Source organism: Sphingomonas sp. (genome assembly GCF_017304615.1).
In the GTDB taxonomy this organism is placed as follows: Bacteria; Pseudomonadota; Alphaproteobacteria; order Sphingomonadales; family Sphingomonadaceae; genus Sphingomonas.
This window is the reverse complement of sequence record NZ_JAFKLZ010000006.1, coordinates 1-50,667: the sequence shown is the minus strand read 5'-3', so window position 1 is coordinate 50,667 and position 50,667 is coordinate 1. Positions and strand designations below refer to the sequence as shown.

50 protein-coding genes, 2 tRNA genes, 2 rRNA genes and 1 pseudogene are annotated in these 50,667 nt (G+C 65.5%); 30 read left to right on the top strand and 25 right to left on the bottom strand.

Going from position 1 to position 50,667, the window contains the following annotated elements:
- Positions 1–138: 138 nt before the first annotated feature.
- Positions 139–303: pseudogene (locus J0J06_RS16835) on the top strand (JAB domain-containing protein); the annotation flags it as partial.
- Positions 304–393: 90 nt separating this feature from the next.
- Here J0J06_RS16835 and J0J06_RS16830 read toward each other — a convergent pair.
- Positions 394–969, bottom strand: a complete 576-nt coding sequence (locus tag J0J06_RS16830) for an EF-hand domain-containing protein (RefSeq protein WP_294043866.1) — start codon at positions 967–969, stop codon at positions 394–396.
- A gap of 328 nt (positions 970–1,297) precedes the next feature.
- Here J0J06_RS16830 and purB point away from each other — a divergent pair, with 328 nt between their 5' ends.
- From purB to J0J06_RS16810, 4 genes are all read left to right on the top strand, one after another.
- Positions 1,298–2,611: an adenylosuccinate lyase gene (gene purB, locus J0J06_RS16825; RefSeq protein ID WP_294043865.1), complete on the top strand. Its 1,314-nt coding sequence runs from the start codon at positions 1,298–1,300 to the stop codon at positions 2,609–2,611.
- Between the two features lie 156 nt (positions 2,612–2,767).
- Positions 2,768–4,477 (top strand): DUF1800 domain-containing protein, encoded by a 1,710-nt coding sequence (locus tag J0J06_RS16820; RefSeq protein WP_294043864.1) that lies wholly within the window; start codon positions 2,768–2,770, stop codon positions 4,475–4,477.
- A gap of 1 nt (position 4,478) precedes the next feature.
- A complete protein-coding gene (locus J0J06_RS16815) occupies positions 4,479–5,867 on the top strand; it encodes a DUF1501 domain-containing protein (protein ID WP_294043863.1) in 1,389 nt (462 codons plus the stop codon).
- 130 nt (positions 5,868–5,997) lie between these two features.
- The gene (locus J0J06_RS16810) at positions 5,998–6,120 is read left to right on the top strand and encodes a hypothetical protein (RefSeq protein WP_294043862.1); all 123 of its coding nucleotides are present in this window, start codon (positions 5,998–6,000) and stop codon (positions 6,118–6,120) included.
- Between the two features lie 58 nt (positions 6,121–6,178).
- Here the strand turns inward: J0J06_RS16810 and dnaJ are convergent, their stop codons facing one another.
- Together dnaJ and dnaK are read right to left on the bottom strand one after the other, a co-directional pair.
- The gene (dnaJ, locus tag J0J06_RS16805; RefSeq protein WP_294043861.1) at positions 6,179–7,303 is read right to left on the bottom strand and encodes a molecular chaperone DnaJ; all 1,125 of its coding nucleotides are present in this window, start codon (positions 7,301–7,303) and stop codon (positions 6,179–6,181) included.
- 54 nt (positions 7,304–7,357) lie between these two features.
- Positions 7,358–9,271 (bottom strand): molecular chaperone DnaK, encoded by a 1,914-nt coding sequence (gene dnaK / locus J0J06_RS16800; RefSeq protein WP_294043860.1) that lies wholly within the window; start codon positions 9,269–9,271, stop codon positions 7,358–7,360.
- A gap of 178 nt (positions 9,272–9,449) precedes the next feature.
- Here dnaK and J0J06_RS16795 point away from each other — a divergent pair, with 178 nt between their 5' ends.
- The 5 genes from J0J06_RS16795 to J0J06_RS16775 are packed head-to-tail and all read left to right on the top strand — an operon-like array spanning position 9,450 to position 12,646.
- Positions 9,450–9,887 carry a copper chaperone PCu(A)C gene (locus J0J06_RS16795; protein WP_294043859.1) on the top strand — a complete coding sequence of 146 codons (438 nt, stop codon included), beginning with the start codon at positions 9,450–9,452 and terminating at the stop codon, positions 9,885–9,887.
- Positions 9,888–9,922: 35 nt separating this feature from the next.
- Positions 9,923–10,369, top strand: a complete 447-nt coding sequence (locus tag J0J06_RS16790) for a vgr related protein (protein WP_294043870.1) — start codon at positions 9,923–9,925, stop codon at positions 10,367–10,369.
- Between the two features lie 60 nt (positions 10,370–10,429).
- Complete coding sequence (locus J0J06_RS16785) at positions 10,430–11,596, top strand: indoleamine 2,3-dioxygenase (protein ID WP_294043858.1); 1,167 nt, start codon at positions 10,430–10,432, stop codon at positions 11,594–11,596.
- A gap of 53 nt (positions 11,597–11,649) precedes the next feature.
- Entirely contained in the window at positions 11,650–12,150 is a 501-nt protein-coding gene (locus tag J0J06_RS16780) for a PH domain-containing protein (protein ID WP_294043857.1), read from the top strand.
- A gap of 43 nt (positions 12,151–12,193) precedes the next feature.
- Complete coding sequence (locus J0J06_RS16775; protein ID WP_294043856.1) at positions 12,194–12,646, top strand: hypothetical protein; 453 nt, start codon at positions 12,194–12,196, stop codon at positions 12,644–12,646.
- On the opposite strand, the gene J0J06_RS16770 is transcribed toward J0J06_RS16775, so the two are convergent.
- The 4 genes from J0J06_RS16770 to hrcA are packed head-to-tail and all read right to left on the bottom strand — an operon-like array spanning position 12,636 to position 16,468.
- Positions 12,636–13,862: a threonine synthase gene (locus J0J06_RS16770; protein WP_294043855.1), complete on the bottom strand. Its 1,227-nt coding sequence runs from the start codon at positions 13,860–13,862 to the stop codon at positions 12,636–12,638. The two genes, J0J06_RS16775 and J0J06_RS16770, sit on opposite strands and share 11 nt — an antisense overlap.
- Positions 13,859–14,854 carry a hypothetical protein gene (locus J0J06_RS16765; RefSeq protein WP_294043854.1) on the bottom strand — a complete coding sequence of 332 codons (996 nt, stop codon included), beginning with the start codon at positions 14,852–14,854 and terminating at the stop codon, positions 13,859–13,861. The genes J0J06_RS16770 and J0J06_RS16765 overlap by 4 nt, the downstream gene beginning before the upstream one ends.
- Positions 14,854–15,396: a nucleotide exchange factor GrpE gene (locus J0J06_RS16760; RefSeq protein WP_294043869.1), complete on the bottom strand. Its 543-nt coding sequence runs from the start codon at positions 15,394–15,396 to the stop codon at positions 14,854–14,856. The genes J0J06_RS16765 and J0J06_RS16760 overlap by 1 nt, the downstream gene beginning before the upstream one ends.
- 28 nt (positions 15,397–15,424) lie before the next feature.
- Entirely contained in the window at positions 15,425–16,468 is a 1,044-nt protein-coding gene (gene hrcA, locus J0J06_RS16755; RefSeq protein WP_294043853.1) for a heat-inducible transcriptional repressor HrcA, read from the bottom strand.
- A gap of 162 nt (positions 16,469–16,630) precedes the next feature.
- Between hrcA and J0J06_RS16750 the strand changes: the two genes are divergently transcribed.
- From J0J06_RS16750 to hemW, 4 genes are all read left to right on the top strand, one after another.
- Positions 16,631–17,392, top strand: a complete 762-nt coding sequence (locus J0J06_RS16750) for a PEPxxWA-CTERM sorting domain-containing protein (RefSeq protein ID WP_294043852.1) — start codon at positions 16,631–16,633, stop codon at positions 17,390–17,392.
- Between the two features lie 142 nt (positions 17,393–17,534).
- Positions 17,535–18,248: a ribonuclease PH gene (gene rph / locus J0J06_RS16745; RefSeq protein ID WP_294043851.1), complete on the top strand. Its 714-nt coding sequence runs from the start codon at positions 17,535–17,537 to the stop codon at positions 18,246–18,248.
- Positions 18,245–18,880 carry an RdgB/HAM1 family non-canonical purine NTP pyrophosphatase gene (gene rdgB, locus J0J06_RS16740; protein ID WP_294043850.1) on the top strand — a complete coding sequence of 212 codons (636 nt, stop codon included), beginning with the start codon at positions 18,245–18,247 and terminating at the stop codon, positions 18,878–18,880. Before rph ends, rdgB begins: the two co-directional genes overlap by 4 nt.
- An 8-nt stretch (positions 18,881–18,888) precedes the next feature.
- Positions 18,889–20,052 carry a radical SAM family heme chaperone HemW gene (hemW, locus tag J0J06_RS16735; protein ID WP_294043849.1) on the top strand — a complete coding sequence of 388 codons (1,164 nt, stop codon included), beginning with the start codon at positions 18,889–18,891 and terminating at the stop codon, positions 20,050–20,052.
- Here the strand turns inward: hemW and J0J06_RS16730 are convergent.
- Complete coding sequence (locus tag J0J06_RS16730) at positions 20,049–21,233, bottom strand: penicillin-binding protein activator (RefSeq protein ID WP_294043848.1); 1,185 nt, start codon at positions 21,231–21,233, stop codon at positions 20,049–20,051. The two genes, hemW and J0J06_RS16730, sit on opposite strands and share 4 nt — an antisense overlap.
- 13 nt (positions 21,234–21,246) lie before the next feature.
- On the opposite strand from J0J06_RS16730, the gene rsmI reads away from it, so the two are divergent.
- From rsmI to J0J06_RS16710, 4 genes are read left to right on the top strand one after another with little or no spacing between them, the layout of a single operon-like run.
- Positions 21,247–22,080 (top strand): 16S rRNA (cytidine(1402)-2'-O)-methyltransferase, encoded by an 834-nt coding sequence (gene rsmI / locus J0J06_RS16725; RefSeq protein ID WP_294043847.1) that lies wholly within the window; start codon positions 21,247–21,249, stop codon positions 22,078–22,080.
- Entirely contained in the window at positions 22,077–22,430 is a 354-nt protein-coding gene (locus J0J06_RS16720) for a YraN family protein (RefSeq protein ID WP_294043846.1), read from the top strand. The genes rsmI and J0J06_RS16720 overlap by 4 nt, the downstream gene beginning before the upstream one ends.
- Before the next feature lie 43 nt (positions 22,431–22,473).
- Positions 22,474–23,430 (top strand): glutathione synthase, encoded by a 957-nt coding sequence (gene gshB, locus J0J06_RS16715; protein ID WP_294043845.1) that lies wholly within the window; start codon positions 22,474–22,476, stop codon positions 23,428–23,430.
- 30 nt (positions 23,431–23,460) lie between these two features.
- Positions 23,461–24,060: a DedA family protein gene (locus J0J06_RS16710; RefSeq protein WP_294043844.1), complete on the top strand. Its 600-nt coding sequence runs from the start codon at positions 23,461–23,463 to the stop codon at positions 24,058–24,060.
- Here J0J06_RS16710 and J0J06_RS16705 read toward each other — a convergent pair.
- Together J0J06_RS16705 and J0J06_RS16700 are read right to left on the bottom strand one after the other, a co-directional pair.
- On the bottom strand, positions 24,057–24,941 hold the full coding sequence (locus tag J0J06_RS16705) for a tyrosine recombinase XerC (protein WP_294043843.1): 885 nt from the start codon (positions 24,939–24,941) through the stop codon (positions 24,057–24,059). The genes J0J06_RS16710 and J0J06_RS16705 overlap by 4 nt on opposite strands.
- Positions 24,938–25,381 carry a hypothetical protein gene (locus J0J06_RS16700; protein ID WP_294043842.1) on the bottom strand — a complete coding sequence of 148 codons (444 nt, stop codon included), beginning with the start codon at positions 25,379–25,381 and terminating at the stop codon, positions 24,938–24,940. The genes J0J06_RS16705 and J0J06_RS16700 overlap by 4 nt, the downstream gene beginning before the upstream one ends.
- Positions 25,382–25,422: 41 nt before the next feature.
- On the opposite strand from J0J06_RS16700, the gene J0J06_RS16695 reads away from it, so the two are divergent.
- The 3 genes from J0J06_RS16695 to J0J06_RS16685 are packed head-to-tail and all read left to right on the top strand — an operon-like array spanning position 25,423 to position 30,798.
- Positions 25,423–27,591 carry a primosomal protein N' gene (locus J0J06_RS16695; protein WP_294043868.1) on the top strand — a complete coding sequence of 723 codons (2,169 nt, stop codon included), beginning with the start codon at positions 25,423–25,425 and terminating at the stop codon, positions 27,589–27,591.
- Between the two features lie 44 nt (positions 27,592–27,635).
- Positions 27,636–29,213 carry a hypothetical protein gene (locus J0J06_RS16690; protein ID WP_294043841.1) on the top strand — a complete coding sequence of 526 codons (1,578 nt, stop codon included), beginning with the start codon at positions 27,636–27,638 and terminating at the stop codon, positions 29,211–29,213.
- Positions 29,214–29,232: 19 nt separating this feature from the next.
- The gene (locus J0J06_RS16685) at positions 29,233–30,798 is read left to right on the top strand and encodes a serine protease (protein ID WP_366931242.1); all 1,566 of its coding nucleotides are present in this window, start codon (positions 29,233–29,235) and stop codon (positions 30,796–30,798) included.
- Here the strand turns inward: J0J06_RS16685 and J0J06_RS16680 are convergent.
- The 6 genes from J0J06_RS16680 to J0J06_RS16655 are packed head-to-tail and all read right to left on the bottom strand — an operon-like array spanning position 30,774 to position 35,101.
- Positions 30,774–31,673, bottom strand: a complete 900-nt coding sequence (locus J0J06_RS16680) for a type II CAAX endopeptidase family protein (RefSeq protein ID WP_294043840.1) — start codon at positions 31,671–31,673, stop codon at positions 30,774–30,776. The two genes, J0J06_RS16685 and J0J06_RS16680, sit on opposite strands and share 25 nt — an antisense overlap.
- A gap of 35 nt (positions 31,674–31,708) precedes the next feature.
- On the bottom strand, positions 31,709–32,176 hold the full coding sequence (locus tag J0J06_RS16675; RefSeq protein ID WP_294043839.1) for a DUF1203 domain-containing protein: 468 nt from the start codon (positions 32,174–32,176) through the stop codon (positions 31,709–31,711).
- The gene (gene ada / locus J0J06_RS16670; protein ID WP_294043838.1) at positions 32,176–33,210 is read right to left on the bottom strand and encodes a bifunctional DNA-binding transcriptional regulator/O6-methylguanine-DNA methyltransferase Ada; all 1,035 of its coding nucleotides are present in this window, start codon (positions 33,208–33,210) and stop codon (positions 32,176–32,178) included. Before ada ends, J0J06_RS16675 begins: the two co-directional genes overlap by 1 nt.
- Positions 33,211–33,259: 49 nt before the next feature.
- Entirely contained in the window at positions 33,260–33,787 is a 528-nt protein-coding gene (locus J0J06_RS16665) for a GNAT family N-acetyltransferase (RefSeq protein WP_294043837.1), read from the bottom strand.
- Positions 33,784–34,215: a hypothetical protein gene (locus J0J06_RS16660; RefSeq protein WP_294043836.1), complete on the bottom strand. Its 432-nt coding sequence runs from the start codon at positions 34,213–34,215 to the stop codon at positions 33,784–33,786. The genes J0J06_RS16665 and J0J06_RS16660 overlap by 4 nt, the downstream gene beginning before the upstream one ends.
- 43 nt (positions 34,216–34,258) lie before the next feature.
- Positions 34,259–35,101 (bottom strand): hypothetical protein, encoded by an 843-nt coding sequence (locus tag J0J06_RS16655; RefSeq protein ID WP_294043835.1) that lies wholly within the window; start codon positions 35,099–35,101, stop codon positions 34,259–34,261.
- Positions 35,102–35,272: 171 nt separating this feature from the next.
- Here J0J06_RS16655 and J0J06_RS16650 point away from each other — a divergent pair, with 171 nt between their 5' ends.
- From J0J06_RS16650 to J0J06_RS16630, 5 genes are read left to right on the top strand one after another with little or no spacing between them, the layout of a single operon-like run.
- Positions 35,273–35,827 carry a F0F1 ATP synthase subunit delta gene (locus J0J06_RS16650; protein ID WP_294043834.1) on the top strand — a complete coding sequence of 185 codons (555 nt, stop codon included), beginning with the start codon at positions 35,273–35,275 and terminating at the stop codon, positions 35,825–35,827.
- A gap of 2 nt (positions 35,828–35,829) precedes the next feature.
- Positions 35,830–37,359, top strand: coding sequence for a F0F1 ATP synthase subunit alpha (atpA, locus tag J0J06_RS16645; RefSeq protein ID WP_294043833.1), 1,530 nt, complete (start codon positions 35,830–35,832; stop codon positions 37,357–37,359).
- Between the two features lie 13 nt (positions 37,360–37,372).
- Positions 37,373–38,257: a F0F1 ATP synthase subunit gamma gene (locus J0J06_RS16640; protein ID WP_294043832.1), complete on the top strand. Its 885-nt coding sequence runs from the start codon at positions 37,373–37,375 to the stop codon at positions 38,255–38,257.
- A gap of 24 nt (positions 38,258–38,281) precedes the next feature.
- Positions 38,282–39,811 (top strand): F0F1 ATP synthase subunit beta, encoded by a 1,530-nt coding sequence (atpD, locus tag J0J06_RS16635; RefSeq protein ID WP_294043831.1) that lies wholly within the window; start codon positions 38,282–38,284, stop codon positions 39,809–39,811.
- Complete coding sequence (locus J0J06_RS16630) at positions 39,811–40,065, top strand: ATP synthase F1 subunit epsilon (RefSeq protein ID WP_294043830.1); 255 nt, start codon at positions 39,811–39,813, stop codon at positions 40,063–40,065. Before atpD ends, J0J06_RS16630 begins: the two co-directional genes overlap by 1 nt.
- A gap of 502 nt (positions 40,066–40,567) precedes the next feature.
- Here J0J06_RS16630 and J0J06_RS16625 read toward each other — a convergent pair.
- The gene (locus J0J06_RS16625; protein WP_294043829.1) at positions 40,568–41,011 is read right to left on the bottom strand and encodes a DUF6265 family protein; all 444 of its coding nucleotides are present in this window, start codon (positions 41,009–41,011) and stop codon (positions 40,568–40,570) included.
- Positions 41,012–41,141: 130 nt separating this feature from the next.
- On the opposite strand from J0J06_RS16625, the gene J0J06_RS16620 reads away from it, so the two are divergent.
- The gene (locus tag J0J06_RS16620) at positions 41,142–42,656 is read left to right on the top strand and encodes a wax ester/triacylglycerol synthase family O-acyltransferase (protein ID WP_294043828.1); all 1,515 of its coding nucleotides are present in this window, start codon (positions 41,142–41,144) and stop codon (positions 42,654–42,656) included.
- Positions 42,656–43,159, top strand: a complete 504-nt coding sequence (locus J0J06_RS16615) for a phasin family protein (protein ID WP_294043827.1) — start codon at positions 42,656–42,658, stop codon at positions 43,157–43,159. The genes J0J06_RS16620 and J0J06_RS16615 overlap by 1 nt, the downstream gene beginning before the upstream one ends.
- Here the strand turns inward: J0J06_RS16615 and J0J06_RS16610 are convergent.
- Genes J0J06_RS16610 through J0J06_RS16595 form a run of 4 tightly spaced genes read right to left on the bottom strand, consistent with a single transcriptional unit; the run spans position 43,135 to position 45,933 of the window.
- Entirely contained in the window at positions 43,135–43,926 is a 792-nt protein-coding gene (locus J0J06_RS16610) for an alpha/beta hydrolase (protein ID WP_294043826.1), read from the bottom strand. The genes J0J06_RS16615 and J0J06_RS16610 overlap by 25 nt on opposite strands.
- Positions 43,927–43,981: 55 nt before the next feature.
- The gene (locus tag J0J06_RS16605) at positions 43,982–44,515 is read right to left on the bottom strand and encodes a GNAT family N-acetyltransferase (RefSeq protein ID WP_294043825.1); all 534 of its coding nucleotides are present in this window, start codon (positions 44,513–44,515) and stop codon (positions 43,982–43,984) included.
- A complete protein-coding gene (locus tag J0J06_RS16600; protein WP_294043824.1) occupies positions 44,512–45,582 on the bottom strand; it encodes an alpha/beta fold hydrolase in 1,071 nt (356 codons plus the stop codon). Before J0J06_RS16600 ends, J0J06_RS16605 begins: the two co-directional genes overlap by 4 nt.
- 3 nt (positions 45,583–45,585) lie before the next feature.
- Positions 45,586–45,933 (bottom strand): poly(R)-hydroxyalkanoic acid synthase subunit PhaE, encoded by a 348-nt coding sequence (locus tag J0J06_RS16595; RefSeq protein ID WP_294043823.1) that lies wholly within the window; start codon positions 45,931–45,933, stop codon positions 45,586–45,588.
- A 159-nt stretch (positions 45,934–46,092) separates the two neighbouring features.
- Here J0J06_RS16595 and J0J06_RS16590 point away from each other — a divergent pair, with 159 nt between their 5' ends.
- Both J0J06_RS16590 and J0J06_RS16585 read left to right on the top strand, forming a co-directional pair.
- Complete coding sequence (locus J0J06_RS16590; RefSeq protein WP_294043822.1) at positions 46,093–48,561, top strand: aminotransferase class I/II-fold pyridoxal phosphate-dependent enzyme; 2,469 nt, start codon at positions 46,093–46,095, stop codon at positions 48,559–48,561.
- Positions 48,558–49,613, top strand: a complete 1,056-nt coding sequence (locus J0J06_RS16585) for a glycosyltransferase (RefSeq protein WP_294043821.1) — start codon at positions 48,558–48,560, stop codon at positions 49,611–49,613. Before J0J06_RS16590 ends, J0J06_RS16585 begins: the two co-directional genes overlap by 4 nt.
- A gap of 20 nt (positions 49,614–49,633) precedes the next feature.
- Here J0J06_RS16585 and J0J06_RS16580 read toward each other — a convergent pair.
- The 4 genes from J0J06_RS16580 to J0J06_RS16565 form a co-directional block, all read right to left on the bottom strand.
- Positions 49,634–49,709, bottom strand: a tRNA-Thr gene (locus J0J06_RS16580).
- Between the two features lie 183 nt (positions 49,710–49,892).
- A tRNA-Met gene (locus tag J0J06_RS16575) sits at positions 49,893–49,969 on the bottom strand.
- Positions 49,970–50,063: 94 nt separating this feature from the next.
- Positions 50,064–50,178, bottom strand: a 5S ribosomal RNA gene (gene rrf, locus J0J06_RS16570).
- A 187-nt stretch (positions 50,179–50,365) separates the two neighbouring features.
- A 23S ribosomal RNA gene (locus J0J06_RS16565) occupies positions 50,366–50,667 on the bottom strand; the annotation flags it as partial.

Below are 50,667 nucleotides of genomic sequence, written 5' to 3'. Positions count from 1 at the left end.
AAACTCATTGAGACAGAGGCTGAACGAAAGTGAATGTCACGCAACTTCACGATCTACCGACCCCAAACTCATACCCCCGCCCCCTCGGGCATTACCAGAAACCATCATTAATTCAATAGGTTACCGCATGCGACGCGGTTGATCCACAATCATCCGTCGGGCGATCCGGCGCCGAGCCGCGCCGACATCGACCTGACACGATCGGTTGCCGAAGCGGGCAAGAAGCTGGGCATCGCGGTGCACGATCATATCATCGTGGGCACCAAGGGCTTCACCAGCCTGCGAAGCCAAGGCTTGATCTAACTCCAATAAAAAGGGCCGCCGCGTCAAAGGGGGAAGACGCGACGGCCCCTGCGTGGGCGTCGTTAGGTCACGACGCCTGACGGTGCGACCTTAGTTGGGCTTCGGCGCGGCCGGATCCACAGGTGCAGGGGCCGGCGCGGGCGCTGGCTCTGGTGCCGTACCAGGAGCAGGAGCAGGAGCGGGCGCAGCGGGGGGCGGCGCGCCAGGGCCTGCTGCTGCCGCCGGCGGTGCAGCGGGCACCGCTGCCGACGGCGGTGCGTTTTTCTGCCCTTGGACCAGATAATTGGTCAGCTCGTCCTTCGACACGCTCTTCGACTTGTCGGTGTCCGCGGTGGCGAACGCGCCGGCGACATATTTCTTGTTGGCGGCGTCGTCCTTCAGCGCCGGGTCGGCCGCCTTGCGCAGCGCAAACATCCACGCGCCGAACTCGGCCTGACTCAGCTTGCCGTCGCCGTTCTTGTCATAGCTGGGGAATTCCTTTGTCACGACATCGGCGATCTGCGGACCGGGATCGGCCGCGACCGGCGCTGGCGCAGGGTCCGCCGCCGGAGGTGCCGGTGGCATAGCCGCAGTCGGCGGCGCCGGTGGGGTAGCCGCAGGCGGTGTCGCGGCAGCTGGCGGCATCGGCGAGGCTGGCGTGGTCTGCGCCATCGCGGGCGTCGCCATCAAAAAGGCGCTACTCAATAAAACGTGTTTCAACACGGTCTATCTCCTATTGTTGAACGGTCGGATTCTGCGATGCGCCAGAGGGGCGTACCGCTCGAATGGCTCGTCCTAAACAACCGACGAACGTCGACATGGGTCCGCGATATGTGCGGCATGGCGTCACTTCATCGTCACACAGGCTCGGTTCGCCGTTCCGATGTGCCGAGCTCGCGACGACTCGGGGGCGATTTCCCGGAACCGTCATGTTTGCGCCACAGGCTTAGATTGTCGCGCGCGGGCCTGCTTGCTATCGGCCCCGCCATCTTCCCCGCTCCACGAAAGGCCCCCAATGGTCCCGCGCTATTCCCGTCCCGAGATGACCGCGATCTGGACGCCCGAAGCGCGTTTCCGGATCTGGTTCGAGATCGAGGCGCATGCGACCGACGCGCTCGCCGAACTCGGCGTCGTGCCGAAGGAAGCGGCCTCGGCGTTGTGGAAATGGTGGAACACCAACCCCGCGATCGACGTCGCAGCGATTGACGCGATCGAGGCGGTCACGAAGCACGACGTCATCGCCTTTCTGACCTGGGTCGCTGAAAAGGTTGGCGATGAAGCCCGCTTCATGCATCAGGGCATGACGTCGAGCGACGTGCTGGATACGTGCCTCGCGGTGCAATTGCGCAACGCCGCCGATATCCTGATTGCTGATCTCGACGCACTGCTCGCGGTGCTCAAGCGCCGTGCCGAGGAGCACAAACTTACCCCAACGATCGGCCGCAGCCACGGCATCCATGCCGAACCGGTGACGTTCGGCCTCAAGCTCGCCCAGGCCTATGCCGAGTTCGACCGCAATCGCGCGCGGCTGGTCGCGGCGCGCGCGGACATCGCGACCTGCGCGATCTCCGGCGCCGTCGGCACGTTCGCCAATATCGACCCGGGCGTCGAAGCGCATGTCGCCGAGAAGCTGGGCCTGTCCGTCGAGCCGGTTTCGACCCAGGTGATCCCGCGTGATCGCCATGCGATGTTCTTTGCGACCCTCGGCGTGATCGCCGGATCGATCGAGCGCCTCGCGACGGAGGTCCGCCATCTCCAGCGCACCGAAGTGCTCGAAGCCGAGGAGTATTTCTCGCCCGGACAAAAGGGTTCTTCGGCTATGCCGCACAAACGCAACCCGGTGCTGACCGAAAACCTCACCGGCCTCGCGCGCATGGTCCGCGGCTATGTCACGCCCGCGCTTGAGAACGTCGCCCTATGGCACGAGCGCGACATCAGCCATTCGTCGGTCGAGCGCTATATCGGCCCCGATGCCACGATCACGCTCGACTTCGCATTGGGGCGGCTGACCGGCGTGATCGACAAATTGCTGATCTATCCCGATCGGATGGACAAGAACCTCAACAAGATGGGCGGGCTGGTCCATTCGCAGCGCGTTTTACTGGCGCTGACGCAAGCCGGGGTCAGCCGCGAGGACGCCTATCGCCTCGTCCAGCGCAACGCGATGAAGGTGTGGGAGAGCGACGGCCAGCTGTCGCTACTCGCGCTGCTCAAAGCCGACCCCGAAGTCACCGCCGCGCTGTCGCCGAGCGAAATCGAGGAGAAGTTCGACCTCGATTATCACCTTAAACATGTCGACACGATCTTCGCGCGCGTGTTCGGCGGCTGACGGCGTCGTTGACTTGGTTACCCAAAACTCCACCACGCTCGTTACGAATCCGGTGCGTCCAACCGGTTATCCATCGCGGTAGGGCCACTTCGGCACGGATCGCGGAGGGATTCGCGTTCCGCTACGTTAGAGTCTCGACACGCGGGGGAGCGGGCCGTGGATACTTTGGTTTTTGATACGTCGGGCGCTGGGTTCGGCGACGATCATATTCAGGATGACGGGACGCCAGTCGCCGAGCGATTGCCGGCCGTCACGGTGCTGGCGTCGTCGCTGGCGCTCGCGGCCTGCGGCGAAGGAGGCGGCTCGTCGGGCAGCGCCGGAACGCCGACTCCGCCTCCGGTGGTCGTCACGCCCCTTTCCGAAACGCAGGCCAGCCGCTTCCTCGGCCAGGCGACGATGGGCGCGACGCGCACCACGATCGACGGCCTGATCTCGCGCGGGATAGACGGCTGGCTGACCGACCAGTTCGCGATGACGCGCGCGACTTCGCATTTCGACTGGCTGACCGCGAACGGATACGACGCCGCGGCCAACATCAACAGCCAGAACGGTTTCGACACGACGATGTGGCGTCAGTTGATCGTCGAGCCCGACCAGTTGCGCCAGCGCGTCGGCATGGCGCTGCTCGACATGCTGGTGGTCGGCATCGACGCCGTGAATACCAATTGGCAGGCGTTCGCCACGGCCGCCTATGTCGATGTCCTGCTCGACAACGCCTTCGGCAATTTTCGCACGATCATGGACGCGATCACGACCAATGCGGCGATGGGGTCGTTCCTGACATTCCTCGGCAATCGCAAGGCCAATGCGACGACCGGCGCGCAGCCGGACGAGAATTACGCGCGCGAATTGATGCAGCTGTTCACGATCGGGCTGTACCAGCTCGACATGGACGGCAGCCTGAAGACGTCGGGCGGCAATCCGATCGAGACCTATACGCCAGCCGATGTCAGTGGACTGGCGCGCGTGTTCACCGGTCTGAATTATTCGAGCTCCGACAGCACTACGCCCGCGCGATACAAGGTCCCGTTGGTGATGCAGGCGTCGATCAACGAGACCGGCGTCGCCAACTTCCTTGGCACCAGCACGACGGGTGGCGGGATGGCGGCGATCAAGGTCGCGCTAGATACAATCTTCGCCCATCCCAACGTGCCGCCGTTCGTGTCGAAGCAACTGATCCAGCGGCTCGTCACCAGCAACCCATCGCCCGCTTATGTCGGGCGCGTGTCGGCGATATTCGCCAATAACGGCTCGGGCGTGCGCGGTGACATGAAGGCGGTGATCAAGGCGATCCTGACCGACAGCGAAGCGCGCGACGACAGCGCGCTGACTGCCGCCAATGCCGGCAAGATCCGCGAACCGATCGTGCGGTTGACCGGCTGGGCGCGCGCGTTCGGAGTCACTTCGCCCGCCAACACCTGGCCGTTCGGCAATACCAGCAGCATGTCGACCCGGATCGCGCAGTCGCCGGGGCGATCGCCCAGCGTGTTCAACTTCTTCCGCCCCGGTTACTCGCCGCCCGCTACGGCGATCTCCGCCGCGGGCCTGGTCGCGCCGGAGTTCCAGATCACCAACGAACAATCGGTGGTCGCCTATATCAACTATTTCCAGAGCCTGATCGCCAATGGATCGGGCGACGCGAAGCCAGACTATACCAGCATCCTGACGAAGGCGTCGGACTCAACCGCGCTGGTGAACGAGGTGAACATCGTCCTCGCCGCCGGCCAGTTATCCAGTGCGACCCAAGCATCGATCAAGACAGCGGTCGACAGCATCTCCGCCACCGCCACGAACGGCCCGATCAACCGCGTGGGCGTCGCCATCCTGCTGACGATGGCGTCCCCCGAATATCTGACGGTGAAGTGACATGAGCTGTTTCGATCACGATCAGTCGCGCCGCGCCTTCCTGAAGCGCGGCGCCGCGCTTGGCCTCGCCGGAGTCGCGACGCCGTTCGTCACCAGCCTCGCCGCGATCGGCGAAGCGGCGGCGGCGACGTCGACCGACTACAAAGCTTTGGTCTGCATCTTCCTCTATGGCGGCAATGACTACGCCAACACGCTGCCGCCCTATGACACGACGGGCTACAACCAGTATCAGGCGGCGCGTTCGGTCCTCGCAATCGACCGCGCAGCGCTTGCGGCGACCGCGCTGACGCCGAGCACGGCGCTCCCCAATGGCCGGCAATATGCGCTCGCGCCGACGATGGCGTCGCTGCTGCCCTTGTTCAACGCCGGTAAGCTTGCGGTCGCGCTGAACGTGGGGACGCTTGTCCAGCCGACGACCAAGGCGCAATATACCGCCAATTCGGTCAGGCTGCCGCCGAAGCTGTTCAGCCACAACGACCAGCAAAGCTATTTCCAGGCATCGAATCCGGAAGGCGCGACGACCGGTTGGGGCGGCCGGATCGGCGACCTGTTCCAGTCGGGCAACAGTTCCTCCACGCTGACCTGCATCAACACCAGCGGCAACGCGGTCTACCTGACCGGCAGCAGCGCGGTGCAATATGCGGTCGGCACAGGCGGCCCGATCGCGCTGATCAACAATTCGACCACGCTCTACAGCTCTGCGACCGCGATGAGCACGCTCAAGTCGATGATCACGGGTTCCTCGACCAACATCCTGGCGAACGAACACGCCAAGGTGACCAAGCGAGCGCTCGACACCTATACGCAGCTCAGCGGCGCGCTTGCCGGAGCGCCCGCAGCGAACTTCCCGCTGTTCCCGACCGGCAACAGTCTGGCCGATCAGCTCAAGATGGTCGCGCGGATGATCTCGGTATCAGCGGAGCTGGGCGCCAAGCGCCAGGTGTTCTTCGTGTCCCTCGGCGGGTTCGACATGCACGACTTCCTGCTGCGCGATCACCCGACGCTGATCGGCCGGGTCGCGGACGCGATGAAGGCGTTCTACGACACGACCGCCGCGCTGGGCGTCGCCGACAAGGTGACGACCTTCACCGCATCGGACTTCGGCCGCACGCTGCAAGCGAATGACGACGGGTCGGACCATGGCTGGGGCTCCCACCATTTCGTGATGGGCGGCGCAGTCAACGGTCAGAAATTCTATGGCACTGCGCCCGCAATCGGCAACGGCACGCCTGACGATGTCGGCCAGGGCCGCCTGCTCCCGACGATCTCGGTCGACCAATATGCGGCGACGCTGGCCAGCTGGTTCGGGGTTTCGAGCGGCCAGATGTCGACGGTGCTGCCCAACATCAACAACTATAACCCGTCGACTTGGAACCTCGGGTTCGTTTGATCCAGCGCGCCGTCACGATGATATAGTGTGGCAGATTAACCACGAACCGCCGCATTTGGGTCACACAGGTGCAAATGCTGCAACTGCGAACTCGTGAAATAATATTGCGCATCCACGCAACAATTCCCATATGCATCTCAGCCGGACCTATCCGGCAGCAGGAGAAGCAACCATGCGCTACGTGGAGGTGCTCGCCGGCACGATCGTGACCGTCGGGACTCTGGCGCTGGTGGCGGGGATGATCTCCCTCTAACCAGCGGCCCCACCGCTCCGGTGAAATCCCGGAGCGGACAGGGGCGGCGGGTTGCGCCTTAGCCGCCGACCGCCTTCTTAACCTTCTGGAAGAAGCCCTGCGCCTCCGGGCATTCCTCGCCGGTTTCGGTGCAGCGGAATTCCTCGAGCAATTCGCGCTGCTTTGACGTCAACTTGGTTGGGGTTTCGACCGAAATGCGGACGACCAGGTCGCCGCGCCCCTTGCCCTGCAACACCGGCATGCCCGCGCCACGCTGACGCACCTCGCGGCCCGACTGGATGCCGGCGGGGAGCTTGATTTCGTGCTTTTCGCCGTCAGGGCCGGGGATCGTGATCGATCCGCCCAGCGCCGCAGTCGTGAAGCTGATCGGCGCGTTGGCGAACAGAGTCGTGCCCTCGCGCTGGAAGATCGGATGGCGCTTCACATGCAGGAAGATATAGAGATCGCCGGCCGGCGCGCCGCGCGGTCCCGCCTCGCCCTCGCCGGTCAAGCGGACTCGCGTGCCTTCATCGACACCTGCGGGGATATTGACGGTCAGCGTCTTGGTCTTTTCGACGCGCCCCTCACCACGGCACTGGCGGCATGGATCGGCGATCACTTCGCCCGCGCCGTGGCACGAAGGGCAGGTGCGCTCGACCACGAAGAAACCCTGTTGCGCGCGAACCTTGCCGTGGCCGGCGCAGGTGCCGCAAGTTTTGGCGCTGGTCCCCGCCTTCGCGCCGGAACCATGGCAGGAGTCGCACACCGCGGCGACATCGACGGTGATGTCCTCGGACTTGCCGTGAAATGCGTCCTCCAGCGTAATTTCCATGTCGTAGCGCAGGTCGGCGCCGCGTTGCGGCCCGCGCTGGCCACCCCGGCCACCACCCATGAATTCGCCAAACACGCTTTCGAAAATGTCGGAGAAGCCGCCGAAATCCTGCGGCCCGCCGCCGAAGCCGCCGGGTCCGCCCTGCTGAAAGGCAGCATGGCCGAAGCGGTCGTACGCGGCGCGCTTCTGCGGATCCTTCAGGCAGTCATAGGCCTCATTGACCGCCTTGAACTTGGCTTCATTGTCCTTGCACCCGGCGTTGCGATCCGGGTGATATTTCATCGCGAGCTTGCGGTAGGACGACTTGATCGTCGCCTCGTCGGCGGTCCGCTCGACCTCCAGCAGCTCGTAATAATCGACTTCGGTACTCATCGCAGGCCCCCGCCCCCGTCACGCCATAAGGGGTGACGGGGGGTACGAATCACATCAAGCCTTGGTGTCGTCGACTTCGGAAAATTCCGCATCGACCACATCCTCGCCACCGGCTTCGCCGCCGGCCGCGGCACCATCGGCCGCGGGCGAGGCTTGCTCGGCCGCCTGCTTCTCGTAGATCGCCTGGCCAAGCTTCATCGCGACCTGGGCCAGCGCGGACGCCTTTTCCTTCATCGCCTCGACGTCGCCGCCTTCGACCGCCGTCTTGGTCTCGGCGATCGCCGCCTCGATCTCGCCCTTCAGCGACGAATCGACCTTGTCGCCATTGTCGGCAAGCTGGCGTTCGGTGGTGTGGATCAAGCTTTCGGCGTTGTTCTTCGCCTCGGCCGCCTCACGGCGCTTCTTGTCATCCTCGGCGAACTGCTCGGCGTCGCGAACCATCTGTTCGATGTCGGAATCCGAGAGGCCGCCCGACGCCTGGATCTTGATCTGCTGTTCCTTGCCGGTGCCCTTGTCCTTGGCGCTGACGCTGACCAGGCCGTTCGCGTCGATGTCGAACGTCACCTCGATCTGCGGCACGCCGCGCGGCGCCGGCGGGATGCCGACCAAGTCGAACTGACCCAGCAGCTTGTTGTCCGCCGCCATTTCGCGCTCACCCTGGAACACGCGGATCGTCACCGCCTGTTGATTGTCGTCAGCGGTCGAATAGACCTGCGCCTTCTTGGTCGGGATCGTCGTGTTGCGATCGATCATGCGCGTGAACACGCCGCCCAGCGTTTCGATGCCGAGCGACAGCGGAGTCACGTCGAGCAGCAGCACGTCCTTGACGTCGCCCTGCAGCACGCCAGCCTGGATCGCGGCGCCCATCGCGACGACTTCGTCCGGGTTGACGCCGGTGTGCGGTTCCTTGCCGAAGAAGTCCTTCACGACCTCACGGACGCGCGGCATGCGCGTCATGCCGCCGACGAGGACGACTTCGCTGATGTCCGCGGCCTTGACGCCGGCATCGGCCAGCGCCTTCTTGCAGGGCTCCAGCGTGCGCTTGATCAGGTCCTCGACCAGCTTTTCCAGGTCGGCGCGGGTGATCGTCTTCACCAGATGCTTCGGCCCGTTGGCGTCGGCGGTGATGAAGGGCAGGTTCACTTCGGTCGATGCCGCCGATGACAGCTCGATCTTCGCCTTTTCGGCGGCTTCCTTCAGCCGTTGCAGCGCGAGCTTGTCCTTGGTCAGGTCGATGCCCTCGGCTTTCTTGAAATCCTCCGCCAGGAACGCGAGGATCTTGTTGTCGAAATCCTCGCCGCCCAGGAAGGTGTCGCCGTTCGTGGCCTTCACCTCGAACACGCCGTCGCCGATTTCGAGCACCGAGATGTCAAACGTGCCGCCGCCCAAGTCATAGACCGCGATCGTCTTGCCGTCCTGCTTCTCCAGCCCATAGGCCAGCGCCGCCGCCGTCGGCTCGTTGATGATGCGCAGCACTTCGAGGCCCGCGATCTGGCCGGCGTCCTTGGTCGCCTGACGCTGCGCGTCGTTGAAGTAAGCGGGAACGGTGATGACAGCCTGAGTCACGGTCTCGCCGAGATACGATTCGGCGGTTTCCTTCATCTTCTGCAGGATGAAGGCCGAAATCTGCGAAGGAGAATAATCGGTGCCGCCGGCCTGGACCCAGGCGTCGCCGTTCGAACCCTTCACGATGTGATAGGGGACCAGTTCGGTGTCCTTCTTGGTGATCGGATCGTCGAAGCGACGGCCGATCAGGCGCTTGACCGCGAACACGGTGTTGTCGGGATTGGTCACCGCCTGGCGCTTGGCCGGCTGGCCGATCAACCGCTCGCCATCCTTGGCGAAGGCGACGATCGACGGCGTGGTGCGCGCGCCTTCCGCATTCTCGATCACCTTGGGCTTGCCGCCCTCCATCACCGCGACGCAGCTATTGGTCGTGCCGAGATCGATACCGATTACTTTTGCCATTGGTCCTCTGTGGCCCCTCAATTCAAAACAAACCCAAGCCCGCACCCCTCACGAGAGGCGGCGCGAGCACCTATCAGAGGGGCGATATAGGGGAGCTTTGGCTTGCCGCAAGGACTCGCCGGGCTTAGGTGGTGGCGTGATTTTCCCAATGCGGGCCAAGGGGATTGAAGCGTTGCACATGAAGACCGGATTACTCATCCCTGCGATCGCCATGCTGGCGGCCTGTCAGCAGCCCGCCACCCTGTCGGTCGACAAGGCCTGGGTGCGGCTGAGCCCCGTCGCCGACGCCCCGGCATCGGCCTATTTCACGCTGAAGGGCGGCGCCAAGGACGAGACGCTGACCCGCGTGGAAGCGCCCGAGGCGGCGCGCGCGGAAATGCACGAACGCGTGTCAAAGGCGGGCATCGAAAGCATGGCCGACCTCAAGCTCGTCGCGCTGCGCGCCGGTGATCAGGTCGTGTTCGCGCCGGGCGGCAAGCATGTCATGCTGTTCGGTCTCCAGCCAAGCGCGCAGCCGGGCAAGACCACGCCCCTCGTCTTCACCTTTGCCAGCGGGCAGAAGATCACCGTCAGCGCCAAGGTTGTCCCGCCCGGTGGAACGGCGCCGAGCGATTGAGCGACGCCCGCCCGCTGACCCCCGGCGAGACCGACATGGCGCGGTCGATTTTTGGCGATTCGATCGACTATGCGGCGGTGCGCATCGTGCTGGGCAAATGGGCGTTCTTTCAGCCCCGCAACGTCGTGATGAGTCCGCGCGGCCGGATCCATTTCCACCCCCATGGCACCGCCTATCGCGACGATTTCAGCCATGCCGACCTGGGGACGCAGGGTCTGTTCATCCACGAAATGACGCATGTCTGGCAGCATCAGTCGGGCATCTTCCTGCCGCTGAAGCGCGTGCCGTGGGCGCGATACGACTATACCGTGAAGCCGGGCTGGGAACTCAGGAAATATGGCCTCGAACAGCAAGCGGAGATCGTTCGTCACGCTTTCCTGATCGGCCGCGGCACTGTCTTCGCGGGCGCGCCGCCGCTGGCGCAACTCCAGACCATCCTGCCGTTCCAGCCGCACCGCCGGCACGATCAGGGGATGGCGTAGCAGCGCCTGGCTCGCTAGGACTGGTTTCATAAGAAACTAGTTTTGCAGGGACGAACGCACATGCCTATCCACGATCTGGCCCATTACGGCCTGTCGGCCGACCGCGGCTATCTGGCGCAGACCGAGATCGACGAGGTCGTGCTGCCCGATGACTTAGCCGAGGTCGAGGACGCCGCTGCGACCCTGTCCGAACTGCTGACCACCGGCCGCGTGCGGCATTTCCTGAACAGCCTACCGATCCCCGACATCGACGCTTTTCTGGCCAGCGCGTCGGAGGCCGAAATCGGCGTCGCGATGGTGCGCTATTCGTTTCTTGCCCAGGCCTATGTCTGGGGCGAGGCTGTCCCGCCCGCCTATCTGCCCGTCACGCTGGCCGCGCCGCTGGTCAAGCTCAGCGACCATATCGGCTTCCCGCCGGTGATGAACTATGCCGGCTACGTCCTCGACAATTGGTATCGCGTCGACAAAGCGGGCGGCGTCACGCTCGACAATATCGCGATGGACCAGAACTTCTTCGGCGGCCAGGACGAGAACTGGTTCGTCCTGGTCCATGTCGCGATCGAGGCAGTCGCCGGGCGCGCGCTCGACCTAGCGGTCAAGCTGGTGCGCGCGTCGGACGCGGGCGATGCTCCGGCGGTCGAAGCGATGCTGGTGGAGATGAACGGCGTATGGGACGAGGCCAACGCCATCTTCGACCGCATGATCGATAAGTGCGACCCCTACATCTATTACAACCGCGTCCGCCCCTACATCCACGGCTGGAAGAACAATCCGGCGATGCCCGAGGGGCTGGTCTACGAAGGCGTCGCGAAGTTCGCCGGCAAGCCCCAGCCGTTTCGCGGGCAAACGGGCTCGCAAAGTTCGATCGTCCCGGCGATGGATGCGCTGTTCCAGGTCGTCCACACCAATGACGAGCTTCGCGAATTCCTGGCCGACCTCCACCAATACCGTCCGCGCCAGCACCGCGCCTTTATCGAGGATTTGCAGGCGTCGAGCCGCTTGCGCGACTTCGCCGTAGCCCAGTCGCAGAGCCTAAAGGATGCGTTCAACGCCTGTGTGGAGCAAGTCGCGCGGTTCCGCACCCGCCACCTCGAATATGCCGCCAGCTACATCAACAAGCAGGCGAGCTCTGGCGCGGGCAACGATCCGGACGTCGGCACCGGCGGCACGCCCTTCATGAAGTACCTGAAGAAACACCGCGACGAGAACCGCGCGCAGACGATCTGAGGGCTTTCCCCGTGGCGGCATCGCGCTAGATTGCCGTGACGGAGGAACCGCTTATGCCGCAGACACTCGACCGATTTCGGTCTTCGACATCGGGCTGGCTACGCGGCACGCTCGCCGGGTGGGGAACGATCCTGCTGGTGCCGATCGGTCTGGTCGGCTGGCTGGTGACCGGGACTTGGTATCCGCTGCTGTTCGTCGCGGCCGCGCTGGTCATCGTCGCGATCAAGTGGCTCGGCAACCTCGCGATAACCTATGAGGTGACCGACGATCGCCTGATCCTTCACCGCGGCATCTTCAACAAGTCGATCGACGAGATCGAACTCTACCGGATCAAGGACATCCGTATCGATTTCAGCCTGATCAACCAATGGGCCGGGATCGGCACGATCACCTTGCTGTCGAGCGACGAGACCACCGGCGCCAAACCGTTCGCTATCCGCGACATCGCGGATGCCCGGACGCGTCGTGAGAAGCTCCGCGACCTGGTCAATGCCGCCCGCCGCGCGCGGGGCGTCCGCGAGTTCGACATGGTGCAGGAAGCGACGATGCCGTAATCCGTTAGCGCGTTGTTTATAGCCGGTGTTTTATCCGGCGAGCATGATCCACGACGCTTATGCCTTTCGCGGTGAATTCGTAGACATCTTCACCCACATCGAGCGGTGGGCCGCCGACGTGATCCGCAGCGACCGAGCCAAAGCCTCTGGATTGACCAAGGGCAAACCCTCACATTTTATTGGCCAAAAGATCGAGTTGGTCAGAACGCTTGCGGCCGACGATGCCCAGGTTTTCGTTCACCCCGGTCGCGTTCGTCATCTGATCGACTATCTAGCGCCCTATCTAAAACTGCGGTCGGACGTCGTCCATTCGACGCTGCGCATCTTACGCGACAATGGCGAAGAATTTTGGGCCTTTGAAAGCTCGAGCGCCGAACCAGCGAGCGCGGCGGGGCGGCTGTGGCTCAAGGCAGGCGACGCGAAGATGGTCTTGGCGAAGCTTCGCGACTGCCGCAGGTTGCTAGGTGATCAGCGGACGAAACCCGTTACAGGCTAGCAAGATCGATATCCTTTTTCTTGTCCAGCTTCGTACCTGCCTTTGGCATCGGGTATTTCAGCCCCGTCGCGCAATTGAACAGCACCACCTCGTCCTCCTCATCCACCAGCCCGTCGATCAGCGCCTGGCGATAGGCGGCCAGCGTCGCGCCGCCTTCGGGGCAGAGCAACAGCCCATCCTTCTTCGCGCAATCCTCGACCGCCTTGACGATCGCTGGGTCCCCTACCGCCAGCGCGCGCCCGCCGCTTTCGCGTACCGCGCGCAGGATCAGGAAATCGCCGATCGCCTTGGGCACGCGGATGCCGGCGGCAACGGTGTGCGCGTCTTCCCAGCGCTCGGCATGCTCCGCGCCCGCCTCGAACGCGCGGACGATCGGCGCGCAGCCCGACGCCTGCACCGCGAACATCTTCGGCCGCTCAGGACCGATCCAGCCGAGCGCCTCCATCTCGGCGAACGCCTTCCACATCCCGATCAGCCCGGTGCCGCCGCCGGTCGGGTAGAAGATCGCCTTGGGCAGCCGCCAGCCGAACTGCGCGGCCAGCTCCAGCCCCATCGTCTTCTTGCCCTCGATCCGGTACGGCTCCTTTAGCGTCGAGAAATCGAACCATCGCCCCTCCGCCGCACCCTTCGCGACGATCGCGCCGCATTCGTCGATCAGGCCGTTGACGCGATACACCCGCGCACCCTGCAGCGCGATCTCGCGCACGTTGATCTCGGGCGTGTCGTCGGGGCACAGCACGATCGTCTCGATCCCCGCGCGGCTGGCATAGGCCGCGAGCGCCGCGCCGGCATTGCCGTTGGTCGGCATCGCGATCCGGGTAACGCCAAGCTCCTTCGCCATCGCGACCGCCATGACCAGTCCGCGCGCTTTGAAACTGCCAGTCGGCAGCCGCCCTTCGTCCTTGACCAGCACGTTTGGCGATCCGCTCGATTTGGGGATCGGCACCAGCGGCGTCTCGATCTCGCCCAGGCTCACGACATTCTCGGTTCGCCGCACCGGCAGCAGCTCGCGCCACCGCCACAAATCGGTCGCCCGCGCCTCCACCATCGCCCGGGGCAGGAACCCGCGCACCGCGGCGAGATCGTAGCGCACGAGCAAAGGCTTGCCCGCAGCCGACAGGTTGTGCAGCCGGTCAGCCTCATACCGCTCGCCTGTCAGCGAGCATTCGAGATGCGTGACGAAAGTCGGGCGGTCGACGGTGAGGTTGGGGTTCATTTTAGATCCGGGAGGCGCGTATCGCTGGCCAAATCAACTAATTGGGCTGCTAGTGCCAGCGGTAATCGCGACAAATCCGTCGCATCGCTCGAGCTCGAATAATATCCATCCACGCGATACTCGATCCCGACTGCGCCAAGGCGAACCACGCGTGCCGCTTCAGCCTCTGCGATAACCTGACGAACATGGCGCACCAGAAAATTGTTGCCGTTTTCCGCCAACGTCGAATCATCGACCGGCGCACCGTCCGAAAGCACGATCAGCACCTTGATGCGTTCCGGCCGCTCGACCAGTTCGTTGATAGCCCACTCGATAGCCTCGCCATCAACATTTTCCCGAAGAACGCCGGGATGCGCCATCGCCTTGAAGTCTGCTTCTTCCAGCAGCCCGTCGAAATCACGATAGCGAATGTGCAGCAAGGCGCAGAGGCGACCCGGTCGTTTCGGCTTCCCCGCTTTTTGCCACTGCCGCCGTGCCGCGCCTCCCCGCCAACCGACCGTGGTGAACCCCGCAATCGCCAGCGGTACCGCTCGTTCATCGAACACGCGGGACAGCCATCGCATGTTAGCAGCGACCGAGAGAATGTTTTCATGCATCGATCCGGACTGATCGATCAACAATAGGACTGCGAGGTCGCCCGCCGGCCTTTTAAGAACAGGCGCGAGCATCGCTTCCGCATCAGCAAACGCCGGTCCCGCACTCGCCGACAGCCGCTCGACTGCCGCAAGGCGAGCCGGCCACGTCGGGAGCTTGAGCGGTCGAGCTGGTGGGAGGCCGCGATCGGCTTCAGCTATCAGCCCAGGTGCCTCGCGAGCCATTACCGCCGTGTCGAAATCGCGCGTGTAAACGTGATATGGTGTGTCGTCGGATTCGTCAGGAACTGCCTGCGGCCCGTTGCCTCCGCGTCGTAACTGCGCCCAGATCATCCAACCGAGAAAACAAAGAAAGAGAAACGGGCCAAGGAACTCTAGCGGCCCGTTCCCCGGCGGCATCAATCCGCCTTCTTCGCCACACCCACCAGCGCCGGCCGCAGCAACCGGTCGCGCAACATATACCCCGCCTGCATTTCCTGGACGATCGTGCCCGACGCCTGGTCGCTCGGCACTTCGAGCATCGCCTGGTGCTGGTTGGGGTCGAGCGGCAGGCCCATCGCGGCGATGCGGGTGATGCCGTTGCGCTGGAACACGGCGTCGAGTTCGCGCTTGGTCGCCTCTAGCCCGGTCACCAGCCCCTTCAGGCGATCGTCGCCACGCAGCTCCTCGGGGATCGCCGACAGGCCGCGCTCCAGATTGTCGGCGACGGACAGCACGTCGCGCGCGAAGCTGGTGACGGCATAGGCGCGCGCGTCGGCCGCTTCCTTCTCCGCACGGCGACGGACGTTCTGCGCTTCCGCATGGGCATACATGACTTGCGACTTGGCCTCTGCCAGTTCGGCTTCCAGCGCGGCAACGCGGTCATGCTCGGCCAGTTCGGGCGCGGCTTCGGCGGTTTCGGCGCGAAGGTCTTCGGTCTCGGTGGTCTTCTCTTCGGTCATCATTCTCTTCGTTTCGTTTGAGGCCCTCTCAACCGATCAGACGGGAGAGGGTCGCGGCGGTGAAATCCACCATGGGCACGACGCGCGCATAGTTCAACCGTGTCGGGCCGATCACGCCCACCACGCCGACCACGCGTCCATCGATTCCACGGAACGGGCGCGCAATGACCGACGAGCCGGACAGCGCGAACAATTTGTTTTCCGCGCCGATGAAGATGCGAGTCGAATCGCCGGTCCGCGCGCTGTCGAGCAGGGTCGCGATCTCCTGCTTGCCCTCCAGATCGTCGAGCAAGTCGCGGACGCGCTCCAGATCCTCGACCGCGGCGGCGTCGATCAGGCGACCTTGCCCGCGTACGATCAGCACCGGGCGGCGGTCGCCATCCTCACTCCACACCGCGATGCCTTGTTCGACAAGGGCGGCGGCGGCGGCGTCGAGCGCCGCGCGGTCGGCGGCGAGTTGGCGCTCCAGCCGCGCTCGCGCTTCGGCCAGCGTCAGACCGGACAAAGTGGCGCTCATGTAATTGCCGGCCTCGACCAGCACCGACGGTGCCGTGCCCGGCGCAAGGTCGACTACCCGATTCTCGACTTGGCCGTCATCGCCGACGATCACCGCCAGTGCGCGCTCCGGCGACAGTGGCACGAAGCTGATCGATCGCAGCACCAGTTCGGCCTTCGGCACCAGCACGAGGCCTGCGCAGGCGGATAGGCCGGACAGCGCCGCGGTGGTCGCCGCCAGCGCTTCCTCGACCGGCCCGGCGCGCACCGCACGCTCCTCGATCGCGGCGCGTTCCTCCGCCGACGGCTCGGCGACGCGCATCATGCCATCGACGAACAGCCGCAATCCTATGTCGGTCGGCAACCGGCCCGCCGACGTATGCGGTGCGACGAGGAGTCCCAGCGATTCGAGATCGTGCATGACGGTGCGGATCGACGCCGGCGACAATTGGAATGCCCCCGCACTCGCCAGCGTGCGCGACCCCACCGGCTGGCCCGTCTCCAGATACCCCTCCACCACCGCGCGAAAGACATCGCGGGCGCGATCGCTGAGTTCGGAGATCGGCGGAATCGACATGACGAACGCTATATGGGGCAGGCACCGCCCCGGCTCAATATTAACCACATAAGTCCAATGATGAGACAATTAACCAAAGTAATTATTCTAGAATCCCCAAATCCTGTCGATTAATGAACTGTTCATCATTTGACGACTTTGAAATTATTAAGGGGAAGACCGATGAATAAGGTGATGGCTATCGCTGCGGCGGCAGGGATGATGTTTGCGGCTTCGACCGCATCGGCGCAGGCGGTGAAGGTCACCAACGTCGCCTTCACGCCCGGTTCGGTGACCGGGTCGGTTCATTCTTCGCTATTGAACGGCGATGTCGGCGTCGGTCAGTTCGAGTTCAAGGGCAACTATGTCAGCAACAACGCGCCCTTCGACATCCTGACCTATTGCATCGATCTGGCGCATTCGGTGTCGCTCGGGAACGTCAACTACACCAATTACACGATCATTCCGATCTCCTCCTATGCCGGCATGACGACCGCCAAGTCGAACGCGCTCAACGCGCTGCTGACCAACACGACTCAGCTGCTCGGCGCCGCGACCGGCCAGAACGCGATCAACATCTCCGCCGCGACGCAGATGGCGGTTTGGGAAATCATGTTCGAAACGCAGTCCGCCTGGTCGGTGACCAATTCGTCGAGCGCGTTCTACATGACGACGCCGGGCGGCAGCTCGCAGGCGAACCTGACCGCGCTGACCTCGGCGGAATCACTTGCGAACACCTACCTCAGCAACGTCAAGAACAACGTCTGGACGGTGAACAACGGCTACGACCTGAAGGTTCTCTATTCGCCGACGAACCAGAGCCAAGTGTTCGTGACCCCGTCGGTCCCCGAACCGGCGACCTGGGGCATGCTGGTGATCGGCTTCGGCCTCGTCGGCGGTGCGCTTCGCACCCGCCGCCGCTCGGGAGTTATCGCAGCCGCGTAATTGCTGCACTCGACGGGCTAGGGGGCTTGCCCGTCGCAAGGGCCGTTCCGGCAACGCCGGAGCGGCCCTCTGTTTTTGTGCCGCAGGGGTGACACCATGCGCCGCGCCGGGTAGGGCGCAGCGCTTATCCAAGGAGACCTCCATGCGCCCCAGCGGCCGTGCGCCCGACCAGATGCGCGCCATCACCATCGAACCCCATTTCACCAAGCATGCGGAAGGGTCGGTGCTCGTCGGGTTCGGCGATACCAAGGTGCTGGTGACGGCCTCCGTTGAGGATCGCCTGCCGCCCTGGCTGCGCGGCAAGGGTCAGGGCTGGGTCACCGCCGAATACGGCATGCTCCCGCGCGCGACGCACACGCGTGGCAATCGCGAGGCGGCGCGCGGCAAGCAATCGGGCCGCACGCAGGAAATCCAGCGGCTGATCGGACGGAGCTTGCGCGCCGTGACCGATCTCAAGTTGCTCGGCGAGCATCAAATCACCCTCGACTGTGACGTCATCCAGGCCGACGGCGGCACGCGGACCGCGTCGATTTCGGGCGCGTGGGTTGCGCTTCGGCTGGCGGTCAACGGCCTACTGAAGGACGGCAAGATCGCCGCGGACCCGCTCACGCAGAAGGTCGCCGCGGTCAGCTGCGGCATCTATCAAGGCACGCCGGTTCTCGACCTCGATTATGACGAGGATTCGAACGCCGACGCCGACGCAAATTTCGTGCTGCTCGAAAACGGCCATATTGCCGAGGCGCAGGCGACTGCCGAACATGCGACCTATGACGAGGAAGCGCTGTTGCGGCTGCTGCGTTTGGCGCGGATCGGCTGCAACGAGATATTTGCGGCGCAAGCGAAGGCGATTGCATGAGCGGCGAAGGCGACGCCCCCCAGGAAATCCGCAAGCTCGCCCCCGGCAAGCTGGTCATCGCCAGCCATAACGAGGGCAAGGTCAGGGAAATCCGGGCGCTGATCGCCCCGTACGGCATCGAGCCGATCTCGGCCAAGGCGCTCGACTTGCCCGAGCCGGTCGAGAACGGCACCAGCTTCGTCGCCAATGCCGAGATCAAGGCGCGATCGGCGGCCGATCTGTCGGGCCTGGTGGCGCTCGCCGACGATAGCGGGCTGTGCGTCGACGCGCTGGACGGCGCGCCCGGCATCTTCACCGCCGACTGGGCGGAGACTCCGGACGGGCGCGACTGGATGCTCGGCATGCGCAAGGTCGAGCAGGCGGTGGCGGCCAAGGGTCCCGACATGCCCCGCGACGCGCATTTCGTCTGCGCCCTCGCCCTCGCCTGGCCCGACGGCCATGTCGAATGGTTCGAAGGCCGCGTCGACGGTCAGCTCGTCTGGCCGCCTCGCGGCGAAAACGGCTTCGGCTACGACCCCATGTTCCTCCCCGACGGCCACGACCGCACGTTCGGCGAGATGGAGCCCGACGAAAAGACCCCGCTAACTCACCGCGCGGACGCCTTCCGGCAATTGGTGGCGGCGGTTCTCTGACAGTCCCATTGCCCGACGAACAAACGCCCCTTGCGCTCTACGTCCACTGGCCGTTTTGCGTGTCGAAATGCCCGTATTGCGACTTCAACAGCCATGTCCGCGAGTCGGTCGATCAAGCGGCATGGCGCGACGCAATGCTCGCCGACCTTGCGCATGAGGCGGACGCGCTCCCTGGGCGGACACTCGGGTCGATCTTCTTCGGCGGCGGCACGCCGTCGCTGATGCCGCCCGCAACGGTCGCGGCGGTGCTCAATGCGGCGGAGAAAGCGTGGGGCTTCGCGCCGGACATCGAGATCACGCTCGAGGCCAATCCCTCGTCGGTCGAGGCGGCGCGGTTCGCCGACCTCGCGGAGTGCGGGGTCAACCGCGTCAGTTTGGGGCTGCAAGCGCTGAACGATGAGGCGCTCGCGTTTCTCGGCCGCGCGCATGACGTGGCTGAAGGGCTTTGCGCGCTCGATGTCGCGCAACGCGTGTTCGACCGAGTCAGCTTCGACTTGATCTACGCGCGACCGGACCAGTCTATCGGCGACTGGCACGCCGAACTGACTCGCGCGCTATCGTTCGGAACCGAGCATCTCTCGCTCTATCAGCTCACCGTCGAAGCCGGCACGCGCTTCGCCACCGAGGAGCGCGAGGGCCGCCTTGCGCTCCCCGATCCCGACCGCGCCGCCGACCTGTTCGCGCTGACTCGCGAAACCACCGCGCGCGCCGGCCTGCCCGCGTACGAAATATCCAACCATGCCCGGCCCGGCGCGGAGAGCCGCCACAACCTGACCTATTGGCGCTACGGCGACTATGCGGGGATCGGTCCAGGGGCGCACGGGCGGCGCGGCGGTTTCGCGACGCAGCGGCGGCGGAAGCCCGAAAACTGGATCGATGCCGTGACGCGCAATGGCCACGGCATCGAGATCGAGGATCGCCTGACCCCCGCCGAACGCGCGACCGAGGCGATGCTGATGGGACTGCGGCTCGCCGAGGGGATCGACCTCGCGCGCATCGCGACCCTCGGCGAGCGGCCGATCGACCGGCTGATCGATATGCCCAAGGTCGCGATGCTTGCGGATCAGGGTCTCGTCACCCTCGACGGCACGCGATTGCGCGCCACCGACGCCGGGATGCCGGTGCTCAACGCGATCCTCGGCGAAATCGTCGACGTTCGGGAGGCGATCTAGAAGCTCGAAGGCGCAGGCGACACCGTCACCGTCGTGCCCCCACGCACTTCCTGCACCTCCAGCGCGCGTTCCGCGACGCCGTTGCTGCCGAACCGGAACGCGCCGTCGATCCCCGCGAATCCGCCCGAATCGCGCAGGCGGCTTTCCGGGAACGGCCGCCCGACCGGCCAGTCGCGCGCAATACGGATCGTCAACAGCACCGAATCGTATCCCATGCTCGACAGGCGATACGGCCCGGCTCCGAACCGCGCGCGATATTTGACGGCATATTGGCGATAGAGGGCGTCGCTGACGCTGGCGAACCACGCCCCGTTGAGCGCCGGACGTCCGCCGATCGCGGTGTCGTTGTTCCAGCGCTCCGTGCCCAGCACGCGCGCACCGGTCTGGCCGCCCTTGCGCATCAGCGGCACGATGCCCGCCGCCGCCGCCGCGTCATCGACGATCAGTACTGCGCCAACCGGCCCAGATTTGCCGAGCCGCGCCGCGGCCGCCGTGATCGACGCGACCGAGCGGTCATAGGGCTGGAGCGAGATGACCTGGCCCTTGTTGTCCTCGACGGCGCGCAGGAACGAGGTCGAGGCGCGTTGGCCGTAAATGCCGTTGGCGACCAGCCCGCCATAGGTCGTGATCCCCTGGCTCCGCGCATATTCCACGACGCGCTCGATCGACTGGCCGGGCGAATAGCCCATCAGATACGCGCCCGATCCGGCGATGCTGGAGTCGTTGGAAAAACTGATCACGGTCACGCCGGCGCGCTTCGCGATCGGCAGCACCGCGCGAACATCCTCCGCGAGCAACGGCCCGAGAATCAGCCGCGCGCCCTCGTCGATCGCCTTCTGCGCCGCCGCCGCCGCGCCAAGCGCGGTGTCGTAGGTGGTGATGCGCAGAACCGAATTGTTGGTGTCGAGCAAGGCAAGCTGGGTGGCATTCGCGATGCTGCGCCCGACCGCGCCGTTCGCACCGGTCAGCGGCACCAGCAGAGCGACCATGTGATGGTCGCTGTCGGTCGGCAGGCCGGCCACCACCGCCGGCTCGGGCGGCGGCGCGACGACTGCGGGCCCCGGCGGCGGCGCTGTCCTGGGCACGACCGTCGAACAGGCTGACACGAATATCGCGACGGCCAGCATCGCGACGCGCCGCAGCCCCAACAAGCGTTGCTCTTTGGATGCACCCTCTGCCATGACCTGTTCCCTGATGACTGATACGCTTTTGCCCGGTCTCTACATCGTCGCGACCCCGATCGGCAATCTCGGCGACTTGTCGCCGCGCGCCGCACACGTCCTGTCGCATGCCGCGGCGATTGCCGTGGAGGATACGCGCGTCACTGCCGGATTGTTGCGACATATCGGCGTCAAGCGTCCGATGATCGCCTATCACGACCACAATGCGGACCGCGTCCGGCCCGGATTGATCGCGCGACTCGGGCGAGAGGCGATCGCGTTGGTCAGCGACGCGGGAACGCCGCTGATTTCCGATCCGGGCTACAAGCTGGTCCGCGATGCCCGCGCTGCGGGTCATGCGGTGGTGACGATCCCCGGCCCGTGCGCGGCGGTCGCGGCGCTCACCTTGGCGGGACTGCCCACCGATCGCTTCCTGTTCGTCGGCTTCCTGCCGTCCAAGGCGGGCGCGCGCGCCGATTCGATCGCGGAGATCGCCGGGATTCGCGCGACTCTGGTGTTCTACGAATCGGGTCCACGCCTCGCTGCGACGCTGGCGGCGCTGGCCGAAGGGCTGGGCGACCGTGAGGCGGCAGTGACGCGCGAGATCACCAAGAAGTTCGAGGAGGCCGTGACCGGCACGCTGTCGAGCCTCGCCGCACGTTACGCCGAGGCGGGAGCGCCCAAGGGGGAGATCGTCGTCGTCGTCGCTCCGCCCGGGGAACCGGCAGCCGCGACCGCCGAGGACGCCGACGCCGCGCTCGCCGAAGCGCTGACTCGCCTCCCCGCGTCGAAGGCGGCGGGCGAAGTCGCCAAGCGCCTCAATCTCGACCGCAAGGCCCTCTATGCCCGCGCGCTGGAGATGAAGTGAGGGACCGCAAGGCCGCCGAAGCATCGGGTCGGCGCGGCGAGCGGATCGCAGCCTGGTGGTTGCGACTGAAGGGCTGGCGCATCCTCGACCGCCGCGTCCGCACGCCCGCTGGCGAAGTCGACCTCGTCGCCCGAAAAGGCAACCTGATCGCCTTCGTCGAGGTCAAGACGCGCGCGACCGACGCCGAACTCGACTTCGCCATCGACGAACGCCGCCTGTCGCGCGTCGCGGCCGCCGCCGAAGTGCTGATGCCGCGCTACGCAGGGCCGGGCGACGACATCCGCGTCGACGTGATCCTCATTGCCCCCGGCGCGGTGCCTCGCCATATCGAAAACGCCTGGATGGGGTGACTTAGTTGAATAAGTCACCTAGGACGGGTTGCAAGGAGTAACCATGCCGCTGACCGTCGCCGTCCAGATGGACCCACTGGAATCGATCAATATCGCGGGCGATTCGACCTTTGCGCTGATGCTGTCGGCGCAAGCGCGCGGGCACCAGCTGTTCCACTACACCGCCGACGCACTCAACTATGCCGACGGCCGCGTCTGGGCGAAGGCGCATCCGGTCACCGTCGAGCGTAACGCGGCCCAGCATTTCGCGTTCGGCGATCCGGTCAACCTGGACCTCGGCGACGAGGCGGATGTCGTGCTGATGCGCCAGGACCCGCCGTTCGATCTCGGCTACATCACTGCGACGCATCTGCTCGAACGCATCGCGCACAAGACGCTCGTCGTGAACGACCCGGCCAGCGTCCGCAACGCGCCCGAAAAGGTGTTCGTGCTCGACTTCGCCCAGTTCATGCCGCCCACGCTGGTAACGCGCAGCCTGGAGGAGGCGAAGGCATTCCTGCACGAACATGGCGAGATCGTCGTCAAGCCGATCCATGGCAATGGCGGCAAGGCGGTGTTCAAGGTCGACCACGCCGGCACCAATCTCTCCGCGCTGATCGAAGTCTTCAACATGACTTGGCGCGAGCCGCACATGCTTCAGGCATTCCTGCCGGGCGTGGCGAGCGGCGACAAGCGCATCGTCCTGGTCGATGGCGAGGTGGCGGGCGCGATCAACCGCATCCCCGGTGAGGGCGAGTTCCGGTCCAACCTGGCGGTCGGCGGATCGGCCGCAAAGACCGAACTGACGGCGAAGGAGCGCGAAATCTGCGCGGCACTCGGCCCTGAACTCAAGAAGCGCGGACTGCTGTTCGTCGGGATCGACGTGATCGGCGGCGAATGGTTGACCGAGATCAACGTCACCTCGCCTACCGGCATCGTCGCGATCGAGCGGCTCGACGGGATCGACGTCGCCGCGATGATCTGGGACGCGATCGAGGCGAAAGTGTCCGCCCATGCTTGAGCCCTTTGGCCGTAAACGGCGTCGCGACGGATGACCCAATGGTTCCTCGATGGCCTCGAACAATGGGGCTATCTCGCCATCTTCGTCTGGATGGCGCTCGAAAACATCATCCCGCCGATCCCGTCGGAAGTCATCATGGGCTTCGCCGGGATCGCGGTCGCGCACGGCAAGCTCGATTTCTGGGGCGTGATGGCCGCGGGCACGGTCGGCTCAACGGCGGGCAATTATTTCTGGTACTGGGTCGGGCGCTATGTCCCCCTGCAGAAGCTCAAGCCCTTCGTGGAGCGCAACGGACGCTGGCTGACGGTCGAATGGAGCGATGTCGAGCGGATCGACAATTTCTTCTTCCGGCACGGCCAATGGCTGATCTTCGTCATGCGCTTCATGCCGTTCGGGCGGTCGATCATCTCGCTGCCCGCCGGAATTTCGAACATGCCGCGCTGGAAGTTCATCGTCTGGACGCTGGCGGGGACTTTCATCTGGAACCTGTTCCTGACCGGCGCCGGCTATTGGCTCGGCCACAATTTCCGCGAGGCGGAGGCGTGGACGGGTCCGGCGGCGGTCGCGATCTGCGCGGCGATCCTGATCTGGTATCTCTACCGTGTCGCGACGTGGAAACCACGGGGCTAGGCCCGCGGGTGCGCGTTCCGGTACACATCCAGCAGATGCGCGGCATCGACCGCCGTATAGATCTGGGTCGAGCTCAAGCTGGCATGGCCCAGCAGTTCCTGTAGCTGACGCAAGTCCGCGCCGCGCCCCAGGAGATGCGTCGCGAAGCTGTGACGCAGCGCGTGCGGCGTCGTGCGATCGGCCAGCCCAAGCCGCGTCCGTGCCGCCTGCACCGATCGGCGCACGACACCCGCCGATAGCGGCCCGCCCTTCGCCCCGCGAAACAACGGCTCGGTGCGCGCCACGCCCCATGGCGAACTCGCGACATAAGCGTCGATCGCCTCGCGCACTTGCGGCAGGATCGGCACGATCCGCGTCTTGTCGCGCTTGCCGGTGACCGCCATCGTCTCCCCGAGCGGCAGCACGCTGCCGGTCAGCCCCACCGCCTCGCCGATTCGCAATCCCGCGCCATAAAGCAGCAGCAACACCGCCCAGTCACGCGCGCCGATCCACGGCTCGGCGGCGTCGTCCGCCACTTCCTCCGCCAGTGCGACCGCGTCGGCGGGGGAGATTGGGCGCGGCACGCCCTTCTTGACGCGCGGCCCCTTGATGCGCGGCGAGGCGTCCGCGCCCCCCGCCCATCGAAGGAACGTCCTGACCGCAGACAATTCGCGCGCGGCCGACGCATTACCCAGCCCCTCGCCGCGCCGCTTCGCCAGATACGCGCGCAGGTCCGCCGCACTCACCCGACCCAACGCCGCCGCATCGACCGCCTCGCCCCAATGCTCGCCCAGGAACGCGATCAGCCGCACCGCCGTCGCTTCATAAGCGCGCACGGTATGCGCCGACCGCCGCCGGTCGCGCGCCAGATGCTTGCCAAACTCGAGCGGTAGCGCCGTCACGGTCGCCGCCGCCGCTGCTTCGCGGAGATCGACTTGATGATCAGCCGCTCCTGACCCGCTGGATCGATCGGCCGCGACGCGCCCGCTGCCGCCGCGTCGAGCAATGCCCACAAGGCCGGATCGTCGAGCCGATCGCCGGTCAATTTGACGTGGCGCATCGTGCCGCCGCCGCCCTCCAGCAATCCAGCCGGATCCGACAGATCCTGACCGCCGACCAGGAACAGGCTCACCCAGCGCGGATAGAGCGCCACCGAACAGACAGCCGCTCGCGCCTTGTCGTCGGGTCCGAACGCGATCGCGAGCGCATTGTAATTGTCGTAGACCAACCGCGTCGCGCCCGGCAGCCGCTCGCCCACCGCCGCCAGGGCGCGCCGCGCCTGCGCTGCGACCTCGGGCGTGAAGCGGTCGATGAACTCGTCGAGTTGCTGTTGCGGTGTCATTGGGGTGCCCTTGCGGCGATTCCTATATTAGTCGGATGGCAATGTCCCGCGCCCGCGTCCTCGTCATGAATTCAGCGCTCGGCCCGCTCGATTACCGCGTGCCCCATGGCATGGAGGTCGAGCCGGGGTCGCTGGTCGTCGCGCCGCTGGGGCCGCGCCAGTTGCTCGGCGTTGTATGGGAGCCCGAGCGGATGCCCAGCGACGCCGAGGTCGGCGACAATAGGCTGCGCAACCTAATGGGCGTCCTCCCCGTCCCGCCGCTGACCGAAGCTATGCGACGGCTGATCGAGTGGACGTCGGATTACTACTTGGCCGCGCCCGCCTCGGTCGCGCGGATGGCGCTGCCGTCGACATCGGCGCTGGAGGGCGCACGAACCGTCACCGAATATCGCGCGACCGGCAATGTACCCGACCGCATGACCCCGCAACGCGAACAGGCGCTCGAGCGGATCGGCGATCGCCAGGGCCTGGTCCGCGAACTCGCGACGATCGCCGACGTATCCGACGGAGTCATTCGAGGGCTGGTCAAGGCGGGCGCGATCGAGCCGGTCGAAGTCGATATCGACAGCCCCTTCCCGCTGCCAGACCCCGATCACGCGGCCCCGGTGCTGTCGGCAGAGCAACAGGCGGCTGCGGACGCGCTGGTCGCCGGGGTCGAGGCGCACGCGTTCCAGCCCACCCTGCTCGACGGCGTTACCGGGTCGGGCAAGACTGAAGTCTATTTCGAGGCGATCGCAGCCGCAATCCGCGCCGGTCGCCAGACGCTCGTCCTCCTTCCCGAAATCGCGCTGACCGAGCCGTTCCTCCAGCGGTTCACCGCCCGGTTCGGCTGTGAACCGGTCGCGTGGCATTCAGGCCTGCGTCAGTCGCAGCGCCGCCGGGCGTGGCGCGCGATCGCCACCGGCCAGGCGCTCGTCACCGTCGGCGCGCGCTCGGCATTGTTCCTGCCCTATTCGAACCTCGGCCTGATCGTCGTCGATGAGGCGCACGAAACCAGCTTCAAGCAGGAGGAGGGCGTCCATTACCACGCGCGCGACGTCGCGGTGATGCGCGGCAAGTTCGAGGGCGTGCCGGTGATTCTCGCCACCGCCACTCCCGCGATCGAGACGCGTCAGCAGGTCGAGATCGGCAACTATGCCGAACTCAAGCTGCCCGGCCGCTACGGCGCGGCGGAAATGCCCGCGATCGAGGCGATCGACCTGCTCCGCGATCCGCCGGAGCGTGGCCGCTGGATCGCGCCGACGCTGATCACCGCGATCGACGATACGCTCGCGCGGGGCGAACAGGCGCTCCTCTTCCTTAATCGCCGCGGCTACGCCCCGCTAACCCTCTGCCGGGCCTGCGGGCATCGCTTCCAATGTCCCAATTGCACCGCGTGGATGGTTGAGCACCGCCTTGTCCGCCGCCTGTCGTGCCACCATTGCGGACACATCATGCCGACCCCGCACGCCTGCCCCGAATGCAAGGCGGAGGACAGCCTCGTCGCGTGCGGCCCGGGGGTCGAGCGTATCGCGGATGAGGCCGCCTTACTTTGGCCCGAGGCGAAGACCGCGATCGTCACGAGTGACACGATCTGGTCGCCCGCCAAGGCCGCCGAGTTCGTCCACCGCATGGAAGCCGGCGACATCGACATCGTCATCGGCACGCAATTGGTGACCAAGGGCTATCACTTCCCCAATCTGACGCTCGTCGGGGTGATCGACGCCGATCTGGGGCTGGGCGGCGGCGATCTTCGGGCGGCGGAGCGCACGTTCCAGCAAATCATGCAAGTCGCCGGCCGCGCCGGGCGCGGTGAGAAGCCCGGCCATGTCTATATCCAGACCCACGACCCGTCTCACCCGGTGATGGCGGCGCTGATTTCCGGCGACGTGGAGGCCTTCACCGCCGCCGAAACCGACGAGCGGCGCCAGGCGGGCGCCCCGCCGTTCGGCCGCTACGCCGCGATCGTCGTTTCCTCGGAAGACCAATCCGCCGCGCACGAAATCGCGCAACTCGTCGGCCGCACCGCGCCGAAGGTGGATGGCATGGAAGTCTATGGCCCCGCCCCCGCCCCGCTCGCGATGCTACGCGGCAGGCACCGCTACCGCCTGCTCGTCCACGCCCGCCGCGCTCTGGATGTGCAAGACGTCATCCGCGACTGGCTCAGCAAGCTCGACTGGCCCGCGAAAGTGCGGGTCGTCGTCGACATCGATCCCTATAGCTTTGTCTGAAATCGGCGATAAGGTCGCGGGAAAACATAGTCTTTGGGGGGCAAATGATCCGCAAGCTACTTCTCTCCGCCGCAACGCTCTCCATGGTTCCGGCATCGGCCAACGCAACCTGGTATCGCGCCACCTCGGACCACTTCGTGGTTTACGACAACGACAGCGCCGAGAAGGTGAAGGCATTCACCGAAAAGCTCGAACGCTTCGACAAGGCGATGAGCGTCTGGCATGTCACACCGGAGCTCAAGCGTGGCCCTGCATCGCGTGTCACCATTTTCGTGGTGGACGGAATCGGCGACATCCAGCGCCTGTCGAGCCCCGGGGTTGCGGGCTTCTATAACCCGCAAGCCAGCGGATCGGTGGCCTTCACCCCGCGCAGCGATGGCGGTGGCGAACTTTCGTCACAGGCGATCCTGTTCCACGAATATGCCCACCACTGGATGTTCCTGCACTGGGCCGACGCGGGATTTCCCTATTGGTTTGTCGAAGGGTTCGCAGAGCTGCACGCCACGGCGATCGTCGATCCCGACCAAAGCTACACGTTCGGCGCGCCGCCAATCTATCGGAGATGGACGGTCGGCAATTCCGGCCTGATGCCCGCCGATGACCTCTTGAAGGCGATGCCGTCCGACCGACTGACAGGCGGTAGTCGCGACGCAGTCTACAGCCGAGGGTGGCTGCTGGTTCACTATCTCACGTTCGACGCCGAACGGCGCAAGGATCTGGCCCAGTATATCGGTGCGATCAACGGGGGCACGCCCGTCAAGGAAGCGGCGCGCATCATCGGCAACCCCAACACGCTCGACGCCAAGATGGATGTCTGGGCAAAACAGCGGAAATACCCGTCGGCGCGGTTTACTGCGGCAGAATTGCCGATTGGTACCGTCACCCTGACGCCGCTGGCGGCCGGTGCGGCCGCGATCATGCCGGCACTGATCGAGTCGAAGGCTGGCGTTTCCAAGAAGGATGCCGCCAACGTCGTCGCCATGGCGCGTCGCCTCGCCGCCCCCTATCCCAACGACGCCGACGCACAGAACGAACTCGCAGAAGCCGAGTTCGACGTCGCGTCCGTGCTGTACAAGGAGGAGGATGCCAAGGCCCTTGCCGGCTTCGCGCTGGCCGAAGCGGCGGCCGATCGCGCGATCGCCGCCGACCCGAAATCGATCCACGCTCTGATCTATAAGGGGCTCGCCCAGGCGGAGATCGCGGCGCGCAACAAGGTGACCGACCCCGCAAAGTGGCAAGCGATCCGGCGATGGTTCCTGATGGCGAACAAGATCGACACCGAGGATCCGGCGCCGCTCTACGAATATTACAAGAGTTTCGAAAAAGCTGGCCAGAAGCCGAATGCCAACGCCGACAAGGCGCTGATCTACGCCTATGCACTGGCGCCGTATGACAGTGAGCTGCGACTCGTCGCGGCGCGGGTGTTCCTGCGTCAGGACAACGTCAAATACGCCAGGGTCGCACTCGCGCCGGTGGCATATTCGGCCGAAGACCGAAAGGTTTCGACCAAGGCGCAAAAAGCCCTGGCAGCCATCGAGGCAAAGGATATCCCCGGCGCGATCACGATGCTCGAAGCCAAAGACGATGACGATAAGAAGGGCGACAAGGGCAAGGGCTCCTGAGCGCGCAAACCCCTGTCGCTTGTCGCGCGAATCTGCCATGGCGCGCCGGATGATCGGGTTCCGGCGACTGATGATGGCGGCGCTGCTCGCGCTGGGCGGTGTAATGTTCGCGGCACCCGTCGCTGCCGATGACGTCGCCGCGACTTCACGCAGCGTCGTGCGCGTTGTCACGATCGCGATCGTCGATCAGGAAGTGGTCGGGTTCGGGCATGGCTCCGGCTTTGCGGTCGCGCCCAACCGGATCGTCACCAACGCGCATGTCGTGGCGCTGGCGCAGCAATATCCCGATAATGTCGTGATCGGCGTGGTGCCGTCCGAAGGCAGCAAGTCGTATCAGGGGCGTGTCATCGCGATCGACAGCAAGCGCGACCTTGCGCTGATCGAGATCGTCGGGGCGAAAATCCCCCCGGCGACGCTTTACGCCGGGTCGCTCGATGACAGCACGGGACTCGTCTCGCTCGGCTATCCGGGCAATGTCGATCTCGCCAGCGCGCAGTCTGCCGCCGACTACATCAAGCCGTTGGCGCCGGTGCGCTCCGAAGGATCGCTGTCGGCGGCGCGGACGGTCGATGGCGTCAACGTGCTGCTCCACACCGCCAGCATCTCGCGTGGCAATTCAGGCGGGCCGGTGCTCGACCGTTGCGGCCGCGTGCTCGGGGTCAACTCCGCGATCACCAAGGGCCAGGAGGGTGACGCCAATTTCGCCTTCGCGATCAGCGAGGCCGAACTCGCGGCATTCCTCGAGCAGGCGAAGCAGCCGTTCGGCGCGGTTACCAATCCGTGCATGAGCCTGGAAGCGCGCGTCAGCGCCGACCAGGCCGCCGACCGCGCCGCGGCGGAGGCTGCCGACGCGACGCGACGTGACACCGCGGCGAAGGCCGAACTCGCGCGCGAACAGGCGGCGGAACAGGCCCGGGTCGACGCCGAGCGGCGCAGCGAAAATGTCATCGCGATCGCCGCGTTACTGCTCGTGCTCGGTGCGCTCACGGTGGGCGGCGGCGGCTTGCTGTTCCAGCGGGGCAAGCAGCGCGAGGCGATCTGGGCGGCGTCGGGCGGCGGAGTGCTGATGCTCGCCGCGATCATTACCTTCGTCCTGCGCCCCGGCGAAAAGCCGATCCAGGCCAAGGGCGGCTTCGAGGTGCCTGTCGCCTCAACCAGCCCGACCCCCGCAGCACTTCCGCTCGGCAAGATGGTCTGCAAGTTCGTTCCCGACCGCAGCCGAGTCACGGTATCGACCGGCTCGGACGTCAGCCTCAACTGGGGTCAGGACGGTTGCATGAACGATCGCACGCAATATGCCGACGACGACGGCAAGTGGGTCCGCGTGCTGGTACCTGGCGACGAACAGACCGTGTCGGTCGTCGAATTCGATCCAAAGACGCGCGATTATGTCAACTATCGCTATTTCCTGAGCGCGGACCAGATGGACGCCGCGCGCAAGATCCGCTCACAGATTCCGCTCAAGCAATGTTCGGCGGATGCGCAGGCGCGCGCGCAACTCGGCACGCAACAGCAATCGATCCGCGCGGCACTGCCGACGAATTACAGCGAAAAGCTGGTCTATTCCTGCGCGCCCGCCAACTGACGATCCCGGACCCAACTGGGCGAGACGAACTTGCCCCGCCGCCAGGCGATGACGAGGAATATGACGCCGAGCGCGGTGGCCACCACCATGGCCGGCAATGAAGCTTCCGGCCCGAACGCGCCCCCGGTGACGAGGTCCGATCCGCCGATCCATGGCCGGAGCAAGCCGTCGATGGTCAGTCCCGACACAGGCGTCCCATAAATCCCGCCTTCGGCGAAGTTCCATGCGGCGTGCAGACCGATCGCGACCCATAGCCGCCGCGTAATCATGTAAACGGCGGCGAGCATGATCCCCGCCTCGAACGCGATCCCCACCGCCGCGATCCAGGTCGCGCCCGGATTGCCCAGATGCCCCATGCCGAAGAACGCCGCCGACAAGGCGAGCGCCGCCCAGCTTCCCAGCCACCGTTCGAACAGCCGGAAGAACAGGCCGCGGATCGCGATCTCCTCACTGAACCCCGGAAAGATCCCGGTCGCCAGCGCCAGCGGCAACACTTCCGCGCCGCGCGTGCCGACGATGCGATAGCTGCCCAGTACCGCCATGACGCCAACCACGACACTCAGCACCGCCACGCCGATCGCGACCCCGACCGCCAGCTCCTTGAGCGCCGGCGCAAATGCGAACTCGTCGACCGGCCGCCGCTCGACGTACCGGACGAACAACCAATAAGCCCCGAAGAAAATGCCCGCGCCGATCACCGCGCTCAGGATCGTGCCGGCGCCGCTGGTCTCGGCATGAAGCAACCGTCCGACCGCGCTGCTCAACAGGGCACACACGAAAATGATCGGCACCGACAGCCCCAGCAGCGACATCGGGTGATGAACGACGCGCCAGAGCCGGCTGCCCGGCGGCGTATTGGGTTCGGTCGGCGGCATGTCGTTCCTCCTTGCGGAGAAGCCTAGTGAGCGTGCTAGTCCCTGTCGATGCGTGCCGCGAAACAGCCCGGCCTGGCGTTGTAAGCGTGGAGATAGGCGACCGCTGGATCGGCCAGCCACGGTTCGATCAGCGCATCGAGTTCGGTCCCGTCGATCACGTCGGCCTTGATCAACATCCCGTCCTCGTCGAACGCCCGCAATGCGAGCAGGCGGCCCGACAATTGCGCCGGGACGGCGTCCCGATACTCCGCCGCCTCGCGCGCACCCTCGCGGACATAGATCGCGTAGGAACCGCGATACGGTCCGTCGACCGGCAGGTGTTCGTGGTTGAGCAGTATCAGAGTTTCCCCAGGCTCGGCATCCTCCAGCGTTACACGGCAGGGAAAGCCCGGCTTGGCGTCGGCGCGCCGGCGGACGGCGCGATGCTCGGCGAGCGCGGCATCGCTCAGCCCGAACAGGTGCGCGAACGGCGCGGGGTCAAGCCCGCGGATCACGTAGCTCATCACTTCGATCCTTCGCGAGTCAGCAACGCCACCTTGCGGTCGACGCCATAGGCATAGCCGCCGATCGACCCGTCGCTGCGTTGCGCGCGGTGGCAGGGGACGATGACCGCGACATGGTTCTTCCCGCACGCGGTCCCAGCCGCGCGCACGGCCTTTGGATTGCCCGCGGCGGCGGCGAGTTCGGCGTAGCTGCGCGTTTCGCCCGGCGGGATGTCGCGCAACGCTTGCCACACCGCCTCCTGGAAAGCGGTGCCCTGGACGTCGAGCGGCAAGTGCAGATCGCGGTCGGGCGATTCGACGCTTTCGACCACGCGCGCGGCCAGGGTCGCCAACGACGCGCCGCCCTGCACGATCTCCGCCTCGGGAAAATGTCGCGCCAGGCTGAGCGCATCCTCATCGAACGCGACGCGGCACAGCCCTTTGTCGGTCGCCGCGATCAGCAACTTGCCCAGGCTGGTGTCGGCGATCGTCCAGCGCACCGTCACGCCCGCGCCGCCCTTGCGCCACGCGCTCGGCGTCATGCCCAACCGCCGCGCGCCACCTTCGTAGAAGCGGCTCGGCGCCGAATAACCCGCTTCGTAGATCGCGCCGGTCACGCTCTCCTCGCTCCGCAACGCTTCCGCCACGCGCGTCGCGCGGAGGCCACGCGCATAGGCGGCCGGCGTCACCCCGGTCGCGCGCTTGAACAGCCGGTGGAAATGGTGCGGCGCATAGCCGACCCGCGACGCGAGTTCCTCCAGCGGGATCGCCTCCTCCGCCGCTTCGATCAGCGCGACCGCCTTCGCGACGGCGATTCGGTCACGCCCGACCTCGTCGGGTTTGCATCGCAAGCAGGCCCGATAGCCAGCCGCACGCGCCGCCGCGCCGTCGCGATGGAACGAGACATGCTCGCGCCTGGGGTGGCGCGCGGGGCAACTCGGTTTGCAGTAGATGCCCGTGGTGCTCACCGCGACGACGAAACGCCCATCATAAGCGCGATCACGGCGTTCGAAGGCAGTCCAGGCGGCGTCGGTATCGATCGGATCGTGTGCCATGAGCGCTATCTATGCCCGCGCGACGCGGCCCGCGTCCCGGCGGTTGCGGTCAAAGCGGCCGGTCGATCGCGTAGATGACATGGACGACCGGCTTGCCCGCCATCACGGCGCGGTGTTCGCGCGGGGTCAGATAGCCGCCGATCTTCTCCAACGCCTTGCGCGAACGGATATTGGCCGCGCCAACGAGGAAGATGACGCGCTCGACCGAACGAAAGGCGTGGCCGAGCATCAGCGCCTTCATCTCGCCATTGTACCGTCCGCCCCAACGGCTGCGCGCAAGGAAGGTCCAGCCGATCTCGACCTCGCCCGGCTCGGCGCGCCCCAAATCGTAGCGCGAGCTGCCGATCACCTCGCCCGTTGCGCGATCGGTAGCGACCAGCATCCCGCCCGACGCCAGCCCGTCTTCGAAGAATTTGCGGAACACCGGCTTCTGCCAGCGGTCATGCGCCGGGTGGATTTCCCAGATCAGTGGATCGCTCGCCACCGAAAACAACGCCTCGAAATCGTCGGCCGTGGCCGGACGCAGTTCGACCAGGTCACCGATCAGGTTCGGCTGACGGTCGAGCGGCCCGCTCACAACACCATCAGCACCAGCGGCACCACGACCCCCGCCGCCAGTATCGCCCCGGCCTTACGCCGCATCGATCGCGTGCCTAGCGCCACCGCCAGACCAATCAGCGTCGTGACGAACAGCCCGATCGCCGTCAGCATGGCGAAGATCTTGAGCGGCACGAACGGCTCGTCATCGTGATCGTCGCGTCGCGGCGGGCTGGCGGCGGGAGCCGATGCAGGTTGCGGCTGGACCTTGCGCGGCTTGGGCGGGGCCTGATGCTTGTGGATACCCGCGCTCCAGGACACCCAGGCCGGCGGCGGCGGGTTGCGCTGGTCTTGCCAGCCGATCACCTGAATCAGGCCGGTAAAGGCGAAGAACAGGATGGAGGGCGCAAGGAAGACGCCGACATACAGGTGCCAGCGGCGCAGCGACATTAGCGTGGATGGTTTCATACGCCGATGCTTATGACCACGTCATGCCGACTGGCAAGCACGGTCACTTCGCCTTGGCGGCCTTGATACTCTTCGAAATGACGATCTCCGCCAACCGCGCGCCGGGAATCAGGATGCCCGCCGCCTCGACTCCTGCGTTGATCAGGAATTCGGCGTCGACCGCGCGGCCCAGGAATTGTTCGAACGTGCTGCCGCCGACCTTGGTCTCGCCGGTCACGCCGTCGAATTCCACCACGGCCTCCTTGCCCTGCCAGCGATAGCGGAACGCATAGACCGGCCGGTAATAGAGATCGATGTGGTGGATCGAGAGTCTTTCCTCGAGCACACGGTCGGCGGTGATCCGCTCGATCGAATTCGCCAGCACGTCACGGACCAGCATCGACGCCTTGGCCTGGGGCGGGACGACCACGGCTCCGTCGGCCGCGGTCCGGGCCAGGATCTCGGCGTCGATCAGCGTCGAACTGTGCCCGAGGTAAAGTGCCGCGCCCGGCTCGGCCTGTCCACTGATCGCGTCGTAATAAGCCGCGCGATGCACTTCGTCGTGGCACCGCTCGGTCCCGCTGATGATGAACGCGCCGGTATCCACCGCGTGCGTCTTTCCGTCAGCCTCGACTTGAATCACGTTGGAGTCGACCGGTACGCGATAGTCCTTGGCGCGCTCATAGGTCATCGTCGTAGTGCAGGCGATGTGGTAGAATGGTTGCAGCCGCCGCTCGCGATAGACGGTCTCGAAATCCTCGTCCTTGGGCCGTGACAGGAAACTGCCGATCTTCGCCATTGTCCCGAACGCGTCGGTTCGCCGGGTCCACGCCCGCCCCTCCGCCAGGTCCATGCTGAACCGGTCGGCGAGCAACAACATTCGTTCCTGTGCGAGTTCGACGTCCATCCGATACCCCCGTGACGGCGAATGCTATCGACACCGCGGAACGCGCGGGGTCAAGCGGGTTGCATCCCCCGCCCCCCTTTGCTAGTCGCGCGCCAACCCATCCGAGGGCGCCTCAGGGCTGCCCTCTTTTCGTATGGGGCCACATTACCTTTCTAAAAGGACCCTCATCGCGTGGAGTCATCCGGCGGTATTCAAGCGAGTTTAGGTGGGCGCTACGCAACGGCGCTGTTCGATCTCGCGCGCGAATCGAAGGCGATCGACGCGGTCGAGGCGAGCCTCGCCACGGTGCGTCAGGCGTTGGCCGAATCGGCCGACTTCAAGGCACTGACGACCAGCCCGCTGCTCGGCCGGATCGACGCGGCGAAGGGCGTCGCGGCGGTCGCGAAGGAGCTGAAGCTCGACGCGACGACCACGGCTTTTCTCGGCGTCCTCGCGCACAACCGGCGCCTCGGCCAGCTCCCCGCGATCATCCGCGCGTTTCGCGGCCTCGCCTCGCGGCATCGCGGCGAGACCACCGCCGAAGTCACCTCGGCACATCCGCTGACGGGCGCGCAGGTGGTCGAATTGAAGCAGCAGCTCCGCCAGCGCATCGGCCGCGACGTCGCGGTCGAGCTTGCCGTCGACAAGAATCTGCTGGGCGGGCTCGTCGTCCGCATCGGCTCGCAGATGATCGATTCGTCGATCCGCACTCGTTTGAACACTCTCGCGCACGCGATGAAAGGCTAACAATGGATATCCGCGCCGCTGAAATCTCCCGGGTCATCAAGGACCAGATCGCCAATTTCGGCACCGAGGCCGAAGTCTCCGAAACCGGCCAGGTGCTGTCGGTCGGCGACGGCATCGCGCGCATCCACGGGCTCGACAACGTCCAGGCGGGCGAGATGGTCGAGTTCGCCAACGGCGTGCAGGGCATGGCGCTCAACCTGGAAGCCGACAACGTCGGCGTCGTCATCTTCGGCTCGGACGCCGAGATCAAGGAAGGCGACGTCGTCAAGCGGACCGGCACGATCGTCGACGTCCCCGTCGGCAAGGGCCTGCTCGGCCGCGTGGTCGACGGTCTCGGCAATCCGATCGACGGCAAGGGCCCGATCGTCAGCGAGCAGCGCAGCCGCGTCGAAGTGAAGGCGCCGGGCATCATCCCGCGCCAGTCGGTGTTCGAACCGATGCAGTCGGGCCTGAAGGCGATCGACGCGCTCGTCCCCGTCGGCCGCGGCCAGCGCGAGCTGATCATCGGCGACCGCCAGACCGGCAAGTCGGCCGTCGCGATCGACACGTTCATCAACCAGAAGGAAGCGCACCAGGGCAAAGACGAGAACGCCAAGCTGTATTGCGTCTATGTCGCGGTCGGCCAGAAGCGCTCGACGGTGGCTCAGCTCGTCCGCACGCTGACCGAAAACGGCGCGATGGATTATTCGATCGTGGTCGCTGCGACCGCATCGGACCCGGCACCGCTCCAGTTCCTCGCGCCCTATACCGGCACCGCGATGGGCGAGTATTTCCGCGACAACGGCATGCACGCGCTGATCGTGTTCGACGATCTGTCGAAGCAGGCGGTCGCGTATCGCCAGATGTCGCTGCTGCTGCGCCGCCCGCCGGGCCGCGAAGCCTATCCGGGCGACGTGTTCTATCTCCACTCGCGCCTGCTCGAGCGCGCCGCCAAGATGTCGGACGCGATGGGCGGCGGGTCGCTGACCGCGCTGCCGATCATCGAAACGCAGGCGGGCGACGTGTCGGCCTACATCCCGACCAACGTGATCTCGATCACGGACGGCCAGATCTTCCTCGAAACCGACCTGTTCTTCGCGGGTATCCGCCCCGCCATCAACGTGGGCCTCTCGGTCAGCCGCGTCGGCTCGGCCGCGCAGACCAAGGCGATGAAGAAGGTGTCGGGCTCGATCAAGCTCGAGCTCGCCCAGTATCGCGAGATGGCCGCCTTCGCTCAGTTCGGCTCCGACCTCGACGCCTCGACGCAAAAGCTCCTGAACCGCGGCGCGCGCCTGACGGAGCTGCTCAAGCAGCCGCAGTTCTCGCCGCTGCCGTTCGAGGAACAGACGGCGTCGATCTTCGCGGGCACGCAGGGCTATCTCGACTCGATCCCGGTTGAGGCGGTGGTACGCTACGAAGCCGCGATGCTCGCGGACCTGCGCGCCAACCACAAGGACGTGCTGAAGGCGATCCGCGACGACAAGGACCTGAAGGACGGCACGCGCGACAAGCTGAAGGCCGCGCTCGACGCGTTCGGCAAGACCTTCGCCTGATCGGATAGACTAGATGGCGAGCCTCAAGGCCCTCAAGATCCGGATCAACTCGGTCAAGTCGACCCAGAAGATCACCAAGGCGATGAAGATGGTCGCCGCCGCTAAACTGCGCCGTGCGCAGGAGGCGGCCGAGGCCGGGCGTCCCTATGCGACTCGGCTGGAGAAGGTCGTGGCGAGCCTCGCCTCGACCATCACGGTCGGCCCGAACTCGCCCAAACTGCTGGCCGGCACCGGCCGCGACCAGGTTCATCTGTTCGTCGTCGCGACCAGCGACCGTGGTCTCGCGGGTGCGTTCAACACCAACATCGCACGCTTGGCCCGGCGTCGCGCGGCTGAGCTGATCGCCGAGGGCAAGACGGTCAAGTTTTACACGATCGGAAAGAAGGGCCGCGCGGTCCTCAATCGGCTGTATCCGAACGACTTCATGCACTCGATCGAGCCGGGCGACCTCGGCAAGCTCGGCTTCGCGGATGCCCGCGGTTACGCCGACGACTTGATCGCACGCTACGAAGCGGGCGAGTTCGACGTCGCGCATCTGTTCTATTCGCACTTCAAGTCGGTGCTGGCACAGGAGCCGACCGAGCAGCAGATCATCCCGGTTTCCATTCCGGCATCCTCGGGCGCGGCGGCCGATGGCGTATCGGCCGCGGTCGATTACGAACCCGATGAGGAGGAAATCCTCGCCGACCTGCTGCCACGCAACGTCGCGATCCAGTTGTTCCGCGCGATGCGTGAGAATGCCGCGTCGGAGCAGGGATCGAAGATGACCGCGATGGACAACGCCACGCGCAACGCCGGCGACCTGATCAATCGCCTGACGATCCAGTACAACCGCAGCCGTCAGGCCGCGATCACCACCGAGCTGGTGGAAATCATTTCGGGCGCCGAAGCGCTCTAAGACATTCGAAGCAAGGAAACACCGATGGCAACCGCTGCTCCCAAGACCAAGGCTCCGGCCAAGAAGCCGGCCGCGCCGCGCAAGGCCGCCGCGACCACGACCACCGCGCCCAAGGCAACGACCAACAATGTCGGCGTCATCAGCCAGGTCATCGGCGCCGTCGTCGACGTGAGCTTCCCGGATCACCTGCCGGCGATCCTGTCGGCGCTCGAAACCGACAATAACGGCAACCGCCTGGTGCTCGAGGTTGCGCAGCATCTCGGCGAGAACACCGTCCGCACGATCGCGATGGACTCGACCGAGGGCCTGACCCGCGGCCAGAACGTGACCGACACCGGTTCGCAGATCCGCGTGCCCGTCGGCCCGGCCACGCTCGGCCGCATCCTCAACGTCATCGGCGAGCCGATCGACGAGCGTGGCCCGGTCGCCACCACCGACACCGCGCCGATCCACGCCGAGGCACCTTTGTTCGTCGACCAGTCGACCGAAAGCTCGATCCTGGTCACCGGCATCAAGGTCATCGACCTGCTCGCCCCCTACGCAAAGGGCGGCAAGATCGGCCTGTTCGGCGGCGCCGGCGTGGGCAAGACCGTGCTCATTCAGGAACTGATCAACAACATCGCCAAGGGCCATGGCGGCACCTCGGTGTTCGCGGGCGTCGGCGAACGCACGCGTGAGGGCAACGACCTCTACCACGAGTTCCTCGACGCGGGCGTCATCGCCAAGGATGCCGACGGCAACGCGATCAGCGAAGGCTCGAAGGTCGCTTTGGTCTATGGCCAGATGAACGAGCCGCCGGGCGCGCGCGCTCGCGTCGCGCTGTCGGGCCTGACGATCGCCGAATATTTCCGCGACGTCGAAGGCCAGGACGTGCTGTTCTTCGTCGACAACATCTTCCGCTTCACTCAGGCGGGCGCCGAAGTGTCGGCTTTGCTCGGCCGTATTCCGTCGGCCGTGGGCTATCAGCCGACGCTGTCGACCGACATGGGCGCGCTGCAGGAGCGCATCACCTCGACCAACAAGGGGTCGATCACCTCGGTGCAGGCCGTGTACGTCCCCGCGGACGACCTTACCGACCCGGCCCCGGCCACCTCGTTCGCCCACCTTGACGCGACGACCGTGCTCAATCGCGCGATCTCCGAACTCGGCATCTATCCAGCGGTCGATCCGCTCGATTCGACGAGCCGCGTGCTGGAACCCCGCGTCGTCGGCCAGGAGCATTACGAGACGGCGCGCGCGGTCCAGTCGATCCTGCAGAAGTACAAGTCGCTGCAGGACATCATCGCGATCCTGGGCATGGACGAGCTGTCGGAAGAAGATAAGCTGACCGTCTCTCGCGCGCGCAAGATCCAGAAGTTCCTGTCGCAGCCGTTCCACGTCGCCGAGGTGTTCACCAACATCCCCGGCAAGTTCGTCGCGATCGAGGACACGGTGAAGTCGTTCAAGGCGGTGGTCGAGGGCGAATACGATCACTTGCCCGAAAACGCCTTCTACATGGTCGGCGGCATCGACGAAGCGATCGCCAAGGCCGAGAAGATGGCGCAGGAGGCGTAATGCCGCTTCACTTCGAACTCGTGACGCCCGAGAAGCTGCTCCGCTCGGAGGAGGTCTATCAGGTCGTCGTTCCGGGCACCGAGGGCGATTTCGGCGTGCTGGAGGGCCATGCCCCCTTCATGTCGACGATCCGCGACGGCGCTTTGCACATCTACGCCACCGACAAGGGCGAGCCGGAGATCGTGCCGATCCAGGGCGGCTTCGCCGAAGTTTCGGCGAGCGGGCTGACGGTGCTGGCCGAGCAAGCCGGATAACTGCCGTCGCCCAAGACGAATATTCGAGAAGCCCGGCCTAACCCGCCGGGCTTTTTCTTAGGGCTGCTTTTGGGTGATTAGCTGCCGTTCGGTAGCGGTCCGACGTCGTACAGCGAGCCGTTTCCCCAAGTCGGCGGCAAATCAAGGTCCGGCTGATTGAGATATGTGAGATCGCCGGAGCGATATAAATTGCTTTCGACAAGCTCCAGCCGGACAGTTTTCATCGCGAGGAGGAGCGCCTGAATTCCGTCAATTCCAGCCGTCTCGCGACTGCTCTCGTGATCCGGCCATAAAATGCGCCAGCGGCATCGGAACTCACCACCGGGGGCGAGCTATGGCGTTTCAAAGTGGGCGAGCACTTCTCCTCTAGCGGACTCAAATCGACGTTCAACGTAAATGCCGCTCACGTCAATTCTCCTCAACGGGCAGGAGTTTCGCCGTTATAGGTAACGTCCGCAATTGGGTCGTTAGCAGTCACCCATCTATCGCGTCAGCAAGACGCTCAATTCCCGCCCTGCCGTGCGTACTTCCAGCCATATTTCTGCGTCCCGTCCATCAGGCTGACTTCAGCGTTCAGCGCCATTCCCTCGCGCCAGTAATGGATGCGTTGCGGGTAATCGTGCGTCGGATTGGCGAAGACGATGTCGCGATCGCTGGCAGATACCATTGGGAACGCCACTCGCGCGCCGCCCTTGACGGATCCGTAGAAAACGAGCGTCCCGTCCGCGCCGCGCTCGATCTGCATCGTTTCCCACGACTTGAGCTGGTCGTCCCGGCCGTTGCGACCGGAACCCATCATCTGGTCGGCGCGCGGGCCGGTCCAGCATTCCTCGGTCCAGTTGGCGCCCTTCTGCTCGACCCAGCATCCGCTAATCCAGCCCGGCATCGACGGCGCGCTCGACGCCCCCGTCGCCAGCATCGCCAGTCCCGCCAACATCGCCCGCATCCAAACCTCCAGATTACTCTCGCCCGGACTGTAGCGCCGCGGGACGGTGGTGGCGACTCGCTCGCTTCCCCGCCCTCTGCTAAGCTCGCTCGCGACCGGTCACAGCCGGCGTGAATAGGAGAGCCGCCCGATGCAGCAATTGAGTGCGATGGACGCGTCGTTCGTTTACCTCGAAACCCCGCACACGCCGATGCACATCGGGTCGGTCGGCATCTACGACCCGTCGACCGCGCCTGGCGGGTTTGTGCGGTTCAAGGACATATTGCGCTTCATCGAGCAACGGCTGCCGGGCGCGCGCAGCTTCCGGCAGCGGCTGGTGCGTGTGCCGTTCGACGTCGATCATCCCTATTGGATCGAGGACCCCGAGTTCGATATCGAATTCCACGTCCGCCACATCGCCTTGCCCAAGCCCGGCGACTGGCGCCAGCTCTGCATCCAGGTCGCCCGGCTCCACGCCCGCCCGATGGACCTGACCAAGCCGCTCTGGGAATTCACCGTGGTCGAGGGGCTGGATAACATTCCCGGCATCCCCAAGGGCTGCTTTGCGCTGGTTTCCAAGGTTCACCACGCCGCGATCGACGGCATGTCGGGGGTCGAGATGTCGGTCGCGGTCCACGACCTCGACGCCAAAATGACGCCGCCGGAAAAGCCCGACACCTGGGCACCGGAGAACATGCCGCGCGTGGCGGACCTGCTGACGCGCAGTTACTTCAACAATCTGCTCCAGCCGATGCGTATTGCGGAGACGATCGGCCGCTCGCTGCCAGGCATGGCGAAGCTCGCGGTGCAGGCGGGCAAGGGCGACGTCTCGCTCAAGAACACCCGCCCCGCGCCCAAGACACGATTCAACGGCAAGGTCTCCGCGCATCGCGTCTGGGACGCGGTCCCGTTCAAGCTCGCCGAAGTGCGCGCGATCAAGGAAGCGGTGCCCGACGCGACGGTCAACGACGTCATCCTGACGGTCGTCGGCGGCGCGCTGCGTTCTTACCTCAAGGACAAGGACGACCTGCCCAAGGAGACGATGACCGCGATGGCGCCGATTTCGGTGCGGCAGGAGGGCGAGAAGGCCGCGCTCGGCAACCTCGTTTCGGCCATGGTGGTGGGCCTTGGCACGCAGATCGAGGACCCGCTCGAACGGCTGCGATTCGTGCATGAAGAGGCGGTCAATTCGAAGGCGATGACCAACGCGGTCGGGGCCAAGACCCTGTCGGACTATTCGAAGCTCATCCCTTCCGGCCTCGCCGGGCTAGGCGCTCGGCTCTACACGCGCGTGGGGGCCGCGAACATGCATGCGCCGGCTTTCAACGTCGTCGTCACCAACGTGCCCGGGCCCAAGGTGCCGCTCTATTTCTGCGGCGCGAAGATGGTGTTTTCGGCGGGGACCGCGCCGGTGTTCGACAGCATGGGCCTGATCCACCCGGTCTATTCGTACGTCGATACGATCGCGGTGTCCTTCACCGCCGACCGCGACATGCTGCCCGACCCCGGCACGTATGCCGCCGCGTTGCGCTCGTCATTCGATGCGTTGAAGGCGGCGGCGCTCAAGACGGCGGCGCCGAAAGAGGCTAAGGAAAACAGGCCGGCCCGCCCGCCGGCCGCGAAACCCAAACTCGTGCCCAAGCGCGCTGCCAAGGGAGCAAAGTGATGGCGAAGAAGGTCAAGGACGCAATCGACAAGGGAGCGAAACGCGCGAAGGACGCGACCGACAACGCCGCCAAGCGCGCCAAGGACGTCACCGACCGCGCCGCGAAGGCGACCAAGGACGCGACCGACCGAGTGGCTTCAGGAGCCAAGGCGACCGCCGACCGCGTTGAGGGGATTGGCGATAACATCCGAAAATCGGGGGAAAAACTTGCCAAGCAGGGCAATTCGGTTAGCATGAAGGTGATCGAGCACGCCGAGGCCAACACGCGCGAGGCCTTCGCTGCGATGCGCGCGGCGGCAGGTGCGAAGAACCCGGCCGAGGTGGCGAAGATCCAGGGCGACTATCTACGCCAGCAAGGCGCGCGCGCTCGCCCATGCCCGCGAGATCGGCGACCTGATCATGCAATTCGGCAAGGATGCCGTGGGCTCGGGGAAGAAGGACTGAAAAAACCTCCCCTTCAAGGGGGGAGGCCAAGAGGTCAGGCGTGCCCCGCCGACGGATAGACGAACGCCCGCAACCCGCTGCGTTCGAACGGATGCCAGTCGTCCTCGGGCTGCGCCAGCCGGTCGGCGATCGCAAAGAGGACACTGGCGTTGAAGCCGAGCCCGCAATGGCTGCCATGGACTTCGATATTGTCCGACATCGGGCCGATCTCCTCGCAGCAATTCTGCCACGCGACGACGCCGTCGGCGCGCGAATAGATCGCGGTCGAGGGCACCGGCGGAGGGGCGGACACCTCATGCAGCTGCGCCTTGGTATGGTCGGCGTCGATCTTCTGTCCGGTCAGCATTTCGTACGCTCGCCAGACGTTTGACGCCTTGGGGCTGCCCGAAAAGGGCGAGCCGAGCGTGATGACCTGACGGATCGCGTGGGGAATGCGCTTGGCGACGAGGCGCGCCATGACGCCGCCCAGGCTCCAGCCGACCAGCGACACCTTCTGCCCGCTCTCCTCATACACCGCGAGCACGCGCTCGATCAGCTTCTCGCCCTGATGCCCGATCGCCTTGGGCCCGAGGTTGCGGCCCAGGTCCCAGGTGTGCGCGGCATAGCCATGGCGCTTGAGGAAGCCGCGCAGGATGCCGGTCGAGCGGTCGCTGGTGACGAACCCGGGCAGCACGATCACCGGATGCCCGTCGCCGCGCGGCGCCGTCGCGAGCATCGGCGCCGCCCAGGGCAGCGAGCCCAGTTCGAACAGCGCGCGCGGCAATTCGGTCAGCGCGAGCAGCGCGGATGGCGCCTTGACGCTGGTTTCGGGTGCTGCGGTCGCCATTTCGATATTCTCCTGCGGTCGAGCGGGTTCTACGCCCGCCCCGTTAATTCGATCCCTATTCGATCCCGATCGCCTGATGCCGCGCCGCGACTCGGGCAGCGTCATAGCTCAGGATGGCGAGGTCGTGACTCTGCCCGTCCGCCCCACGCACCTGATCCTTCAGCATCGCTTCGGCGCGAAACCCGACGCCCTCGAACAGCGCGATCGATCCGGTCTGGTCGACCGTCATCCGCGCGGTCAGCTTGGCCAGCCCGCGATCCCGCGCGATCATGAAGATGCCCTGGAGCAAGTCGCTGCCCAGCCCCGACCCCCGCCGCCCCGACGCGACCAGCAAGCGCACTTCGCCGACATGCGGCGACCAGCTCAGCGGATCGTGGACCAGCGCCGCGGTGGCGACGATCTCCCCGCCATCCTCGGCGATCAGGCTGTCGATCAGTCCCGCCTCGATCGCGTCGAGCCATGCCGCCACCACGCGCGGCTCGCGCACGTCGCGGCTGAGAAACAGCAAGTCATGTTCGGGCAAGGCCGCGGCGAAGGCGATCACCATGTCGCGGTCCTCGGGGCGGAAACGGCGGATAACGTGGCTCATGTCGATCGCTCTCCCAGCCAGGCGACGAGGTTGGGCCACAACCGTTTGATCGCATTCGGCCCCGCGATCAGGCTGACATGCCCGCCCTTCAGCATGATCGCCTGCTTGTCGGTCGATCCGACCATGTCGATCAGCGGAGCGGAGGCGCCGGTCGGCACGATATGGTCGTGCTCGGCAGTGACATGGAGAAACGGAACCGTGATCTTGCCGAGATCGACCCGTCGCCCGCCGACTTCCAGCGTACCCGCGAGCAATTCATTGCCCCACATCAGCTTCTTGGTCGTCTGGCGGAAATATTCGCCCGCCAGCGGCAGCTGGTCCGAGGTCCAGCGGTCGAACATGCGATACGACTTCACGAACTCGTCGTTCCACAAATTGTCGTAGAGCCGGATGTTGCCGGCCGTTCGCGCGGCGGGCCGCAGCATATCGAACGCTGTGTAGAGATAGTCGCCGGGGCAGTTGCCGAACGTATCGACCAATTTGTCGACGTCGAAGAAACGCCGGTCAGCCCAGGTCTGAAACATCTCCATCTGCGAAAAATCGACCGGCGTCGTGAAGGTGACGAGATTCGCCAGCCCCGCATCCGGATGCAGCGCCGCCCACAGCAGCGACAGCACGCCGCCAAAGCAATAAGCGACGACGTTTATGTCCGGCTCCCCCGTCTCCGCCTTCACCCGCGCGACCGCGGCGGGCAGGAAGTCGAGAACGTAGCTTTCGAGCGTCAACGTCCGCTCGTCGGCGCGCGGCGCGTCCCAGTCGAGCATGAACACGTCGAACCCCGCGTTCAGCAGATATTCGACCAGGCTCTGCCCCGGCACCATGTCGAAGACGTAGCCGCGGTTGGTCGTCGCCATCACCAGCAGGATCGGCACGCGATACACGTCGTCCGTTCGCGGATGATAATGATAAAGCCGCATCGTGCCGCGTTCGATCAGCACGTCCTTGGACGTCGCGCCGAGCGTCGGCCCGCTGGTCTGGAAGTATTCGAGTCCCTTCAGATTGCGCTGCATCGCCCGTTCGAACTCGACGCGCGCGGCGTCCGCCAGGTCTAGGGCGGCGGTCGCCAAACTTCAGGCCTTGGCCGCCGGAGGTTTGCGCGTCCGGCTCGGCTTGGGCCGGTCGGCCCGTTCCGGCGCGCCGCCCAAGCGCTCCTCAATCCGCGCCAGCATCACCTCCATCCGCGCGAGGCGAGCGGACAGATCCTCGATCTCGGCGCGGCTCGGCATGTTGGCGGCGGCGAGCGCGCGGGCCATCATGCCGCTGATCGCTTCCTGCGTGTTCATCTGCGCCGTCGTCGCGCCGTGCATGAAGCGCGAAAATTCGTCGGACTTGGCCAGCCCGTCCCCCACGCTGTTCGCCAGCTTCTCCCATTCGCCCAGCATCTCGCGAAACATCGCGGCCGGATCTGTGCTTGTCATACACGCATCGTCAATCGGAGCGCGGCGCAGGTCAAGCACCCATTTTGCTGCGGCGGGACGGCGCAGCATCACCGCAGACCGGCCACAGCCTGGCCCTGTCCTCCCCCGTTACACCGAGCGTAACCGCTTCTTAGGCGGTCCCTGTCACAAGCGCCGATCATGGCTCAACTGCGCTACCCGCTGATCGATCCCAATCCGCCGCGCCTCAGCGAGCATCTCGATGTGCTCAAGCGAGTCGAGGAATCGGGCATCTATTCGAACAACGGACCCGAACTGCGCGCGTTCGAAGCGGAAGCGACCGCCAAACTGTTCGGCGGCCAGGGCGCATGCCTGGGCGTCGGCAATGCGACACTCGGGCTGATGCTCGCGATCCGCCAGGCGGTGGGCCGCGAGCCGCGCCCCGGCGGACTGGCGCTGATGCCCGCCTTCACCTTTGCAGCCACCGCGCAAGCCGCCGAATGGTGCGGGCTGACCCCGCTGCTCGCCGACATCGACCCGCACGATTGGACGATGTGCGCCGCAGCCGAAGAACGGTTGCTCGAAAAGCATGCCGGACAAATCGCGGTCGTCGTGCCGTACGCCACGTTCGGCACCGCGATCGACCTCGATCGCTATGCCTGGCTGATGCGCCGCCATGGCGTTGGCGTGGTGGTCGATGCGGCCGCTTCGCTCGGCACGATCGACACGAGCGGCCAGGGTTTCGGCACGGGCGCGCCGTTCGCAATCATCTATTCGCTCCACGCGACCAAGACCTTCGCGGTCGCCGAGGGCGGGCTGATCCATTGCGGCGATAGCGACCTGATCGACGATCTTCGTCGCATGAACAATTTCGGGTTCGCCGGCAGCCGCGCCGCGGTGATGCCCGGGATCAACGCCAAGATGTCGGAGATCGTCGCGGCGATGGCGCGGCTCAAGCTCGGCGAGATCGGCGAGGTGGTGGCCAACCGCGCGGCGGTCGAGGCGGCCTATGCCGACGCGCTCGACGGTCTGACGCTGCAGGCGGTAGCGGGCTCCGCTCGCGCCACGCAATTCATGCCTGCGCTGCTGCCGCAACATGCCGATCGCGACCGCGTGGTGGGGGCGCTGGCGGCCGATGGGATCGGTTGCGGCGCGTATTTCAGCCCGCATCTCGGCCAACAACCGTGGTTCCGCGACCATGCTATCGCCGGGCCGACGCCGGTCGCGGACGACGTTGCCGCGCGAATCATTTCGCTGCCCATCACCGACGCGATGACGGCGGCGGACGCCCGCATCATCGCCGCCCGCGTTGGCGTCGCGGTCCGTGCACAGCGAACGCCGGCGCGCCCGAAGCGGATCGACGCCATGCTGATCGTCGGTGGCGGACCCGCCGGCACCGCGCTGCTGACCGCAGCATCGAAGCAGGGGCGGCTCGCCGATCTGGCGCAGGCCGGACTGACGATCGTCGAACGCGACGATGCGCTCGGCGGCGGCCGGCTGGGCCATTATGCCATCGCCTCGGATTCGACCGCCGAAACTTTTCTGAGCGCGGTCAGGGACAACCCGTATCCCGAAATCGCATCGCTGATCGACCATCCAGCCGCGCGCCAGGTCGCCAAGTCGGTCGGCGCGCTGGGCGTGCCGCTGGTCGAGGCGGGACCTTTGCTGCGCGCTACGGGCGACCGGCTGGCGCAGATCGTTGCGGCCAATGGCGGGCGGATCGCGACCGGGCATGAAGTCGTCGATGCGCACCACCTGCCCGATGGCAGCTGGACGACGCGCCTCCGCCGCCTATCCGACAATGCCGTGAGCGAGCATCGTTCGAACACGATCGTCATAGCCACCGGTGGCCATCAGCCGCTCGACCGTCTCGTCGCCCAGCAAGTCGCCGGGGCGCCGCTACACCAGATCGCGGACGGCCGGATCATGCAGTCGGACGAGCTGCTCGCGCTCGGCGGGCTCGATCGTGCTGCGGATCTGCTGCGCAGCATACGTAACCCCAAGGTCGTCGTGATCGGGGGCTCGACCAGCGCGCTCGCCAGCGTCGCGTTGATGCTGCGCAGCCGCCCGGGCATCGCTTTCGGCGCGGGCGGGATCGCCTTGCTCCATAGCCGCCCGTTACGCCCCTTCTACCACAGCGCCGATGCCGCGCGTGACGATAACTTCAACGATTTCAACGAGAATGACATCTGTCCGGTGTCCGGATTTGTGTATCGCCTCGGCGGTTTCCGGCTCGAAGCGCGCGAACTCGTCCTGCGCATGCTGCAGGTGGACGGCCGCGCTCCCGACCCGCGCGTCACCTCACACATGATCGGCGACGATGAGGAGGCCGCCCGCAGGATGATCGAACAAGCAGACCTCGTCGTCGCCGCGCTCGGCTATCGTCCCCAGGCGCTGCCGCTGTTCGACGCGAGCGGCGCGCCCATCGCACTTGCGGCGCATCGCGACCGGCCGATGGTCGACAAGCATTGCCGAGTGCTCGACGCGAACGACCGGCCCATTCCCGGGGTATTCGGCATCGGGCTCGCCGCCGGTTTCGTGCCTTGGGGCCAGCTGGGCGGCGAAGCAAGCTTCCGCGGTCAGGCCAACGGGCTTTGGCTGTGGCAGAACGATGTCGGCCAAATGATCGTCGAGCAGGTGCTCGGCGACCGCGAGCGCGCGGTGGCATGACTCGACCCGCGGTCAGCGTCGTCATGGCTGCGTATAACGGCGCCGGCCTGATCGGGGATACGCTCGACAGCCTCTGGGCGCAGACCTTCACCGACTTCCAGGTGATCGCGGTTGACGATTGCTCGACCGACGACACGCTAGAGATCTTGCGCGCCTGTCCCGACCCCCGTCTGAAAATCATCCCCGCCGAACAGAATGGCGGTCCGGTCCGCAGTCGCAATCGCGCCTTTGCCGAAGCGCGCGGCCGTTACGTCGCAGGGCTGGACCAGGACGATATATGTCTGCCCGAGCGGTTCGCGCGCCAAGTTGCACACCTCGACGCCAACCCGGACGTCGTGCTGCTCGGCACGGCCGCGGCGGTGCTGGAAGACGGCACGGTCACGTCGAGCATCAAGTCGCCGGTAACGACGCCGCAGTTGATCGAATGGCTGCTCCATATCGAAAACCCGCTGGTCTGGTCCACCGTCATGCTGCGCCGCGACGCCGTCCCGCCGGGAGATTTTACGAGGCCCGATTTCCTCTACGCGGAGGATTTTGACCTATACCATCGTATGGCGCGGATCGGCAGGATCGCCCGGATCGACGAGCCGCTCCTGCTCTATCGCAAGCATGGCGGCGGCGCGTCGCAGCGCTACGTCGATACGATGCAGGCCAATGCGGCGCGGGTGTTGGCGGAAAGCTATGCTAGCCTCGGCGCGATTGACCCTTCCGACGACGCCGCGCTGATCGTGCGGCATCTGATGCATGGCACGCCGGTCCCAGATCGCGCGACGCTCGAGCGGCTCGGCGAGCTGATCGGTCGGCTGCAAGATCAGTTTCTGTCGAACCGGGCGGTCGATCAGGACAGCCTGACGATGATCCGCTGGGAGAGCGCGCTGCGCTGGGGCCGCGTCGTCCGCACGGCGCTCAAGGCCGGGACGATCGGCCTGTCGGCCGCGATGGCGATCCGCCCCGATCATCTCGGCCTGGGATATTCGAGCCTGGACGAACTGCTAGCGTCCCGGCTCGTCGGCGGCGCGCGTAGCGTAACCCGTCGCAACCGCGCCGCGTGATCGAAGCGTGTTCTGGGAAATGGTGCCGCCTACAGGACTCGAACCTGTGACCCCCGCATTACGAATGCGATGCTCTACCAGCTGAGCTAAGGCGGCCCGCGCGCGCCTTTCGGCACGGCAAGGCGGCGCGATTAACAGGTCTCCCATAGGCTGACAAGGCGGCGATTGACGGTTTTGAACATATCCGGCGCGGGCACAAAGCGGCGATGCTTCGCGCTGGGAAAAACGCAAAAAGCCCGCCGAGTCTCGCGACTCGCGGGCTTTAATGCTGCGTGGCGTTGGTTGCGGGGACAGGATTTGAACCTGTGACCTTCAGGTTATGAGCCTGACGAGCTACCGGGCTGCTCCACCCCGCGCCAGCGCCGACCGCCCCGGGGAGGGGGGATGGGACGATCGACCTTGTGAATGGGTTCATGGGAAACGCTTCGACGCACACCCGCCAGCTGCAATGCCTGGCGACGACCTACTCTTCCATCGCTTAGGCGATAGTACCATCGGCGCAGTCGGGTTTCACGGCCGAGTTCGGGATGGGATCGGGTGGGACACCGACGCTATGGCCACCAGGCAATGAAGCCGGCGGATGCGGTGAAGCGGTTCTAAAATCGTGCACTCTTTTGGTGATCATCATTCGAAACATCGATGATGAGTTCGCTTGCCAGCGACGGATCGCCGGCAGGCTCGTATTAAATCTGGCGTCGAACTCAATCATCCAACCGCAATGTCAGCCAGAGCTGTCATTGATGGTGGAACTCTCAAGCGCGAATAGGACAATTAGTATCGGTTAGCTCCACGCGTTACCGCGCTTCCACATCCGATCTATCAAGGTGGTGGTCTACCACCGTCCTAAGAAATCTTATCTCGAGGGAGGCTTCCCGCTTAGATGCTTTCAGCGGTTATCCCGTCCGTACATAGCTACCCTGCTGCGCCGTTGGCACGACGACAGGTACACCAGAGGTATGTTCAACCCGGTCCTCTCGTACTAGGGTCAACTCCTCTCAAATTTCGACGCCCACGGCAGATAGGGACCAAACTGTCTCGCGACGTTCTGAACCCA

Bases quoted from the DNA above. Each gene is read 5' to 3' on its own strand.
- J0J06_RS16830 (WP_294043866.1), bottom strand. From the start codon at position 969: ATGGCGACGCCCGCGATGGCGCAGACCACGCCAGCCTCGCCGATGCCG.
- purB (WP_294043865.1), top strand. From the start codon at position 1,298: ATGGTCCCGCGCTATTCCCGTCCCGAGATGACCGCGATCTGGACGCCC.
- J0J06_RS16815 (WP_294043863.1), top strand. From the start codon at position 4,479: ATGAGCTGTTTCGATCACGATCAGTCGCGCCGCGCCTTCCTGAAGCGC.
- J0J06_RS16810 (WP_294043862.1), top strand. From the start codon at position 5,998: ATGCATCTCAGCCGGACCTATCCGGCAGCAGGAGAAGCAACCATGCGC.
- dnaJ (WP_294043861.1), bottom strand. From the start codon at position 7,303: ATGAGTACCGAAGTCGATTATTACGAGCTGCTGGAGGTCGAGCGGACC.
- dnaK (WP_294043860.1), bottom strand. From the start codon at position 9,271: ATGGCAAAAGTAATCGGTATCGATCTCGGCACGACCAATAGCTGCGTC.
- J0J06_RS16795 (WP_294043859.1), top strand. From the start codon at position 9,450: ATGAAGACCGGATTACTCATCCCTGCGATCGCCATGCTGGCGGCCTGT.
- J0J06_RS16790 (WP_294043870.1), top strand. From the start codon at position 9,923: ATGGCGCGGTCGATTTTTGGCGATTCGATCGACTATGCGGCGGTGCGC.
- J0J06_RS16785 (WP_294043858.1), top strand. From the start codon at position 10,430: ATGCCTATCCACGATCTGGCCCATTACGGCCTGTCGGCCGACCGCGGC.
- J0J06_RS16780 (WP_294043857.1), top strand. From the start codon at position 11,650: ATGCCGCAGACACTCGACCGATTTCGGTCTTCGACATCGGGCTGGCTA.
- J0J06_RS16775 (WP_294043856.1), top strand. From the start codon at position 12,194: ATGATCCACGACGCTTATGCCTTTCGCGGTGAATTCGTAGACATCTTC.
- J0J06_RS16770 (WP_294043855.1), bottom strand. From the start codon at position 13,862: ATGAACCCCAACCTCACCGTCGACCGCCCGACTTTCGTCACGCATCTC.
- J0J06_RS16765 (WP_294043854.1), bottom strand. From the start codon at position 14,854: ATGCCGCCGGGGAACGGGCCGCTAGAGTTCCTTGGCCCGTTTCTCTTT.
- J0J06_RS16760 (WP_294043869.1), bottom strand. From the start codon at position 15,396: ATGACCGAAGAGAAGACCACCGAGACCGAAGACCTTCGCGCCGAAACC.
- hrcA (WP_294043853.1), bottom strand. From the start codon at position 16,468: ATGTCGATTCCGCCGATCTCCGAACTCAGCGATCGCGCCCGCGATGTC.
- J0J06_RS16750 (WP_294043852.1), top strand. From the start codon at position 16,631: ATGAATAAGGTGATGGCTATCGCTGCGGCGGCAGGGATGATGTTTGCG.
- rph (WP_294043851.1), top strand. From the start codon at position 17,535: ATGCGCCCCAGCGGCCGTGCGCCCGACCAGATGCGCGCCATCACCATC.
- rdgB (WP_294043850.1), top strand. From the start codon at position 18,245: ATGAGCGGCGAAGGCGACGCCCCCCAGGAAATCCGCAAGCTCGCCCCC.
- J0J06_RS16730 (WP_294043848.1), bottom strand. From the start codon at position 21,233: ATGGCAGAGGGTGCATCCAAAGAGCAACGCTTGTTGGGGCTGCGGCGC.
- rsmI (WP_294043847.1), top strand. From the start codon at position 21,247: ATGACTGATACGCTTTTGCCCGGTCTCTACATCGTCGCGACCCCGATC.
- gshB (WP_294043845.1), top strand. From the start codon at position 22,474: ATGCCGCTGACCGTCGCCGTCCAGATGGACCCACTGGAATCGATCAAT.
- J0J06_RS16710 (WP_294043844.1), top strand. From the start codon at position 23,461: ATGACCCAATGGTTCCTCGATGGCCTCGAACAATGGGGCTATCTCGCC.
- J0J06_RS16700 (WP_294043842.1), bottom strand. From the start codon at position 25,381: ATGACACCGCAACAGCAACTCGACGAGTTCATCGACCGCTTCACGCCC.
- J0J06_RS16695 (WP_294043868.1), top strand. From the start codon at position 25,423: ATGTCCCGCGCCCGCGTCCTCGTCATGAATTCAGCGCTCGGCCCGCTC.
- J0J06_RS16690 (WP_294043841.1), top strand. From the start codon at position 27,636: ATGATCCGCAAGCTACTTCTCTCCGCCGCAACGCTCTCCATGGTTCCG.
- J0J06_RS16680 (WP_294043840.1), bottom strand. From the start codon at position 31,673: ATGCCGCCGACCGAACCCAATACGCCGCCGGGCAGCCGGCTCTGGCGC.
- J0J06_RS16675 (WP_294043839.1), bottom strand. From the start codon at position 32,176: ATGAGCTACGTGATCCGCGGGCTTGACCCCGCGCCGTTCGCGCACCTG.
- ada (WP_294043838.1), bottom strand. From the start codon at position 33,210: ATGGCACACGATCCGATCGATACCGACGCCGCCTGGACTGCCTTCGAA.
- J0J06_RS16660 (WP_294043836.1), bottom strand. From the start codon at position 34,215: ATGAAACCATCCACGCTAATGTCGCTGCGCCGCTGGCACCTGTATGTC.
- J0J06_RS16655 (WP_294043835.1), bottom strand. From the start codon at position 35,101: ATGGACGTCGAACTCGCACAGGAACGAATGTTGTTGCTCGCCGACCGG.
- atpA (WP_294043833.1), top strand. From the start codon at position 35,830: ATGGATATCCGCGCCGCTGAAATCTCCCGGGTCATCAAGGACCAGATC.
- J0J06_RS16640 (WP_294043832.1), top strand. From the start codon at position 37,373: ATGGCGAGCCTCAAGGCCCTCAAGATCCGGATCAACTCGGTCAAGTCG.
- atpD (WP_294043831.1), top strand. From the start codon at position 38,282: ATGGCAACCGCTGCTCCCAAGACCAAGGCTCCGGCCAAGAAGCCGGCC.
- J0J06_RS16630 (WP_294043830.1), top strand. From the start codon at position 39,811: ATGCCGCTTCACTTCGAACTCGTGACGCCCGAGAAGCTGCTCCGCTCG.
- J0J06_RS16625 (WP_294043829.1), bottom strand. From the start codon at position 41,011: ATGCGGGCGATGTTGGCGGGACTGGCGATGCTGGCGACGGGGGCGTCG.
- J0J06_RS16620 (WP_294043828.1), top strand. From the start codon at position 41,142: ATGCAGCAATTGAGTGCGATGGACGCGTCGTTCGTTTACCTCGAAACC.
- J0J06_RS16615 (WP_294043827.1), top strand. From the start codon at position 42,656: ATGGCGAAGAAGGTCAAGGACGCAATCGACAAGGGAGCGAAACGCGCG.
- J0J06_RS16610 (WP_294043826.1), bottom strand. From the start codon at position 43,926: ATGGCGACCGCAGCACCCGAAACCAGCGTCAAGGCGCCATCCGCGCTG.
- J0J06_RS16605 (WP_294043825.1), bottom strand. From the start codon at position 44,515: ATGAGCCACGTTATCCGCCGTTTCCGCCCCGAGGACCGCGACATGGTG.
- J0J06_RS16595 (WP_294043823.1), bottom strand. From the start codon at position 45,933: ATGACAAGCACAGATCCGGCCGCGATGTTTCGCGAGATGCTGGGCGAA.
- J0J06_RS16590 (WP_294043822.1), top strand. From the start codon at position 46,093: ATGGCTCAACTGCGCTACCCGCTGATCGATCCCAATCCGCCGCGCCTC.
- J0J06_RS16585 (WP_294043821.1), top strand. From the start codon at position 48,558: ATGACTCGACCCGCGGTCAGCGTCGTCATGGCTGCGTATAACGGCGCC.